47 protein-coding genes and 1 pseudogene (1 of these 48 running past the window's edge) are annotated in these 57,671 nt (G+C 64.7%); 22 read left to right on the forward strand and 26 right to left on the reverse strand.

Annotation, left to right across the window (positions count from 1 at the left end; genetic code table 11):
- Positions 1 to 263 (forward strand): hypothetical protein (locus ACFO5X_RS20840; RefSeq protein WP_380720807.1); only part of this gene is annotated, 263 nt, incomplete at its 5' end.
- A 95-nt stretch (positions 264 to 358) separates the two neighbouring features.
- On the opposite strand, the gene ACFO5X_RS20845 is transcribed toward ACFO5X_RS20840, so the two are convergent.
- Positions 359 to 1,666: a glycosyltransferase family 4 protein gene (locus ACFO5X_RS20845; protein WP_380720811.1), complete on the reverse strand. Its 1,308-nt coding sequence runs from the start codon at positions 1,664 to 1,666 to the stop codon at positions 359 to 361.
- 296 nt (positions 1,667 to 1,962) lie between these two features.
- On the opposite strand from ACFO5X_RS20845, the gene xrtD reads away from it, so the two are divergent.
- The 3 genes from xrtD to galE all read left to right on the forward strand — a co-directional run bounded on the left by xrtD (position 1,963) and on the right by galE (position 5,618).
- The gene (gene xrtD / locus ACFO5X_RS20850; protein ID WP_380720814.1) at positions 1,963 to 3,555 is read left to right on the forward strand and encodes a VPLPA-CTERM-specific exosortase XrtD; all 1,593 of its coding nucleotides are present in this window, start codon (positions 1,963 to 1,965) and stop codon (positions 3,553 to 3,555) included.
- A gap of 7 nt (positions 3,556 to 3,562) precedes the next feature.
- Positions 3,563 to 4,471, forward strand: coding sequence for an esterase-like activity of phytase family protein (locus ACFO5X_RS20855; RefSeq protein WP_380720817.1), 909 nt, complete (start codon positions 3,563 to 3,565; stop codon positions 4,469 to 4,471).
- A gap of 163 nt (positions 4,472 to 4,634) precedes the next feature.
- Positions 4,635 to 5,618 carry a UDP-glucose 4-epimerase GalE gene (gene galE, locus ACFO5X_RS20860; RefSeq protein WP_380720820.1) on the forward strand — a complete coding sequence of 328 codons (984 nt, stop codon included), beginning with the start codon at positions 4,635 to 4,637 and terminating at the stop codon, positions 5,616 to 5,618.
- 767 nt (positions 5,619 to 6,385) lie between these two features.
- Here the strand turns inward: galE and ACFO5X_RS20865 are convergent.
- Entirely contained in the window at positions 6,386 to 6,661 is a 276-nt protein-coding gene (locus ACFO5X_RS20865) for a hypothetical protein (protein WP_380720823.1), read from the reverse strand.
- Positions 6,662 to 7,007: 346 nt separating this feature from the next.
- Positions 7,008 to 8,018, reverse strand: a complete 1,011-nt coding sequence (locus ACFO5X_RS20870) for a sensor histidine kinase (RefSeq protein ID WP_380720826.1) — start codon at positions 8,016 to 8,018, stop codon at positions 7,008 to 7,010.
- Between the two features lie 270 nt (positions 8,019 to 8,288).
- Here ACFO5X_RS20870 and ACFO5X_RS20875 point away from each other — a divergent pair, with 270 nt between their 5' ends.
- Positions 8,289 to 8,987 carry a hypothetical protein gene (locus tag ACFO5X_RS20875; RefSeq protein WP_380720829.1) on the forward strand — a complete coding sequence of 233 codons (699 nt, stop codon included), beginning with the start codon at positions 8,289 to 8,291 and terminating at the stop codon, positions 8,985 to 8,987.
- A gap of 1,632 nt (positions 8,988 to 10,619) precedes the next feature.
- On the opposite strand, the gene ACFO5X_RS20880 is transcribed toward ACFO5X_RS20875, so the two are convergent.
- Positions 10,620 to 11,018, reverse strand: a complete 399-nt coding sequence (locus ACFO5X_RS20880; protein WP_380720832.1) for a VOC family protein — start codon at positions 11,016 to 11,018, stop codon at positions 10,620 to 10,622.
- A gap of 1,019 nt (positions 11,019 to 12,037) precedes the next feature.
- Between ACFO5X_RS20880 and ACFO5X_RS20885 the strand changes: the two genes are divergently transcribed.
- On the forward strand, positions 12,038 to 12,880 hold the full coding sequence (locus tag ACFO5X_RS20885) for a calcium-binding protein (protein WP_380720837.1): 843 nt from the start codon (positions 12,038 to 12,040) through the stop codon (positions 12,878 to 12,880).
- A 79-nt stretch (positions 12,881 to 12,959) separates the two neighbouring features.
- On the opposite strand, the gene ACFO5X_RS20890 is transcribed toward ACFO5X_RS20885, so the two are convergent.
- Positions 12,960 to 13,154 (reverse strand): hypothetical protein, encoded by a 195-nt coding sequence (locus ACFO5X_RS20890; RefSeq protein ID WP_380720844.1) that lies wholly within the window; start codon positions 13,152 to 13,154, stop codon positions 12,960 to 12,962.
- Between the two features lie 427 nt (positions 13,155 to 13,581).
- The gene (locus ACFO5X_RS20895; protein WP_380720847.1) at positions 13,582 to 14,079 is read right to left on the reverse strand and encodes a hypothetical protein; all 498 of its coding nucleotides are present in this window, start codon (positions 14,077 to 14,079) and stop codon (positions 13,582 to 13,584) included.
- An 85-nt stretch (positions 14,080 to 14,164) separates the two neighbouring features.
- On the opposite strand from ACFO5X_RS20895, the gene ACFO5X_RS20900 reads away from it, so the two are divergent.
- The gene (locus ACFO5X_RS20900; protein ID WP_380720850.1) at positions 14,165 to 14,284 is read left to right on the forward strand and encodes a twin-arginine translocation signal domain-containing protein; all 120 of its coding nucleotides are present in this window, start codon (positions 14,165 to 14,167) and stop codon (positions 14,282 to 14,284) included.
- A gap of 279 nt (positions 14,285 to 14,563) precedes the next feature.
- Here ACFO5X_RS20900 and ACFO5X_RS20905 read toward each other — a convergent pair whose 3' ends face one another.
- Both ACFO5X_RS20905 and ACFO5X_RS20910 read right to left on the reverse strand, forming a co-directional pair.
- Positions 14,564 to 14,881, reverse strand: a complete 318-nt coding sequence (locus ACFO5X_RS20905; protein WP_380720853.1) for an H-NS histone family protein — start codon at positions 14,879 to 14,881, stop codon at positions 14,564 to 14,566.
- A 109-nt stretch (positions 14,882 to 14,990) separates the two neighbouring features.
- Entirely contained in the window at positions 14,991 to 16,742 is a 1,752-nt protein-coding gene (locus ACFO5X_RS20910) for a DUF262 domain-containing protein (RefSeq protein WP_380720855.1), read from the reverse strand.
- 226 nt (positions 16,743 to 16,968) lie between these two features.
- Here ACFO5X_RS20910 and ACFO5X_RS20915 point away from each other — a divergent pair, with 226 nt between their 5' ends.
- A complete protein-coding gene (locus ACFO5X_RS20915; RefSeq protein WP_380720858.1) occupies positions 16,969 to 17,244 on the forward strand; it encodes a helix-turn-helix domain-containing protein in 276 nt (91 codons plus the stop codon).
- Positions 17,245 to 17,970: 726 nt separating this feature from the next.
- Here ACFO5X_RS20915 and ACFO5X_RS20920 read toward each other — a convergent pair.
- Positions 17,971 to 18,519 carry a hypothetical protein gene (locus ACFO5X_RS20920; RefSeq protein ID WP_380720861.1) on the reverse strand — a complete coding sequence of 183 codons (549 nt, stop codon included), beginning with the start codon at positions 18,517 to 18,519 and terminating at the stop codon, positions 17,971 to 17,973.
- 705 nt (positions 18,520 to 19,224) lie between these two features.
- Here ACFO5X_RS20920 and ACFO5X_RS20925 point away from each other — a divergent pair.
- Positions 19,225 to 19,367, forward strand: a pseudogene (locus ACFO5X_RS20925) (integrase core domain-containing protein); the annotation flags it as partial.
- A gap of 253 nt (positions 19,368 to 19,620) precedes the next feature.
- Positions 19,621 to 19,857 (forward strand): hypothetical protein, encoded by a 237-nt coding sequence (locus ACFO5X_RS20930; RefSeq protein WP_380720864.1) that lies wholly within the window; start codon positions 19,621 to 19,623, stop codon positions 19,855 to 19,857.
- A gap of 45 nt (positions 19,858 to 19,902) precedes the next feature.
- Here the strand turns inward: ACFO5X_RS20930 and ACFO5X_RS20935 are convergent, their stop codons facing one another.
- The 4 genes from ACFO5X_RS20935 to ACFO5X_RS20950 form a co-directional block, all read right to left on the reverse strand.
- On the reverse strand, positions 19,903 to 21,837 hold the full coding sequence (locus ACFO5X_RS20935) for an acyltransferase family protein (protein WP_380720867.1): 1,935 nt from the start codon (positions 21,835 to 21,837) through the stop codon (positions 19,903 to 19,905).
- 2 nt (positions 21,838 to 21,839) lie between these two features.
- Positions 21,840 to 23,027: a glycosyltransferase family protein gene (locus tag ACFO5X_RS20940; RefSeq protein ID WP_380720870.1), complete on the reverse strand. Its 1,188-nt coding sequence runs from the start codon at positions 23,025 to 23,027 to the stop codon at positions 21,840 to 21,842.
- Positions 23,028 to 23,114: 87 nt separating this feature from the next.
- Entirely contained in the window at positions 23,115 to 25,946 is a 2,832-nt protein-coding gene (locus ACFO5X_RS20945; protein ID WP_380720875.1) for an HAD-IIIC family phosphatase, read from the reverse strand.
- 113 nt (positions 25,947 to 26,059) lie between these two features.
- Positions 26,060 to 27,103, reverse strand: coding sequence for a glycosyltransferase (locus ACFO5X_RS20950; RefSeq protein ID WP_380720877.1), 1,044 nt, complete (start codon positions 27,101 to 27,103; stop codon positions 26,060 to 26,062).
- A gap of 180 nt (positions 27,104 to 27,283) precedes the next feature.
- On the opposite strand from ACFO5X_RS20950, the gene ACFO5X_RS20955 reads away from it, so the two are divergent.
- From ACFO5X_RS20955 to ACFO5X_RS20980, 6 genes are all read left to right on the forward strand, one after another.
- On the forward strand, positions 27,284 to 28,375 hold the full coding sequence (locus tag ACFO5X_RS20955; protein ID WP_380720880.1) for a Gfo/Idh/MocA family protein: 1,092 nt from the start codon (positions 27,284 to 27,286) through the stop codon (positions 28,373 to 28,375).
- On the forward strand, positions 28,372 to 29,682 hold the full coding sequence (locus ACFO5X_RS20960) for a Gfo/Idh/MocA family protein (RefSeq protein WP_380720883.1): 1,311 nt from the start codon (positions 28,372 to 28,374) through the stop codon (positions 29,680 to 29,682). Before ACFO5X_RS20955 ends, ACFO5X_RS20960 begins: the two co-directional genes overlap by 4 nt.
- A gap of 10 nt (positions 29,683 to 29,692) precedes the next feature.
- On the forward strand, positions 29,693 to 30,997 hold the full coding sequence (locus ACFO5X_RS20965) for a glycosyltransferase (protein ID WP_380720886.1): 1,305 nt from the start codon (positions 29,693 to 29,695) through the stop codon (positions 30,995 to 30,997).
- A complete protein-coding gene (locus ACFO5X_RS20970; RefSeq protein ID WP_380720891.1) occupies positions 30,994 to 32,346 on the forward strand; it encodes an oligosaccharide flippase family protein in 1,353 nt (450 codons plus the stop codon). The genes ACFO5X_RS20965 and ACFO5X_RS20970 overlap by 4 nt, the downstream gene beginning before the upstream one ends.
- A 33-nt stretch (positions 32,347 to 32,379) precedes the next feature.
- A complete protein-coding gene (locus ACFO5X_RS20975) occupies positions 32,380 to 33,711 on the forward strand; it encodes a nucleotide sugar dehydrogenase (protein WP_380720894.1) in 1,332 nt (443 codons plus the stop codon).
- 263 nt (positions 33,712 to 33,974) lie between these two features.
- Complete coding sequence (locus tag ACFO5X_RS20980; RefSeq protein ID WP_380720897.1) at positions 33,975 to 34,883, forward strand: glycosyltransferase family 4 protein; 909 nt, start codon at positions 33,975 to 33,977, stop codon at positions 34,881 to 34,883.
- Positions 34,884 to 34,892: 9 nt separating this feature from the next.
- Here ACFO5X_RS20980 and ACFO5X_RS20985 read toward each other — a convergent pair whose 3' ends face one another.
- The 3 genes from ACFO5X_RS20985 to ACFO5X_RS20995 are packed head-to-tail and all read right to left on the reverse strand — an operon-like array spanning position 34,893 to position 38,227.
- Entirely contained in the window at positions 34,893 to 35,876 is a 984-nt protein-coding gene (locus ACFO5X_RS20985; protein WP_380720900.1) for a glycosyltransferase family 2 protein, read from the reverse strand.
- The gene (locus ACFO5X_RS20990) at positions 35,854 to 37,395 is read right to left on the reverse strand and encodes a hypothetical protein (RefSeq protein WP_380720903.1); all 1,542 of its coding nucleotides are present in this window, start codon (positions 37,393 to 37,395) and stop codon (positions 35,854 to 35,856) included. The genes ACFO5X_RS20985 and ACFO5X_RS20990 overlap by 23 nt, the downstream gene beginning before the upstream one ends.
- Positions 37,396 to 37,435: 40 nt before the next feature.
- Positions 37,436 to 38,227: a WecB/TagA/CpsF family glycosyltransferase gene (locus ACFO5X_RS20995; protein ID WP_380720908.1), complete on the reverse strand. Its 792-nt coding sequence runs from the start codon at positions 38,225 to 38,227 to the stop codon at positions 37,436 to 37,438.
- 343 nt (positions 38,228 to 38,570) lie between these two features.
- Between ACFO5X_RS20995 and ACFO5X_RS21000 the strand changes: the two genes are divergently transcribed.
- Positions 38,571 to 39,500: a glycosyltransferase family 2 protein gene (locus tag ACFO5X_RS21000; RefSeq protein WP_380720911.1), complete on the forward strand. Its 930-nt coding sequence runs from the start codon at positions 38,571 to 38,573 to the stop codon at positions 39,498 to 39,500.
- Positions 39,501 to 39,509: 9 nt separating this feature from the next.
- Here the strand turns inward: ACFO5X_RS21000 and ACFO5X_RS21005 are convergent, their stop codons facing one another.
- Both ACFO5X_RS21005 and epsE read right to left on the reverse strand, forming a co-directional pair.
- The gene (locus tag ACFO5X_RS21005; RefSeq protein ID WP_380720914.1) at positions 39,510 to 40,661 is read right to left on the reverse strand and encodes an acyltransferase family protein; all 1,152 of its coding nucleotides are present in this window, start codon (positions 40,659 to 40,661) and stop codon (positions 39,510 to 39,512) included.
- Between the two features lie 118 nt (positions 40,662 to 40,779).
- Positions 40,780 to 41,985 carry an exopolysaccharide biosynthesis GT4 family glycosyltransferase EpsE gene (gene epsE, locus ACFO5X_RS21010; protein ID WP_380720919.1) on the reverse strand — a complete coding sequence of 402 codons (1,206 nt, stop codon included), beginning with the start codon at positions 41,983 to 41,985 and terminating at the stop codon, positions 40,780 to 40,782.
- Here epsE and ACFO5X_RS21015 point away from each other — a divergent pair.
- The gene (locus tag ACFO5X_RS21015) at positions 41,884 to 43,221 is read left to right on the forward strand and encodes a glycosyltransferase (protein ID WP_380720923.1); all 1,338 of its coding nucleotides are present in this window, start codon (positions 41,884 to 41,886) and stop codon (positions 43,219 to 43,221) included. The two genes, epsE and ACFO5X_RS21015, sit on opposite strands and share 102 nt — an antisense overlap.
- Here ACFO5X_RS21015 and ACFO5X_RS21020 read toward each other — a convergent pair.
- The 5 genes from ACFO5X_RS21020 to ACFO5X_RS21040 form a co-directional block, all read right to left on the reverse strand.
- Positions 43,166 to 43,972 carry a hypothetical protein gene (locus ACFO5X_RS21020; RefSeq protein ID WP_380720926.1) on the reverse strand — a complete coding sequence of 269 codons (807 nt, stop codon included), beginning with the start codon at positions 43,970 to 43,972 and terminating at the stop codon, positions 43,166 to 43,168. The genes ACFO5X_RS21015 and ACFO5X_RS21020 overlap by 56 nt on opposite strands.
- Positions 43,973 to 43,989: 17 nt before the next feature.
- Positions 43,990 to 44,352 carry a hypothetical protein gene (locus ACFO5X_RS21025; RefSeq protein ID WP_380720931.1) on the reverse strand — a complete coding sequence of 121 codons (363 nt, stop codon included), beginning with the start codon at positions 44,350 to 44,352 and terminating at the stop codon, positions 43,990 to 43,992.
- Between the two features lie 301 nt (positions 44,353 to 44,653).
- Positions 44,654 to 46,615 (reverse strand): acyltransferase family protein, encoded by a 1,962-nt coding sequence (locus ACFO5X_RS21030; RefSeq protein WP_380720934.1) that lies wholly within the window; start codon positions 46,613 to 46,615, stop codon positions 44,654 to 44,656.
- Positions 46,612 to 47,700, reverse strand: a complete 1,089-nt coding sequence (locus tag ACFO5X_RS21035) for a hypothetical protein (RefSeq protein WP_380720937.1) — start codon at positions 47,698 to 47,700, stop codon at positions 46,612 to 46,614. Before ACFO5X_RS21035 ends, ACFO5X_RS21030 begins: the two co-directional genes overlap by 4 nt.
- Positions 47,701 to 47,709: 9 nt before the next feature.
- Entirely contained in the window at positions 47,710 to 49,137 is a 1,428-nt protein-coding gene (locus tag ACFO5X_RS21040) for an MBOAT family O-acyltransferase (protein WP_380720940.1), read from the reverse strand.
- A 459-nt stretch (positions 49,138 to 49,596) separates the two neighbouring features.
- Here ACFO5X_RS21040 and ACFO5X_RS21045 point away from each other — a divergent pair, with 459 nt between their 5' ends.
- The 3 genes from ACFO5X_RS21045 to ACFO5X_RS21055 all read left to right on the forward strand — a co-directional run bounded on the left by ACFO5X_RS21045 (position 49,597) and on the right by ACFO5X_RS21055 (position 54,386).
- Positions 49,597 to 52,878 carry a calcium-binding protein gene (locus ACFO5X_RS21045; protein ID WP_380720943.1) on the forward strand — a complete coding sequence of 1,094 codons (3,282 nt, stop codon included), beginning with the start codon at positions 49,597 to 49,599 and terminating at the stop codon, positions 52,876 to 52,878.
- A 447-nt stretch (positions 52,879 to 53,325) separates the two neighbouring features.
- Positions 53,326 to 53,886 carry a DUF2793 domain-containing protein gene (locus tag ACFO5X_RS21050; protein WP_380720947.1) on the forward strand — a complete coding sequence of 187 codons (561 nt, stop codon included), beginning with the start codon at positions 53,326 to 53,328 and terminating at the stop codon, positions 53,884 to 53,886.
- Complete coding sequence (locus ACFO5X_RS21055) at positions 53,853 to 54,386, forward strand: hypothetical protein (RefSeq protein ID WP_380720952.1); 534 nt, start codon at positions 53,853 to 53,855, stop codon at positions 54,384 to 54,386. The genes ACFO5X_RS21050 and ACFO5X_RS21055 overlap by 34 nt, the downstream gene beginning before the upstream one ends.
- 15 nt (positions 54,387 to 54,401) lie before the next feature.
- Here the strand turns inward: ACFO5X_RS21055 and fcl are convergent, their stop codons facing one another.
- Positions 54,402 to 55,364: a GDP-L-fucose synthase gene (fcl, locus tag ACFO5X_RS21060; RefSeq protein ID WP_380720955.1), complete on the reverse strand. Its 963-nt coding sequence runs from the start codon at positions 55,362 to 55,364 to the stop codon at positions 54,402 to 54,404.
- 97 nt (positions 55,365 to 55,461) lie between these two features.
- Here fcl and ACFO5X_RS21065 point away from each other — a divergent pair, with 97 nt between their 5' ends.
- The gene (locus ACFO5X_RS21065) at positions 55,462 to 55,905 is read left to right on the forward strand and encodes a YqfO family protein (protein ID WP_380720958.1); all 444 of its coding nucleotides are present in this window, start codon (positions 55,462 to 55,464) and stop codon (positions 55,903 to 55,905) included.
- 33 nt (positions 55,906 to 55,938) lie between these two features.
- On the opposite strand, the gene ACFO5X_RS21070 is transcribed toward ACFO5X_RS21065, so the two are convergent.
- Together ACFO5X_RS21070 and gmd are read right to left on the reverse strand one after the other, a co-directional pair.
- Positions 55,939 to 56,676 (reverse strand): hypothetical protein, encoded by a 738-nt coding sequence (locus ACFO5X_RS21070; protein ID WP_380720961.1) that lies wholly within the window; start codon positions 56,674 to 56,676, stop codon positions 55,939 to 55,941.
- A 9-nt stretch (positions 56,677 to 56,685) separates the two neighbouring features.
- Positions 56,686 to 57,671, reverse strand: the 3' portion of a protein-coding gene (gmd, locus tag ACFO5X_RS21075; protein ID WP_380720964.1) for a GDP-mannose 4,6-dehydratase. Its footprint extends 136 nt past the window's final position; the window shows 986 of its 1,122 coding nt (coding positions 137–1,122); the start codon falls outside the window, past its right edge; its stop codon occupies positions 56,686 to 56,688.

Below are 57,671 nucleotides of genomic sequence, written 5' to 3' on the forward strand. Positions count from 1 at the left end.
AGCTGTGGGATAAGTCCGCCCGGGGAAAGGGGAAGCTCGGCGTTCAGCCGGTTTGTGCAACAGAGCCCCTCTATATGGTGCATGCCCTCGTCGAGAAAGCCGGCTTCACTATAGCCGAAAGGGTATTGGGCACTGACCTGATGCCGCTGTGGGTCCTACCGGTGATACTGCTGGCGGCGATCGGGGCCGCCGCCATTCTGTACCACATGATTGAAGAACCTGGTCGGCGGGCTCTCATTAAACCTGCCGCCGGGAGACTCTAGTGGAGTTCCTCGTAGAGTATGCGGAGATCATTAAATAGGACGAGAGCTCCGCCAACGTCTTCGTAGGGTAGGGTAAAGTTGGGCGGTGAAGGAGATCAGAATACCGGTAGTGGCTCGGGTGCGGCCCCGCCGGCGGCGCCGCGCACCCAGTCATAGACCTTGGCCACCTGCCGCGCCTTCGCCGGCCAGGTGAAGTCGCGGAGTGCCTGCTGCCGCGCGGCGGCCGCCAGGCCGGGCAGGGCGGAGGGATCCGCGACTAGGGCGGCAAGCCGGGCCTGCAGGCGGGCGACGATTTCGGCGCGGGTACCGACCGGGATCTTGAGGCCCACCGTGTCGGTGACCAGCTCGCCCGGACCGGCGTAATCGACCACCAACGGCACCACGCCAAGCGCCATCGCCTCCAGCACCACGCCCCCGCCGAACTCGCGGATCGAGGGAAAGGTCAGGAGGTTGGCGCGCACCGCCACGTCCTGCACCCGGGCATGGGGCAGGTTGCCGTGGAAGGTGACGGTGCCCGGGGTGCTCAGGGCGGCGGCCTGGGCCTCGAGCGCGCCGCGCATCGGACCGTCGCCGATGATGTCGAGGATCAGCCGGCCCTCCCGCAGCAGCGGCGCCGCCGCCTCGATCAGCATGTCCGGCCCCTTGTAGGGGACCAGCCGGCCGATGAAGCAGCCCCGGAGCGGCAGGGAGAGATCCTGCGCCGCCACCTGGTTGAAGCGCGCCGGGTCGATGGCGTTTTCGGGCAGCCAGACCGTCTTGGCCTGATGACGGGCCGGGATCTCGCCCTGCGTGTGGCGCGAGCCGCAGAGGATCGCCGAGGCGGCGGCCAGGGTGCTGCCGCGTCCGGGCAGGAGCTTGTAGGCGCCGCGCACGTAGGACAGCCATTCGCGTTCGCGCCGGCGTTCGGCATCGAACCCCGCCGGCCAGGGCACGCCGCCGTTCAGCGGCCCGAGGACGAAGGGCACGCCGGCGGCGCGGCAGCGGGCGGCGACGGGCGACTGGACTGTCGGGCTGAGCGGCGTGACCCGGTGCACCAGGTCGAATTCGCCCGCGCGCAGACGGGGGCCGAAGGTCTTCCAGAGCAGGTGTTCGAAATAGGGGTAGGACAGGGCGGTGATCGCCGTCGTCATGGTCCAGCCCTTGCCCGTTCCCATGCGCAGCAGGCCCGCCAGGCGGGACATCGGGCCGGCGATCGCCTCGGAATCGATGGCGGTGAAATCCAGCCCCTCGGTCAGCCCGGCCCGCAGGAAGGCGTCCCGGTTGCGGATCTGGGTGACGATATGGACCTCCGCCACCTGCCGCAGCGCCGTGGCCAGCGACCAGCCGACCAGCGGCACGCTGACCCATTCGGGATTGGCGGCCTCGGCGATGACGAGAACCTTGGGACGGGAAGAGGTCTCCATGAGCGTGCCCTGCTGTCTTCTCTGCCGAACGGACGTCTGCCGGAACGGAGACCATCTTGCCCGGGATTACAATATCCCTGCGGCAATTGCGATCCTCGTTGCGGAGGGTCGGGAGCAACTGTTTCCACTCTGCGACCAACCGGAGGGGTGGTGCGGAAATGCCGTGGCTGGGTAAACAATATACGCCAATCACCCCCGCTTTACTTGAAAAAATTGGAGGACCTGTCTAGAAGGAGGCAGTGTGCCGCCGGTCGCCCGGGATCGCGGGGTGCAGGTTTTCACCAAGTGGCTGTCGTATGTCTGTTGCTCAAGATACTTCCACCTCCAGTCTGACGTCCAACTGGGGGCCTTTCTGGCTCGTGATCGCCGCCCTCGCGGCGGGGCTGTTCTTCCTCGACGGGCTCGACGCCCTGGCGCGGGCCTGGCAGAAGCCGGAATACAGCCACGGACCTCTGATCCCGATCCTGTCGCTGCTGCTGTTCCTGCGCCAGCTGCGCGAGGTGCCGGTGGAACCCGGCCCCAAGAACGACCGCTGGCCCGGTGTCGCGCTCCTGATCTTCGCCCTGTTCTGCGGCGCCCTGGGCAAGCTGGCGGGGATTTCCGACGTGGTGGCCTATGCCACCATCCTCTGGGTCGGGTCGATCCTGCTGATCAGTTTCGGCTGGAACACCGGCAAGCATTTCTGGCCGCCGGTGCTGCATCTGGTCTACATGCTGCCGCTGCCCGATGTCTTCTATTACAAGCTGTCGACCTACCTGCAGTTCATCTCCTCCGAACTCGGCGTCTGGTTCCTGCGGCTGATGGACGTGCCGGTCTTCCTGGAAGGCAATATCATCGACCTCGGGGTCATGAAGCTGCATGTGGCCGAGGCCTGCTCGGGGCTGCGCTATCTCTTCCCGATCCTCTCCTTCAGCTACATCTTCGCCGTGCTCTACAAAGGTCCGGTCTGGCACAAGGCGGTACTGCTGATCTCGGCCGCGCCGATCACCGTGCTGATGAACTCGGTGCGCATCGCGGTGGGCGGGGTGCTGGCCCAGGAGTTCGGAACCGAATGGCTTGCCGGATTCAGCCATTTCTTCGAGGGCTGGGTGATCTTCCTGATCTGCGTCATCATCCTCTTCGGGCTGGCCCGGCTCATGCTGTTCCTGCACCCGCAGAAGATGTCGCTGGTCGAGGCGCTGGATCTGGAGACCGACGGGCTGATGGTCCAGGCCCTGCGCCTGCGCTATGTCTGGCCCTCGCCGGCGCTGATCACCAGCGCGCTGATCACCAGCGCGCTCGCGCTCGGCTGGTTTGCCCTGCCGGACTGGGATGCCATCCGGATCGACCGCGAGAGCTTTGCCTCCTTCCCCCGCCAGATTGCCGACTGGCAGCAGATCGGCGCGCCCGAAACCCTGAGTCCGGATGTCGAAAAGGCGCTGCAGGCCGACGACTACCGCTCGGTCCGCTTTGCCCGGCCAGAGGATGCACAGACGGTCAGCGTCTTCTCGGCTTGGTATGCCGATCAGAGCGCGGGGGGCATCCATTCGCCCGAAGTCTGCCTGCCGGGCGGGGGCTGGGAGATCGCCTGGCTCGAGCGCGTCAACATCGCGGGCGACATGGGGCTCGCGCAGCCGTTCAACATCAACAAGGCGATCATCCAGAAGGGCGAGACCCGGATGATGGTCTATTACTGGTTCGAACAGAAGGGCCGGAAGGTGGCCTGGGACTTTGGCGCCAAGATGCTGCTGATGTATGACGGCATCGCCACGGGCCGCAAGGATGGGGCGATCGTCCGCCTGACGACCCTGATCGGCCCTGGCGAACCGGATGCCGCTGCGGCCAAGCGTCTGGATGCCATGGTCCGGGATCTGATCCCCGAGCTGCCCCGTTTCATTCCGGGCAGCTGAGCGGGCGGTGCAGACATCGGGACGATCCCGGGCGGGGAGGCTGGCCCTGGCCCTTGCGGTTTTGCAGGGGCTGGCGGGCGGCGCCGAGGCCGGACCGCTGACCCTGGTCGGCAGTTATACCTGGGAGACCGACTCGGTTGTGGGGCTGTCCGGCCTCGAGGTCTCGGATGACGGCAGCCGGTTTGTCGCCATCTCGGACCGGGGCTGGATCCTGACCGGCCGCTTCCTGCGCGAAGACGCGCGCATTTCCGGCCTCCGGCTCGACCGGTTCCTGCCGATCCTGGGCCAGGACGGTCTGCCGGTCGCGGCGCGGCGCCTGCACGACTGGTCCGATGCCGAGGGGCTGGCGATGGCGCCGGACGGCACGCTCTGGATCGCCTTCGAGCAATGGACCCGGGTCGCCCGCTATGCCGCGCCGGAGAGCGCCGCCACCTGGATCCGGGACCACCCGAGCTTTCGTCTCTTCGCGCCCAACCGCCAGCTCGAGGCGGTAGCGCTGCACCCCGACGGCACGCTCTACGCCTTTCCCGAACAGCCCCTGCCGGGCGGCTTTCCGCTCTACCGGCTGGAGGCGGGGGCCTGGACCATTGCCGGCTATGTCCCGCAGCAGTCCGGTTTTGCCGTGGTCGGTGCGGATTTTGCATCCGATGGCCGGCTTTACCTGCTGGAGCGTAAGCTGGTGCTAGGGCTCTGGTGGCAGAACCGGATCCGCCGGCTGACCCTGACCCCCGCAGGCGCCCCGACGCGTGACGAGCTGCTCTGGACCGGAGGTCGCGGCGAATACGACAATCTTGAAGGGATCGCGGTCTGGCTCGACGGGACAGGGCTGCGCCTGACACTGGTCTCGGACAGCAACAGCGATCCGGACGAGCCCACCCGGTTCGTGGAATACCGGCTTGAAGAGGCGGACCGGTGAGCGGTATGCGCCCCTCCGCGCGCAGGGCGGCCGTATTGCATCCCCAGTCCCGCAGAACTAGGGTTTTGGCCGGCGGTCAGGGCAGATCCCGCAGGCTGGTCCGCCACATCGCAACGCAGGGCGGCGCGGTCATCGCGACGCTCCGTCCCCACGAGGAACACGCATGAGAATCCTGATCACCGGCGGCGCCGGATATGTCGGCAGCGCCTGTCTGCGCCATGTTGCGGAACTCGGGCATGAGGTGATGGCCTATGACGACCTGAGCATGGGGCATCGCGCGGCGGTCGACGGGCATCCCCTGACGGTGGGCGATATCGCCGATACCGCGTTGCTGAGCCGCACCCTGAAGGACTTCCGCGCCGATGCCGTCATGCATTTCGCCGCCTCGACCTATGTCGGGGAATCGGCCGAGAAGCCGGAGCTCTACTATCGCAACAACGTCGGCGGCACCCTGTCGCTGCTGAACGCGATGCGGGCGGCGGATGTCGGGCGGCTGCTGTTCTCCTCGACCTGCGCGACCTATGGCATGGCCGAGTCCGAGGCGATGACCGAGGCGACGCCGCTGGCGCCCTTCTCGCCCTATGCCCGCACCAAGCTGGCGGTGGAATGGATGATCCGCGACTTTGCCCAGGCCTATGGGATGGGCTTTACCCTGCTGCGCTATTTCAACGCCGCCGGCGGCGATGCCGACGGCCGCCATGGCGAGGATCACCACCCCGAGAGCCATCTGATCCCGCTGGTGCTGCAGGTGGCCCTGGGGCAGCGGTCACATATTGCGGTCTTCGGCACCGACTATCCGACCCCCGACGGCACCTGCATCCGCGACTACGTGCATACGCGGGATCTCGCCTCGGCGCATCTGCTGGCCATCGAGGCCACCGGCGAGACCACGGCGGAGGTCTTCAACATCGGCACCGGGTACGGCCAGTCGGTGATGCAGATCCTCGAGGCCTGCGAGAGGGTCACGGGCCGCGAGATCCCGCGCGAGATCGTTGCCCGCCGGGCGGGCGATCCGCCGCGGCTGGTGGCGGATCCGGTGAAGCTGAAGACGCAGCTGGGCTGGACGCCGCTCTACGAGGACATCGAGGAGACCATCGCCACCGCCTGGGCCTGGCACCGGGCGCATCCGGACGGCTATCAAGACTGAGAGGGGCGGAGGGCCGGAAAGGGGCCAGCCGCATAGGGCGAGATAACGCCGATAATGGTTATTATGTTAAATTAAGCTTGCCGGCCTAACTCCAAGGATCGAGGTTGTCGGTGGGTTTTCCTGGCGGGATGGGCCTATTAGAGACTGCCTACCATCTAGGACTTCGTCTCCCGATCTAGGCGAAAGTCTCGCCTTTCCCTGTGGCGGATTCCGTTACCCTTGTGATGCACCCCTTCGCCCCGAGTGAGCGCGGCGCGCGGTGCAGTCGATCCCCTTAGACCGAGGACGCATTCGACGACCGCCCGCTGGGAGAAGCGGTGGAAGTTCGACGTTGGTTCGTGAAGCAATACGGTCTGCCACCCCCAAGATCATCGCTACGCACCTCGGCTGATCCATCCCGAAACCGGGATGGATCAGGCTGCGAAGGGTTTCCTTCGAACTCTACGCCAAGGTCAAAACGAACTATCACCACCAGCAGGCACCCCTCCGTGTGCATCACAGCAGCAGGTTCCGGGTGATGGCGGTGAGATCCGCGCCCTCTGCCCCGGCGTCGATATCACCGAAGCGATACCGAAGGTGGTCAACACATCGCGGAACAGTCCAAGGGCCACATGGAAGTTGGTGGATCGGGAAGGGCGCCGTATTGCAGATTGGCTTCCCTCCCGAACTTGGTGCGATCGGACGTTGTAGCGATTGAGTCACGCCAGAGTTAGATTTCCGTTCGCCCGGTCTGGCCAGGAGCCGGAATGGAATGGCGCTCTCTTGGATCAGTCCCCGCCCAACTCGCGGTCATCTTCGGCATCACGCTTGACCAAATGCGACGTATATTCCCGCCGGACATGAGCCACGAACTCCTCCTCGTCGAGATCCAGAAGCTGGCAGAGGGCGGGTATCTTGTCGGAGGGCACCCGCGTCAGGCCCTGGCGCAACATGGTGATCAGGTTGCCGTGGATGAACCCCGTTCGTAGAGCGACGTCCTTGTCGCTCAGTCCGGAAGTCTCAATGGCGGTAGCGAGGGTTTCGGCGATGGTCGGTTCGGGCATACAGTGTCTCCTGACATCTCGTGTTGCGATGTTCAGTGATATGCAGCCCGACGCGATCCGCGTTGGGGAGGGTTTCAGTTGGAGAGAACACCGTGCAAGGCTACGGCCATCCTCGATGGCAACATCGAAACTGTAGGATGACAAATCAGGGTTTTCAGACTAGCGTCAGACATACCGCCTGTTTGACCTGTTTCTGAGTGCCCCGGCTGCAGCCCCCAACTGCACCGGGGTTGTTCATGTCTTTTTTGGCCCCCTCCAGTCGGTTCGCATAATCACCTAACTGGACCGTCCGACAATGGACGCCTGGTCTTCTGAGAAGCTGAGTCGGACGAGGTGACTGAACAGCTCAGCAATATTCCAGCCCATGCACGTCAGGCTCGAGCGCGGCGTGGGGTATCGTAATGCAAATACGAAGTGCTCCGTCGACCCAGTCCCGTGTCAGTCTTGCCCCGATGTCCTGAGCGGTAAAGTCAAGGAGCTGGCTTCCAAAGCCAGCTCCACCGGGATTGGCCTCGTCTTTCGGCGAACCAAATTCGCGCCAGATCACCTTGAGATCTCCATCTTCCAGTTCCGCGGAAATCTCCAACCGTCCGGTGTCTGACAGACTGCCGTATTTCGCGGAATTGGTCGCCAGCTCGTTCAGGATAAGGGCAAGTCCACTCGTTCCTCGTGCCGACAGTCTGATGTCGACTCCTTTGATGCTGATGCGGTTACCCTGTTGGTAGGGAGCCAGGACCCTTTCAACCAATTCGTTCAGGGGTTTTGAACTTGGTAGCCCGGCCAGTTCCAAGGTCTCCTGATAAGAGCTGGACACCGCGTGCAAACGCCCTGTCAACTCATCGAATGCTGGTGCTGCCTCCGGGTTTTCCCGGCGTGTGATCGACATCAGGGCGCCGATCACGGCAAACAGGTTCTTCATGCGATGGGAAAGTTCATTCGTGAGAACCTCGACCCGCTCTTCTGACGCGCGTTGTTCGGTGACGTCAGTGTTGACGCCACTCATGCCGAGAAAGTGACCTGATTCCGAGAAGCGCGGACGGGCACTTGTATGCAGCACGCGGTAGACGCCGTCCGAACGTTTGTATCTGGCTTCGATTTCAAAACTCTCGTGCTTGGACATGGCAGTAACAAAGGCCCGTTGCAATTGCTCCGCATCATCGGGATGCACAGTCATCGACCAATCGAACTGCGAAATCGCCTCGTTCGATACACCCCAGAATTCTCTCTGAGCACGGTTCAGGAACAGGCACCTGCCCTCTGCGTCGCCCAACCAGAGCATGGCAGGAACGCCCTCGATTATGGCGCGATACGTCTCACTCGTCGCCAATTGTTGCTTGTCGAATTGACTCCACGGCATGCAACGTCCCCCCTTTAGACCAGGCAGCATTGAAACCATCCTTGCCAGGCAGAACTTCTTCGCTCCCCTGTCTCATTGCAAGCAGCTTCGGGCCCAGAGGCGCGCCTGATCGGCTCGCACATGTCACTGGTTGCCGGTCGACCCCATCCGCCTCGGCGAGACTATCGCTGATCCTCAAGACCCAAGCGCTGAACGCCTCCATGACCGAGGAGGATCATCTCGCCCTGCATATCACTGAGCATCGCAACACGAGATCTCAGGAGACGACCCATGCCAGAACCCACCACCGCCGAAATGCTTGCCGAGGCCGTCAAGGCCTCCGGATTGCGGGACGAGGAGATTGCCCGCCAACTGGGCCTCGCCTATAGCCACATGGTGACCATGATGCGCCAGGGCCTGGTCCGCGTGCCCCTCGGTCTGATCCCTGACGTCTGTCGGGTACTCGGACTCGATGCGGCAACCTTTATGGGACGTCTACTCGCGGAATACGCCTCGCTTCCCGCGTGGCGCGACCCCGAAGCTGCCCGTGAGCGTCCCCAATACCCTACGGTGTTTCCGGATATCGAGAAGCATCGCCGCTTCAGTGTCACGGCCATGACGCTGGACGCCGGCATCAGGGCGTCAAAGCTGCCGCTGCGAGAGATCGCCGATCGCATCGGGATCAAGACCCTGAGCGCCCTCGAAGACATGCGCACCGGCATGCTCATGATCCAGCTGCTCGACCTGCCGGCGATCGCACGCACGCTCGACATCGAGGAGCGCAACCTGATCATCGTCGCCATCGAGGAATACCACCCCGGCCTGATGGAAATCCTGCACTCAATCTTGGGCCTGCCGAGATCGGAGGCCGAGGTTGGGGTGCTCACCATGTTCCGGATGTTCAGCCTGCGTGGGAACAGCGATGCTTACAGGGCCTTCCTGCGGGCCTTGGACGCCTTGCTGGACCTGGCGCCGCAGATCGAGGTCTGAGGCGCTGGAGGTGCCCGGGGCAGACAGCCGGGGGGTAAGACTGAGCGTCAGCCTTGGGCCGCCAAATCCCGCCACCGGGATCAGCCAATCCCATCAGAGGGCATGCCCGACGCTACGACTCACCAGAACGAGGTGCCTGTGGAATCACGGTGGACCCGATCTCACAACCAATTCACATCCCAAAGGCGCCAAACAGCGATACCCGCTGCCGGTTGGTCGATCGGACGCTGCTGCGGGATGGCTCGCCCTCTGGCGCCGACAGAGTTCGAGGCACGCATCACGTGCCAGCCTTCCGATACCGCCATCCACGACGGACGGGCTTCCGATCTCCAAGTTGAGCTTATATCGGCCTGCCGGAGGCTTAACATCCTCTCCGACCTGTGGAGCATACCGCAAACATGATGCCCCACTCCCATACCTCTCCGGCGCCCAGAATTCGCCGCTGGCGGGCACAATGGGTCTCGCCGCACTCGAAGGGCAGCCCCGCGGACAGTTGGTTCTCCTGGGCCAATTCTGAGAGATTCGCGGGTCATGGTGTCGGCTTGGGATCAGAACCGACGGCGCAGGCCTCAATCCGGAGCAGTGCTACTTACGACCTGACTCCGATGGGAAAGCTCCATCCACACGCCGAGGCCTACAACCCCATCCTTCGATATTGGTGGATCCCCTCCGGAGGAGTTTGAAGACCAGACTCCATCCGTCTCAACCGACTTGAGTTCCGGCGCGGCCCTTATAAGACGATGCCTTCAATGTCAATCTACCAAACGTTGATTTTCAGGTTTGATTTTCAATACTTTTCTATTTACAATTTTGTACTTAAAGTATAGTCTTACGACTATGGAGTAAGACGTTGAGTACGTACTTTTTTGTACGTACATACTTTGAAAATCAAACCTGAAAATCAACGTTTGAGGGCTTGACACCCGCGCGGCGCCCCTCCTCCGAATCACCTCCAAAGTCGAGTCCACCGGCTCCGAGCACGAATCAGCTCCATTCCATTATCGTGGTCCGAAAGCAGGCCCGAGGCCACCCCCTCCCGGAGTCGTTCTGCAAGATCGGAGCCTTCGGGATGAAACAGACATGCCCGAAAGGAACCTTGGCGGACCCGTCGCACACAGAGGATGGTGTGCAGTGCGGAATGTTGTCGGGCAGACCACCACTTGTAAGCTCCGGTTCGGATTTTCGGATTACAGGCCCCGCCAGATTGCCGTCCGCGTGGTATGTCGCCGTCGGACGTGCTCACGCCCGCGGCTTTCAATCTGTTCGTCATCGACCAGGGTGCAGCTCTACACTCTCAGATTTCGCGCTACAGACGCGGTTCAAGCCCTGCGCTGTCTAGAAGCACCTGACACATCCACCGCGCTGTAGCAGCGTTCTGAGAGGCCTCAGCGTGTATCCAGCACATGACGCATGCTCTCTCGCTAGTCGCACAGTGCCCGGTGTCTGTTGATGCGCCCCATCCTTCGATGCCATGGAGGCCGCCAGGAGCTCCGGGCAACTCTTCCCACATCGGATGGCTTTCCCCTGAGCAGTGACCTGATCGACTGGCGGATCTATCACAGACCCGTCGCACCTCGGCACCACAGCTGGTCGCGGTATCGACCTGATCAGAAGGGTACCGCGCGCAAGAGGCTATGGCAGATCCCGGGCGTGAACGAAGCACAGCTTATTGCCCTCGGGGTCGCGACAATAGGCAGCGAAAAAGTCATCATTGTATTGCGGGCGGACGTCGGGTCTGCCTTCATCTGATCCCCCGTTGTCAATCGCTGCTTGCCAGGCCGCCACGACGTGCTGTCGCGATGGCGCTGCAAAACTGATTTGTACGCCGTTGCCCGCAGTTGCCGTTCGGCCGTCGAAAGGACGTCTCAAAGCAAACTGGGGCCATCTATGCCCGCAGCGTTGCCAGATAAAACCGGCTGGGCTTTCGGCTTCCTGGGGGTCACGTGCCAATCCGAGGGTGCCAAGGACGGCATCATAAAAGGCCACCATGACCTCGACGTCATTTGCACCAACCATTACGTGGCTGAACATCTTGAACCTCCTCGTGCGGGATGAACGCGCGGTCCCGGGCAATCGCGGCCCAGTTTGACCGCAGACTGAAGGGCCGCAAAAAGAATATCTAGAACAATAACTTAAGTATACTCCATGTAAAACCCCGTAGGAAAACAGGCCAAGAACCCACGGGGATAGCTAGGGGATCGAATGGGAATTTTCCGGTCTCCAGCTGTCCGAGGTCCCGCCTGCCAGACCAATAGCGAGAGACCGATCGAGAGAGCGGCTGACCAGGGTCTCCCGGTTCGCGCCTCACCCGAGCCGGTAAACACTCTCAGATTTCGCGCTACAGACGTATAGCGGGGTTCCCCGCTACATGGGAGCATCCGACACGTCGGACGCGCTGTAGCAGCGTTCTGAGAGCTCAGGGCGTATACCCAACTGATGACGCTCGCTCTCTGGTTTCCCGCGCAGCGCCCGCCGGCTGTTATCATGTCCGAGCCCTCCGGTGGCGCGGCATGAATCGGCGGGTCCCCTGCCCTACCATGCTAAGGTCACGCCTGCACCGGAACATCTGGAGGCCGGCTCAGATCGGTCGAATGGCAGGCGCCGCGCGATGTGTAATACCCCGTGCTTTCGGACGACGCGCAGCCACCAGGACCAAGGTGGCACTGACCTGCTCCTCCATGGATCGGCAGGGAGAATGAGGGAGGCAATGTGAGGTCGCGGTTGCCCTAACCCATTCCTTGTAGTTGCGATCCCATACCGGCTTCCTTCCGTTGTCTCTTCCGCCTGTTTCTGGTGACCATTGCTCCAAGACCTGTTGGACCATGTGCGCCGCCCATGGGGAGACCGGAGGGCAATCCCCCTGGATGTTGTCCCGGCTGATGGTGCAGCTGACGACCTACATCGTGCTCTGATGCGGCGCTGCTTCAAAGGGACAGGTCGCCCCATCCGGTCTCTGCACCGGGCAGATGCAAGCATCATTGTGCCGTAAACCAACTCCCTGTAGCCTGTGCCTGCTAGGCATTTGAACAGCACATTTAACAGGGTTATCCATGACCAGGATTTTGACCTACAGTCAGGACGTGGACTACATCACGTCCGTCCTCGACAATTTCTACAATTTCATCCGCTGGGAGAACCCGAGCTTCGCGCGGGACGGGTCGTCGTTCAGCGTAACGGACTCATCGGGATACGGCTTCACCTGCTATGGGACCAACCTGTCGGCCGCGACCGGAGGTGGCTACACCGGTACCGTCACCGCGGTCGATCCGTTCTACGCTTCCTATACTCTTTTCGAAGTTGCGGACCTGTCCCTGACCTGGTCGCAGGTCGTGGCCGCCAACCAGTCCAATGCCCAGGCGGGAGCTCGCGATTTCATCGAGCGGCTGTTCCTCGACGGCGGCGTGACCGTTATCGGGGCCTCGGGTGCCGACAAGAACCTGGAACGCGATACCAATATCTACGGCTCGCCACACGAGTTCACCGGGGACGATGTCTTCAGGCTCAAGGGCGGGGCCGACCAGTTCTGGCTTGGCGCCGGCAACGACCGAGCCTTTGGCCAGGGCGGCAATGACCGTCTCTGGGGGGATGACGGGCGCGACTTTCTGTCAGGGGGCAACGGCCGGGACAAGCTGTTTGGTGGGGCCGGGGCCGACCGCCTGATCGGCGGGAAAGGTGACGACACTCTGATCGGCGGCGGCGGCCGGGATACCTTCGTATTCGGTACGAATGACGGGTCAGACAGGATCATCGGCTTTGACGACCGACAGGACCACATCATCCTGAACGGCGATCCGGTACGCCAACGCATCGTGGAAACCGACGAAGGAACGGTGATCCATTGGGGACACACCGAAATCCTCCTTGTCGGTGTCGACGATTGGTCGGGATTCTGATCAGCCCCTCGCAATGATGTCGGCGGATCCACCCGTCGAATTCTCACCAACGGTCGATAGTGGAGCACCCTGAGCAGTGCTAACCTTTAGGTGCGGGCTCGAAGGGAAAGCAGATCAAGCTGGCTTGACTACGTAAGAGGCTTGGCCTTTCGGCGCAGGCAAGTCCATCCGTAGCTTGTCCTTCGCCGGCTGTTTTCGGCTTCTCGGCGTTCTGAAGAGCCTTGAGCAAGGCATGAACAGTCATCCGGTCAATCTGGGTGGTCGGTTTGGTCATAGTTTCCTCCTGTCAGCAGAATGAACCGAAATGGTTAACTATCGCTTAAGACCCGGAGCGAGGTACCCCCGGATTGTTATCAGCCAGTAGAGTAGTCGGACTGAGACTGGGTTGATCGGATTGTTCCTATCTTATTTTTCTCTCAGTCATTAAGACAGCCCTGGCAGTTCGTCGGTCTCCGCTTCTCCCCAGCCTTCGGCTGGGCGCTCCGACCGCCAAACTGCCTCCTTGTGATGGAAGGAACTCGAGGGGCAGGTGTATCAAGCAATATATACGATTGTAGTACCGGCGCTCCCAAGCCCCTCCACGCGAATTACGGATAAATACATATTTTTCAGATACTTATATAGGGAATTTCGAGACTTTTGCGTGACGCTTCCTGTCACGAAAGGCAATCTGCAATGGCGCCTCTGGGGAACTTGCCGCGTTAGCGAAACCGCTCTTTGTAACGCTCGAAGAACGCATGCACGTGCACCATCAAGGCCTTTGACCGATAGGCCTCCGAAAAGTCATTCTTGACGGCATAGCTGGCAGCTCCGCGGAAGTGCGTCTCAGCTGGGGAATACTCCATAGGGTGACTGCCGATTCGGGTCAGAAGTTGGAAGTGAACTGTCTTGGGATCATCTGTGCCAGCAATCTTGTAAAATTTAGGCCGTAGCTTCGGGATTACATTGCTCATGAACGGGTGAAGGGCTAGCGCGTGTATGTGTGGCGCCGTCAAACCTCCCGCCTTGTCCTGCTGTTCAATGATAAACATGAACTCCGCATCGCGCCCGAGTACTTTCTTGAAAGCTCTGGAAACAACGCGCTTGATATCCTGAACAGATTCTCTTGTGAGCAATCCCGTGACCGTATCCCTCACGACATAGCGCGGATCAATTTCCCTGACCGTAATCTGATAACCATTCGCAAGCTTCGCCGACATGCCACCGCGCGAGTCCCGTAGGATTCGAAGACGATCAGAGAGCGCAGCGGAGGTGACCACGTATTGATCTGGTTTAATAAGCTCTTTGAAGCGCGCCTTTGGTCGCAGACGCTTCATTCGGCGCTTATGCGCAGCGTCTGCAGCTTTTGCCTTGGGCGACCTCGCCATGCGGCCTCACCAGTCCGGTTCGAATTTGCTGGCCTGACGTAAGAAGGGCCCTATGGCATTCAAGGGCGATGATGGTGTCAATTCCATCATCATAGCTCAGTCATGAGGACAGCGGCTCGCCGAACTTGGGAAAGCTCCCGGATGTCCCGAGATCATGACGAACCGGCTTTCATGATGATGCTGGGACGGGTCGATCAGTCCTTGTCGATCCGGGTGAAGGCCTGGAACCTCATGGGGCAGCTCCCTGCCGCGGCAGGGATGTTGCTCGCCGTTCCTGCCAGCAGGTGCAATCTGCGGGACCAGTGGTGTTCCTGCTCTAGGTGATCTGCAGGCTCTCTTCGGACACGCCCGCGTCGATAGCCTCCTTGTACCACTTGGGCTGGCGCCCCATGCCTGTCCACGTCAGCTCAGAGTTCTCCGGATGGCGATACTTGGGCGGTTGTTTGGGACGCGGTTTCTTCAATTGTCCCATGAGTTCCGCCAGCGAAAACCCATGCGTTTTCGCTGCATCTTGTGCAGCCGCGAGCGCTTGATTGCGCCTGCGGGCTTCGAATCCGCGGATCGCGCGTGAAACGGTCTTCTGGAGGTCTTTCAGTTCTTCGAGGCTCATCTCTTCAAGGTTCGGCTTGGTCATTCAAATCTCCATTTTCTCTTATTTTCAACATTCTGCTATCGTGCACCTTACCAACAATCAATGCTCGTGAGTGGCCGAAAGTTTCAGAGAAATCGCTGAGGAACAGCGGTCATTGTGACAGCGCCATCAGCCTTTGTCGTATCAACTGCTCCCGGCTGCGGACAAACTCGGGCAACATGGTTGGCATCCACAGGTCGGGTGCATCCTCTATCAGGTGTCGGGCTCGATAGTCATCGCTCCGGCTGGTGATCCAGGAGTCAAACGGCAGATCGTTCTTTTCCAGGTTCTCCTGGCTGGGCAGCAGCTGCAGATTGCCCAGCCTGTTCACACTGTTGGTGATCTCGCGGATCCGCTGTTCCGGTAAATTCATTCCCATCAGAACGCGGCGCTCTGCCCTGGCTTTCGGAATGATGTGATCGACATGGTAGACTGTGCCATTTCCATCCAATCCGTCATATAGCAGCGACAAGACCAGGAAGGTCTTGGCCTTGCCATATCCCAGTTCCAGCAGTTCCTGGATGGCTCTCTCATCAAGCCGCGTCATCCGCCCGCCGATTGCCAACGCGTGATAAAGGTCCGCTTCGGGGAAGTTCCTGCTGGTTTGTCTTGTCTCCTTCAGGGTAGTGCGTGCGACCGAAATGGTTCTGTCCGAGGTCCCGGCAAAGACACCCATCAGGAGGCTGTTGATGAGCCACCGCTGGGCCGCCTGGCCGTTATGACGGTCGAACTCGGAAGAGCCGTGTAAGGTGACGTTGGGGGTGTGAAACAGGAACCAGGCGATGGGCAGCACGGCGTTCAACGAGGTGAGGTTCTCCGCGGTGATCCCAATGCAGTTCAGGAAGCGGAAGGTGCGCTCGATCGCATCTTTGATGGCCGGCCAGTTCCGTTCGATCTCGGTGATCGATTGGGCTGTAAAGTTGGACACGTTGTATTTGACGTCGAAGTCGCACAGCACCAGGCACGCCTTGAGCACGAAGTCCTTGGAGATCTTGTTTTCGTGCCCGAGGCCGGTATTGACGTGCTCCACGAAGTTGGCCATCGCGTCGCGCGCGGATCCGTTCACCCACCGGGAGGTGATCATCGACATCATGAGGTCGGACTTCGACAGCTTGGTGCCGGCGTCGTTGGCGCGCACGAAGATGTCCAGCACGCGATCCAGCGAGCGGCTGGTTTCGGTGTAGTAGTTGACGACCTCGTCGGTCCAGATCACCTCGTGCAGGCGCCGCAAGGACGAGGTGACCAGCTCGCGTTCAAAGGCCGTGACCCCATGGTGCAGCTTGCCCAGGGTGGCGTCTATCAGCTCGTCGAGCTTTGCCTCGGTCCGGTAGTTCAGCATGTCGCCCAGCCTGAACCAGTGATGGCGATGGTCGTTTCGTGGCGGAAGCGTATGGAACCGCAGGCCATAGCTCACGCCCAGGTCAGCATCCTCGTCCTCGTAATTCCCTGCGGGATCCTGAAGCAGATCCAGGTAGAGGGTCATTTCCGACCAGGCATCGGCATTGGAACGATGCTTGTATTTGGCCTTCTCCGCGAAGGTGCCCCGCAGGGCGATCAGCAACGACGTGATCCGCTGCTGGCCATCCAGCACCAAGGTGACCTCTCGGCCGTCCGTGGAGGCGGTGGGGTTTTGCATCCCCGGCTTCCAGTTCTCGATGAAGGTGTAGATCTTGAGATCCCGCTTCAGGTCTTCGTCTACCGCCCAGAACATGAATGAACTGATCGGATAACCCTTCATCAGCGAGTCGATCAGGGTGATCACCTGATCCGTATTCCAGACATAGGGTCGCTGGATGGCCGGCAGGAAATACCGGGTGTTCACATCCGCGAGGAGGTTCCCGATCGTGATTGTGGCGTAGCTCATGCGGCACCTGGGGTCGTCAATGGCTGCCTTGACCCGATGATGTCAGGCAAAGCGAGCGCGGTTTCGGTTGATGGGGGCATGCGTCTTGCCGGAGTTCAGCCGGGAGACGCGGGTCGTGTAACAATGTCGTTCTGCTCGCAATTCTTCCGCAGGGAGAAATCATCTTTTCGCCAAACCAGAACAACTGTTCGTGGTGAGCTGTCAACCCATGCGGGATGGCTAACGCATGAACCGGCAGAACGAACGACTTGTGGCAGCCTTTGCCATCGTGCTCGCCGAACTGCGTGAACAGGCAGGGCTGACCCAGGAACAGCTTGCCGAACGCGCCGACGTATCCGCGCGGTTCATTTCCTTCCTGGAAAACGGTCACCGACAACCGTCTCTTTCAGCGCTGTATGCGCTGAGCAGAGGGATGGGTATCCGGATGCGGGACTTGGTGGATACTCTCGAGCGTCACTATCACACTACAGATGCGTCCGGTCGCACGGATGTTAATACCTAGAGATGGAATTTCGGCGAGCCGTCGCTTCGGGTGATGTCCCCCTTCTCAATCTGAGAGAGGGAATGTCGGCTCGATAGATAAAACGAGCTTTCAAGGCAAAAGCAGCAACACTTGGCTTAGATCGAAAGTTCCCCGCAAACAGCCTTGGCAGTTCGTCGGTCTCCGCTTCTCCCCAGCCTCCGGCTGGGCGCTCCGACCGCCAAACTGCCCCAGTTTGTAGAGATACTCTTTTGGGGTCTTTGCGTCGTTTTTCCGTAGGATGGAGGAGGCGGTTCCGGGTATGCGCTCGTTGGCTCGCCTCTGGCTCGCCGTCTCGCAGGGACTCCTCCCTTGACCCGCGCCTGCGGCGCTGGTCTTCGGTCGTCGTCGAGGCGCGCTTGTCGAGGTCGCTGCTGCGCAGCTCCTCTCCCTTCGCGCCTCGAGCGGCCTTCGGCCGCATTTTTGTATTTAGGTTAGGTTAGGTTAATTCAATTTAGGTTTTGTTGCTTCCCTGGATTTGCCTGAAAGATCACACTGCGCCGTCCTCTTTCAGGCAAAGAACTACACATCACGTCAGGTTCTCCTGACATGTGCAAGCTGGGCGAAGAACGCCTGACTGCTCACTCCGCAGGGCGCAGCCCCAGCGGAAAGAACGACGCGCACAGGGTTTCCCATGCGTTGCTCGGATAGCCAACTATTTGGAATCAGGGAGGCGCTCGGCGTCATTGCCTTACGTTTATGGGGCCCTTAAGAGGTATGGAATTCCTTGGAGGTAATGAAAGAGGCTTGGTTGTCCGTGAAAATCTGTTCTTTCGTGGCATAGAACGCCAATCCGTCCGGTGACGATACTTCGCGGATGACACACGTCCCGGACGGGATGACACGTTTCCAGTGCCAGTTCAGCAAGTGCTCCAGTTGTCTTTCGTACGTGGTGGACCGAATGAGATGGTCATTGATCGCTCTGTCCACACGCTCTGGGTAAAGATCTGCAGAAAGACGCCAAAGAAGATGCCAATGCCTGTTGAGTTCGTGACCTTCCGGGTAAGCGACCCACTCGCAGCGCAGATGCCGCATGCCAGCTTCTTGCCAACGCTTGCCGATGAGGTCACAGTTCACGTAGGCATCCCAGCGACGCAACAATGCGTGTGCGTCGCTCCCGCGCGTATTGACACCACCGCGGTCAAACCTGGCGGGCCGGTGGGGGTTCAACGTGACGAAGTGGGTAGATCGCTGAGCGAGAGACTTTGCCCAATCAGTGGTTGCCTGCGCAATTTGGATGCGGTTGGAATAGGTCATGGCATCGCGCTCACGTCTTGGCCGGCAAATCGGCCCGCCGCGCGGCAAAGGGGAATGTCAGCGTATCCCGTTCGTTTCTCAGATCGACCAGCTCGAGAGGAATTGAACTCCGAGCAGAATGGCCGTTGGTTTCGGTAGGCGCCATTTGGACCCGGATTGCATGACAGCGATGCTCTGCATCGAAGATAGTAGGACGCGGCACTGGTTAAGGACCCCGATTGGACTAGGTCGATATAAGGAGCATTCAGACTGGATCAAGGCGGCTGCCCGCATATCCAATCGCCATATGGGAATCATCTTTTTCGATTACAAGAATGATTGTTGGGGGCCCTAAACCTTTCCTTCCAGAGACAATCAGGAAATTTGTTGGGAATGACGCTCCACAACCGGGGTGCGGATCTCTGGGTTGGTCTTACGAAACACATCTCCGAGGAGTCAGCTTATTACCAAGGCTGAGCATATCTTGGTTTCAAGTTTTCTATCGGTGCCGCCTGTTCGACCTCAGCATCAGAGCCTCCTCGACGACCTGACGCTCTATGCCCCGGGTTCAGTGGCGGTTGACCGGGACGGTTTCGTAATCCTACACCGGGACGCGGAGTCGCGCATTCCGTGACAGGTAGTGGGCTTGCCGGTGGGGCACGTCGGCAAGCCGCTTGCCTGCCGGCCGTGGGAGGTCCGTCGCTGCCGCCAGCGCCGCCTTAAGAAATGTTCGCCAACCTGCGCCATGCCCTCGGCCTGATCGCGGCGTGGCGTGGCGTGACGATTACAACCATCATCGACCCCACACGAGCCTCGACGGGCTCACCCCGTGGGAGTATCATCAACGGTCGAAAGAGGACCAACCCTGAACAGGGCTAACCTATAAACGCGGGCTCCAAGGGGAGCAGGAGACCCTCTCAAAAGACGACGTGATCCTGCATTAAGAGTTGCGCTTGTCCCGCGAGCTCCTCCGCAACGGATGGAATAGGCTCTATCCTGCCGGTTTACGGAGACCTCAACTATCGCAGACCCGCCTACGACGCCGGGAATTTCTCGTCGAAGGCCGGCGATGTCGTCTATGACGGTGCCTTATTCGGGCGGAAGCTGTCACCGATCGAGGCGATGCTCGTCAACGTGAACCGGAACATGATCCCTCCGCGCGACTTGGCCTCCTATACCTTCACGAGCCTGAGCGGCCGCGACCTGACCGTCTCCGGGGAAGGACGGGATCTGCTCGACAGAAGCTACCGGCTTGCGAAAGTGCTGACAGAGGCCGAAGCGCAGAGCGGCGCGCGACGATCGCGGCTCAGGACGCTGGCGCGGAAGATATACTCGGCCGGTCAGCGCCCCGCCTCATAGCCACCGCGGGGGATGGCGACCGGCGCGGCACAGGGGATGGCGCCCTCAATGCGCCGTGCGCATGGCGGAGAGCACCGCCGAGCGCTCAACCAACGCTTCCCCGACATAGCGCGAACCGGGGATATTGAGATGGTAGGAATCCCGGAACAGCAGAGTATCGCCGCGCCGCATGCTGCAACTTTCCGCGTTGCAGAAGAGATCCGCGAGCCGGACGTATTCGGCCCCTTCCCGACCGGCGACCGTCCGGAAGATGTCGTCGTAGAGCGCCTCGGTGGCTTGGAATTCCGAGACATCCATGTCGCATTTGCCCGACGATCCGGCATTGAGCGAGAAGGCGCAGCGATAGGGCGGGAACCAGAAGCTGGGCGTCGCGCCCACGATCACCACGGTCTTGCCCCGAACCCTAAGCCAGCGGATCGTCTCGGTTAACTCGCCCTCGAGCGAGCGTCCTTCCGCCAACAGCTCCGGGACCTTCTGCTTGTAATACATCGTTAGCACGACCGTCCTTAGGTCGGGTTGCGCGGCGAGCGTTTCGAAGATCAGGTGCGACTCGGGCTGCGCGATCAGTGGAAGCGAATGATTGATGTAGAAGACGATATTGGCCTGCGGCAGGTTTTCGGCGAGCCCCAGGAACAGATGCTCGGCCATGGAATCCCCGATCAGGGCGACCTCGGGGGCGCCGGGGCGGGACTGGAGGCAGCGGAGATAGCCCTCGTATTCGGCCGATTGCTGCGCGAAGGATTCGGGCGTGCAGCGCAGATAGGTATCGGCCACCTTGCGGTGCATCGGCAGATGTCCGACCTCGCCCTGGCTGATCAGGGCACTGCGCACCAGGCGTCCGTCGAACCCGTTGGCCAGATGGATTGTCAGGCCAAGGGCGGCGAGGGCCGCGAGCCATGCCCCGCTGGTGCCCAGAAGGGGCCAGCGTCCGAGGAACCGCCGGTCGCGGAAGGGAGTCTCGACGAACCGCCAACTGAGCCAGGCCAGCGGCAGGCAGAGCAGGCTGAGCGCGGCCATGAGCCATGGGGACGGTGCGCTCAGGCTCTGGTATCGCGCAAAGGCGAAGAGTGGGAAATGCCAGAGATAGGCGCTGTAGCTGATCAGCCCGATGCCCACCAGCAGGGGCTGTGCAAGCAGGTGGTGGACCAGCGTTCCGGGCCGCGCGCAGAGCAGGATCAGGGCGGTTCCGACGGTCGGGAACAGGGCGTTGAACCCGGGAAGGGGCGTGGTCTTGTCCATCAGCAGGACAGATCCGATCAAGAGCCCAAGACCGGCCAGGCTCAACCCCTGGCGGAGCGCCTGCGCCGCCCTGCCGTCCTGGACCAGCGGGGCGGCGGGCACGAGGGCGCAAAGCGCGCCCAGCAGCAGTTCCCAGGCCCGTCCGGGCAGCAGGTAGAAGGTGGCGGAGGGGGCAGCGTGCACGCCCCACTGGGCCAGCGCCAGGCTCAGGACCGAGAGCAGGACCAGGACGGCCGCAACCCTTGCGCGCCCCCAGTGCCAGAGCCCGGCCAGCAGGAGCGGGAACAGGATGTAATACTGCTCCTCGACGGCGAGGCTCCAGGTGTGCAGCAGGGGCTTGAGTTCGGCATTGGCCCCGAAATACTCCGCCTCCTGCCAGAACAGGAAGTTCGACAGGAAGGTGGCGACCGCGATCAGGCTCTGGCCGAAATCGACGAAATCCCGGGGCACGAACAGGATCCCTGCGACGGGAAGGCAGAGCAGCGACACCAGGAAGAGTGCCGGCAGGATGCGGCGGGCGCGGCGTTCGTAGAAGCCGATCAGGGTGTAGCGCCCGGCCGCGATGTCGCGCACCAGGATCGAGGTAATCAGGAAGCCGCTGATCACGAAGAAGACATCGACCCCCACGAAGCCGCCGCCGAAGGCCTGGAAGCCAGCATGGAAGAGGATGACCGGCACCACGGCGAGCGATCTCAGCCCGTCGATCTCGGGGCGGTATGTGACCGCGGATCCCGCCGCCAAGGTCAGAGCAGCCCCGCCTTGCCGAGCACGGTCTCCAGGCGATCCAGGAAAGCCGTGCCGGAGAGCGCGTGCAGCAGCCGCTCGCGGGCGGTGCTGGCCACCTGCGCGCGCCGCGCCTCGTCATCGAGATAGGGGGCACAGGCCTTCCCGAGATCGGAAAAATCCCAAGCGAGGGGCACATAGGTCTCGTGGGGAACAAAAAGGTCCGGCCAGGTCTCGACATGCGACATGTCCGGCTTGACCAGAAGGCTGCCGCAGAGGATGGCTTCGAAATCGCGCCAGCAGAGTTCACCGAAGCCGAAGGGACTGACCGTGAGGCGGGCGCGGAGCATCTCGCGGTAATATTCGGCCTGCGACACCCGGTCGGTCGGCGCATGCAGGGCCCAGCTGCCATTCAGCGACTTAATAGTCTGCACGGCCGGATCGCGCAGGCCGAAGGTCCAGTGCGTCGGCGGGACGCTGGCGCGGCAGAGGATGTCGATGTCGCGCGGTCCGTCCGGCAGCGCGGCGCCGATATCCGTGCAGAGGTCGTATATCTTGTCGTCCTGCGCGATGTTCCAGCCCAGCAGGATCCGGGTCGCCTGCCCGTCGTCCAGAGGCGCGGTGGCGGGCGTGTCGTCGCTGTCGAAGGCGACCCCGAAGGTCCGGGCGACGTGGTCGGTCAGGTTGGATTTGCCGATGAAGCCGCGCCGATAGGCGGCGGGATCGGACAGGCGGTGTTTCTTGATATAGGCATCCGCCATGTCGAGCACGGCGGGCCACTGGACGCCCTGATCGTCGTCGCCGTCGAAATAGAGGGTGCGCGCGCCCGCCTCCTGCGCCACGGCGAAGAGCCTGCGGGCGAGCGCGACGGCCTCTGCCGCCGGTGTCCTGAAGGACAGCTTCAGCCCCACGGCATGGCATCCCTTCAGATCTGCCGCCTTTAGATCGCGGATCGCTGCAGTACCCGCCAGGACGAACACCAGGCCGAACCGGGCGGCGATCTGCTGACGATGGCGCAGCAGTGGGGCGAACTGCTGTTCGCTGGTATAGGCAAGACCGTCGCTGAACAGCAGCACGCGCCGGGGATGCCGGCCTCCCAGCCGGGCCCGCAGCGCGGCGAGCGCCGCGCCGCCCACGCTTCTCTTCAGCGCCCGCCCCAGCCGCCGGGAGGTTCGGGTGAAGGTCGAGGGAACACCGGCGTCATGCATGCTGTTTCAATTCCCGTCGCTCCGCGGGCCATGGCTGTTCGATGGCTGCGGCCAGAGATACCATAGCGCCTCGGGGCGGGACACCGGTCACCCGCCCTGCCCCGCCACCGCGGCCTTCAGGTCTTTGAAGGTGCTGATCTCGCCCAGACGCTGACCGGCGATCTTCACGTTCAGCGCCTGTTCGATCTCCATGGCGAGCTTCAGGTGACCCAGGCTGTCCCAGCGCTCGACCGTGTCCATGCTAGCCACCGACAGGTCGGCCTGCGGGTCGAGCCCAAAGGTGCGGCGGAACACGGCCGCGAGCCGGGTCTCGAGCTCGGGGGAGAGGACGGCGCCATTGACCGGGGGCGGCGGAGCAACTGCCGTCTGCGCGGGTTCGGATGTGGGCTTTGCGACCTGGTCCGGGGCGGTCGGGCGATCGCCGCCGGCTTCTTCGTGTACGGTGAAATAGCCGGGCACCTCGGGCACCCCGGCCGCCAGATCCTGACGGTAGAGGCCGCCCTTGCCCTGCTCGATGGGGCTGTCGATCCGGGCCAGCCCGCTCTTGGAGAAGACGTCGCGCACCGGCGTGTTGCGCGGCGCCTCGATCACTTGGCCGACCAGCGCGGTCGCGCCCTTCGCAGCCACCTGCCCGGCAGCCCAGGCGACGATGGCCTGTTCGACGGTGCGGCCCAGGATGCGGCAGCTGAGCAGCAGGCTGTCCACCCACCACTCGCCGTCCCGGGCATGGCTGGTGACGGCGGCGTCCTGGGAATAGGCGGCGGCCATCGTCGTGCCCGGGCGCAGCACGATGACGCCCATCAGCTCGTAGGGGGAATGGCTGTCGGAGACACCGATCGCATGGACCTCGCCGCCCTCGGCCTCGATCCGCGCCAGCGCCGCCGCATCGTGCCGGCGCAGGGTCGCGTTGAACTGGTTGGTCTTGGCGAAGAGCTGGAGCACGCGCTTCTGGTTGGTCGCCCCGTAGCGCTCGAAGGTGAGGTGCATGTCGAGGTCGCGGTAGAAATCCTCGATGTTCTGGAACTCGCGCTTGGCCGCGGTGATCTTGGCGCGGACGCTATACTGCCGGGTGCGCTTGAGATCGCTTTCGGTCAGCTCCAGGCATTCGAGGAAGGGATTGGCCAGCAGCCAGCCGGCCAGATCCTCGGGCTTGTCGGGGAAGGCGGGGACGATGATGCCGGGAATGTTCTTGCGCACCTTCTCGCGCTCGACCGGGTTGTCGTCGATGAACATGGCATTGGCCGAGCCGAGGCCGATCTCGTCGAGCATCTCCTGGATGCCGATCGCCTTCTCGGTCCAGCCGATGCGATGGGCGACGATGTCGTCGAGCCGCAGCGCCATCTCGGGATGTTCCGAGATCATCCGCAGGGCCAGATCCTCGTCGTTCTTGCTGGCCACGGCGAGGGCGATGCCGCGCTGGGTCAGCGCCTTGAGCGCCTGCTGGAAGGCGCGGTAGGCCGACCCGGGATAGGCGCCGCCGATCTCCAGCCCCTCCATGCCGTCCTCGCCCAGCACCCCGCCCCAGAGCGTGTTGTCGAGGTCGAGGATCAGGATGCGGGCGCTCTGGCCGCGCAGCGACAGCAGGCCGCCTAGCACGCGCCGCGCCAGACAGGCCCCGAAGGCGGTGCCGAAGGGCACGCGGCCGAGATGCCAGAAGGTGCCGGGATCGGCCTCCTTGCGGCCGACCTCGGCGATCATGTCGGCGGCGTCGAGCAGGTAGGTGTCGGGATGCTGCGCAACTTCCTGCGCCAGCAGCGCATTGGCGCGGGCCAGCAGCGCGGTCTGTCCGCGCGGGCTGGCGGCATCGGCGAGACCCAGGGTCGAGCGCCCGAAGGCGGCGAGGCCCAGCACGAAGACCGGACCCGAAAGCCGCGCGCGGGCGCTGCGGATCAGGTCGAGCAGCGGCTGTAGCGCGCCGTCGAGATAGGCGTCGCGGTCGGCCTCGGCGAGCGACAGGGGCGCGGCGAAGACATCCTGCAGCAGATCCTCGGCCCGTTCGGCGATCAGCGTGGCCATCGGGCCGTCCCCGCCCGCGCCCAGCAGGTCGGAGCCCTCCTGCAGCAGTTCCGTGCGCGCCTGTCCGAAGGGCGGCACATGGGGGGCGATCGCCAGCCCGTAGGCCTGGGCCTGTTCGGTGAAGGTCATCGCCAGGTAGTCGAGGTTCGCCGAACCCAGCAGCGCGATGGTGCCGAGATCGCGGGTCTCGGCCAGCATGGCCTCCTGCGGCGCCGCGGAGGGTTCGGGCGCGCGCGCCTCCGGGGCCGCCGCCGGCATCGGCGGGGCGGAGGGGGCCGGTTCTGCGGCAGGGGCCGCGGCGGGGCGGGCCATCGCATAGATCTGGGCCGGGTTGCCCATCACCGTCGCCCCGGCGGGGACATCGGTCAGCACCAGGGCATTGGCGCCGATCTTGGCGTTGGCGCCGACATAGACCGCGCCGGCGATGCAGGCCCCGGCGCCGATGTCGACGCCGCTGGCGATGATCGGCAGCTCGTCATTGCGCCAGGTCTGCCCCACCCCGATCGTGGTGTTCTGGCGCAGGTGCACGTCGTCGCCGATGGCGCGGGCGCCGATGATCATGCCCGAGTGATGCCAGAAACGGACCCGGCGGCCGATCTTGACGGTGTACCAGAGCGAAATGCCGGTCATCCATTCGATCAGCTTGAACAGGATACGGTAGATCAGGGTGGCGGGCGCGCGGATGATCTTGGGCTGACCCATCCGCCAGTTGCCGAAACGGTGCACGAAGAGCGCCCAGAATCCCTGTTCGAAGATCTGTCTGTCATGGGTGCGGAAGTCTTCCGCCACGAGGGCCCAGAAGCCGATCCCCTTCGGGTTCTCGTTGCGCCGTCCGCGTTCGGAGACAGGCGGAATCGCCATCTCCCGTTCCGCGCGGTGATAAGCCTCCGAACCTTGGGACATCACATATAATCCTGTTTAAAATCGGCAAATCCGCTGGGCCGGGATGTACTGCACGCCGGGGGTCACTTCAACTGTCCGGGCCGGAAACACACTGATCCCCTGCGGGCTGTGCCCTATTTCCCCGGCCGGGGGGTGACGGGGCGGTTTGCCGGATTGCGCGCCGTCGGCGCCACCGGCGGCGGCGAGAGGCGGGAGAACAGCGTGGCCGCCGCGAAGTCGCGCAGGAAGCGCTGCGGGCGGGGCACCTGCCGCCCGCGCAGGGAGCGCTGCAGATCGCCGAGCAGGGTGGCCAGGATCCGGAGCAGCGCCGTGGTGCGGGCATGGGCCGGCCCGTGATTCTTGGCGAAATAGCGCGCCCAGGCCTGGAACCAGTAGGCCGGCATCCGGCCGCGGGCGACGGTCTTGTCCACCACCCCGGTGGCGGCGCCGGCGATGTGATGCACCCGCGCCTGGGGCGCATGCCAGCTCTGCCAGCCCAGCCGGGCGCCCTGGAGCATGTAGTCCACCTCTTCGTAGTAGAGGAAATAGCCGTCATCCATGTCGCCGAGCTCGGCGAAGGCCTGACCGCGGATCATCATCGCCGTGCCGGTGATCCAGTCGGCGCACACCGGCCGGTCGCTGTCGGGGATGGTCGAGCGGAAATGCCGGGCCAGGACATCGAGCCCCAGCGCCCCGAAGACCTCGCCGCCCATGGAGGGAAAGTTGAAGGCGCCGACCCAGCTGCTGCCGTCCGGATTCTCGACCCGCGGCCCCACGAAGCCGATGGCAGGATCGCTTTCGAGCACCCGCAGCATCTCTGCCAGCGCCCCCGGGCGTACCTCGGCATCCGGGTTGAGCAGCAGCACCGCCTCGGGGCGGAGACCGAGCCGGCGGATCTCGGCGAAGGCGACGTTGTTGCCGGCGGCAAAGCCGCCGTTCACGGCGGAGGGCAGGAAGCGCACCTGCGGCGCCGCGCCGGCCGCCTCGGGAAAGGCGCGCAGCCCCTCGGCCAGCGCCGCGCCATCCTCGCCGGGCGAGGCATTGTCGACGATGAAGACAGCCGATAGCCCGAGGCCGTCGAGATCGCGCAGCAGGGCCGGAAGCGCCTTCAGCACCAGGGCCGAGGTGCCGTAGTTGACGATGATCACGGCCAGACGGGCCTCGTGGGATTGGGTCATGAGCTGCCTTCCGTGGGTCATGCGCGCCGCAGCCGCAGCGTTGCCGCATGCATAGCGTCATGGCGGTGGATTTCACAATCACCTCCTGCCCCCGCCGATAGCGGAGGGGCGGCCTTTGACTGCCCGTCGTATTCGGGTATGGGGGGAAAGGCAGGACCCCGATCCGAAACGGTATGTTTGATGACTGACACAGGCGCGAAGGCGTTCCGGTGGGCCATTTTCGGCACCGGACAGGTCGCGCGGAAGTTCGCCCTGGATCTTGCCGGTGCCGGCGCTCCGGCCATCCTGCATTCGGTGGCCTCGCGCGATCCCGGGAATGCACGGGCCTTTGCCGCCCAGCTCGGCGTGGCCCGCGCCGCCGACAGCTATGCCGCGGCCCTCGAGGGCGCGGACATCGTCTATATTGCGACGCCCGCCACCCTGCACGAGGCCCATGCGAGGATGGCGATCGCGGCCGGCAAGGCGGTGCTGGTCGAAAAGCCCTTCGCCAGCGACGCCGCCGCCGCGCGGCGCATTGCGGCGGCCGCCGCGGAGGCGGGGGTCTTCTGCATGGAGGCGATGTGGACGCGCTTTCAGCCGCTGCTGGGCGAGCTGCGCGCGCGCATCGCCGCCGGCGCGCTTGGCGATCCGCTTGGGCTGGAGGCGCGGTTCATGGCGGCGACCCCGCCCGCCCCCGGCCTCGCGCTCTACGATCCGGCCGGTGGCGGCGCCCTGCTGCACCGCGGGCTCTATCCGTTGTCCCTCGCCCATTTCCTGCTGGGAGGGATCGCGCGGGTCCAGGCCGCCGCCGCGATCGGGGCGACGGGCGTCGATGAGGATTGCGCGCTCACGCTCACCCATAAGAGCGGCGCGCTGTCCACGCTGCGCGCGTCGCTGCGCACCAGCGGCCCCGAGGGCGCGGTGCTGTTCGGCACGCGCGCGACCCTGGCGATCGAGGGCCCGATCTGGCGCCCGACCGGGGCCCTGCTGATGCCGGTGCGCCCGGCGCTCCCGCCCAGGGGCGCGCGCCGCTTCGAAGCCTTCCGGGAAAGTACCACCGGGCTGCGGGTGGCGGGCCTGCTCGGCACGCTGCGCGGATCGGGACGCCGGGGCAGCACGCGCATCGCGGCGCCTTTCGCGGGCAATGGCTATCGCCACCAGGCGCTGGCGGTGATGCAGGCGCTGCGCGAAGGCCGCACCGAGGACCCCCGCATGACCCTCGCCGACAGCATTGCGATCCTGGACGCGGTCGATGCGGCCAGGGCCGCCTGGCAGCAGGGAGACCGGGCATGAAGATTGGCGTCATCGGCTGCGGCTATGTCTTCGACCACTACATGACCACCCTGCCCCTGCACCCCGGTCTCGAGATCGCCGGGGTGGCCGATCGCGACAGCGAAAGGGCCCGGGCCGTGGGCGCCTTCTACGGGCTGAAGGTCTATGCGGACGCGGAGGCCCTGCTGGCCGATCCGGAGATCGGCATTATCGCCAATTTCACCTCGATAGAGTCGCATTTCGAGGTGAGCCGGGCGGCCCTGGAGGCGGGAAAGCACATCTATTCCGAAAAACCCCTGACCACGACCCTGGCCGAGGCGCAGGCGCTGGCCCGGCTGGCGCAGGACAGGGGGCTGCGCCTCTCGGCGGCGCCGTCCAACGCCCTCAGCCCCACGGTGCAGACCATGTGGAAGGCCGTCGAGGCCGGGGCGGCGGGCGAGGTGCGCATGGTCTATGCCGAGTTCGACGACAACCCCGTCTATCTGCTTGCGCCCGAGACCTGGCGGTCGCGCTCCGGGGCGCCCTGGCCCTATCTCCATGAATACGAGATGGGCTGCACCTGGGAGCACGCCGGCTATCACCTGACCTGGATGTGCGCCCTGTTCGGACCGGTGCGGGCGCTGACCGCCTTCTCGAAGGCGACGCTTCCGGACAAGACCACGCATCCGCTCAACCCCTCCAACACGCCGGATTTCTCGGTGGCGGTACTGGATTTCGAAAGCGGCGTGGTCGGGCGGCTGACCTGCTCGATCGCCGCGCCGACCGATCACCGGATGCGGATCATCGGCAACCGCGGCGTGATCGGGGCCGATACCTATCGCGACTACTGGTGCCCGGTTCAGCTGGAGGGGTTCGATCCGCTGACGCTGAAGGCGCGCAATGCCCGCTCGGTCCGGCAGAACCCGTGGCTGGCGCGGCTCTTCGCGGTGGGCGGAAGGCGCCTGCCTCTGGCCGAAACGCCCCCGCCGGGCGCCCAGCGGATCCGGCGCCTGGATGGCGGCCTGTCTCCGAAGGCCTGGCTCCGGCGGCTACGCCGGGCCGAGCTCGGCCAGCAGGACAAGTGCATCGGCCTGGCCGAACTCTCCGCCGCCATTGCCGAGGATCGTCCGCATTTTCCGGCGTCCGACTTCACGCTGCACCTGACCGAACTGACGCTGGCGATCCAGGCGGCGGGTCCGGACGGGGTGCGCTATCGCCTGCAGACGCGGTTCGAGCGGCCGGCGCTGCCCGAGCGCACCCGCCGCCTGCCGCTGCCGGATTACGAGGCCTTCGCCCGACCATCCCGCCTGGCCCGCGCCCTTTCCCGCCTTTCGGCCAAACTGCGCTGACGAGATGACCGTGACAGACGACTGCCCTACCCTGCCCAAGATCGCCTATCTGACCGGGCAATACCCCGAGGTCTCGCTGACCTTCATCCTGCGCGAGGTGGAAGCGCTGCGCCGGCTCGGGGCCGAGGTGATCACCTGCTCGATCCGCCGTACGCCCCCCGAACAGCACCCGGGCCGCGCCGAACGGGCGGCGGCCGCCAGCACCTTCCATGTGCTTGAGGCCGCGCGCAAACCCCTCGGGCTGCTCGCGGCGCAGGCCCCCCTGCTGTCTGCGCCCCGCCGCTATTTCCGCGCACTCGGGCTGGCCCTGCGGATCCGTCCGCCGGGACTGAAGGCACTGCTCTACCAGCTGATCTTCTTCCTGGAGGCGACGATCCTGGCCCGCCACCTGGTGCGCGAGAAGGTCGGGCACCTGCACAACCACTTCGTCTTCGGCAGCGCCACGGTGGCCATGCTGGCCTCGGAGCTGACCGGCATCCCCTACAGCTTCACCCTGCACGGCCCCGCGGACCTGCTGGAACCCTACCGCTGGCGAATCGACGAGAAGACGGCGCGCGCGCGTTTCGTGGCGACGATCAGCCACTTTGCCCGCAGCCAGATCATGTTCTTCAGCGATCCGGCTCATTGGGACAAGATCCGCATCGTCCATTGCGGCGTCAGCCCCGAGCGCTACCGCGCGCCCGCCGAAGCGCCCCTGCCCCCCCGCCAGAAGGGCGAGTTCCGCCTGCTCTTCGTCGGCCGGCTGGCACCGGTCAAGGGGCTGCGAGTGCTGCTGGAGGCGCTGGAGAGCCTGTCGAGGACGATGCCCGACCTGCGCCTGATTTTGGTCGGAGACGGACCGGACCGCAAGGCCCTGGAACAGGCCGCCGCCCCCCTGGGCGAGCGGGTGGTGTTCACCGGCTATCTCTCCCAGGCCGAGGTGGCCCGCGCGATGCAGTCCTGCGACATCGTCGTGCTGCCGAGCTTTGCCGAAGGCGTGCCCGTCGTCCTGATGGAGGCGCTGGCCAGCCGGAAGGCGGTCATCGCCACCCGGGTCGCCGGAGTCGGAGAGCTGGTGGAGGAGGGTGAGACCGGTCTGCTTGTCGCGCCCGGAGATGCCGGGGGTCTCGGGGAGGCGATCCGTCGGCTGGCCAGCGATCCCGCGCTTTGCGCGCAGATGGGCGAAAGGGGCGCCGCGCGCGTCGCCGCCGAATTCGACATCGCCACCGAGGCCGCACGCCTGGCCAGACTCTTTGCCGAGGGGCCGGGAACCGCTCTGCGCCCTGCCCCGGTTGCCGCGCCGGTGGCCCCTGCTTCGGAAAGCCCTGCCGCGTGAAACTCCTGCAACATCTGCGCGGCAGCGGCACCAAGGCACGCGCGCTGCGCGCCACCGGCATCACCGTCTTCGCATCGATAGCGAACAACGTGCTCCGGCTCGGGTCGAACCTGGTTCTTGCCCGGCTGCTGACCCCGGAAATCTTCGGCCTGATCGCCCTGGCGAATGTCTTCCTGACCGGCCTGAAGATGTTTTCCGACACCGGTTCCACCACCGCGATCATGCGCAGCCCCCGCGGCGACGATCCAGATTTCCTCAATACCGCCTGGACGCTTCAAGTCTTCCGCGGTGGGCTCATCTGGCTGGGCGCCTGCGCCCTCGCCCTGCCCGTCGCCCTGAGTTACGGGGAACCGCTGCTGGCCGTCCTGCTGCCGGCCGCGGCGATCAGCATGCTGATCACCGGCTTCACCCCCACCAAGGCCGTGACGGCGGGCCGCCATCTCCAGCTCGAACGGGTGACCGCCCTGGCGCTGAGCACGCAGCTGTTCCAGGCGCTCGTCGTCATCGCGATCGCCTGGTTCTGGCCATCTCCCTGGGCCATCGTGATCGGCGGCATTCTCGGAGCCCTCCTGCTGGTCTTCCTCCAGCGCGTGGCCCTGCCCGGCCCCGACAACCGTTTCCGCTGGGAGCGCGAGGCGCGGCAGGAACTGTTCTCCTTCGGCAAATTCCTTTTCCTGGCGACAGGCTGCACCTTCCTGATCGATCAGAGCGACAAGATGATCTTGGGCACATATGTCACCACGGCCCAACTTGGCATCTACAGCATCGGTTACATGATCGGGTCACTGCCGCAGATGCTGAGTTCGCAGGTTGTCGGGCAGGTCATGATGCCGCTCTACCGCCAGAATCCTCCGGCGGCCTCGGGGGCGAACCGCAGAAAGATGATCTGGGTACGCCGGATCGTGGTCGCCGGCAGCTTGGCGCTGGCCTTCTTCGTGGCAATGATCGCAGAACCCTTCGTCTCTCTGCTCTATGACAGCCGGTACACCTTGGCCGGTCCGATCGCCGTCTTTATCAGCCTTAGCCTGCTGCCGCGGATCATCCTTTTGGGTTATGGCACGGTGTTTCTCGCCGCCGGGGATTCCCGCGCGCATTTCATGGTCATCACGACCACGGCGGTGCTTCAGACCGGGCTCACGCTGGCCGGTGTGATCTGGCTGGGCGTCCCCGGGGCCATCCTGGCCATATTCGCGGCCAATCTTCTGACCGCGCCGCTCTGCATATACTTTCTGCAGCGCCACAAGGGATGGGATGCGGCGGGCGATGCGGTCTTCTTCGCCGTTGGCCTGCTGCTGAACGGGCTGCTCTGCTGGCACTACTGGGACGACATCGCCCGGCTTTTGCCATAGGCGCGGGTTCTCTGGCAGACGAGAGGTATCAAGATGCAGGATATGGATCGCGGCTTCCCCGCGCTGAAAGCGCAGATCGACAGCGCAGAGGCGCATGTCGGCATCATCGGCCTTGGCTATGTCGGACTACCGCTGGCGGTGGCCGCGGCCAATGGCGGCTTCAGGGTGACGGGGTTCGACATCGACCCCTCCAAGGTCGACAGCATCGCCGCAGGGAAGAGCTATATCAGCGCGGTGTCCGATACCGCCTTGGCCGGCGCGGGCCTCGAGGCCACCACCGAATTCAGCCGACTCGGCCAGTGCCGGGTGATCGTGATCTGCGTCCCGACTCCGCTCGACGCGCAGCGCGCCCCCGACCTCTCCTTCGTCACGGCGACTGCCGGGGTCATCGCGCAGCACCTGCAGGCCGGCACGCTAGTTGTGCTGGAAAGCACCACCTGGCCGGGAACCACCGAGGAGGTGCTGGTGCCCCTGCTCGCCCGCAGCGGGCTGGAGCCGGGACGGGACGTCTTCACCGCCTTCTCCCCGGAGCGGGAGGATCCCGGCAACACCCGCTTCACCACGCGCTCGATCCCGAAGATCGTGGCCGGCTCCACGCCGGAGGCGGGCGCCCTGGCCGAGGCCTTCTACGGCAGGATCGTGGAGCGGGTCGTGCCCGTGCGCGACACCCGCACCGCCGAAGCGGTGAAGATCACCGAGAACATCTTCCGCTCGGTCAATATCGCGCTCGTGAACGAGCTCAAGCTGGTCTACGACGCGATGGGCATCGACATCTGGGAGGTGATCGAGGCGGCCGCCACCAAGCCCTTCGGGTTCATGCCCTTCTACCCTGGACCGGGCCTTGGCGGACACTGCATCCCGATCGACCCCTTCTACCTTTCCTGGAAGGCCCGCGAGTTCGAGGTGCCGACCCGATTCATCGAACTGGCCGGCGAGATCAACACGGCGATGCCCCATCATGTCGTCGCCCGCCTGCGCGAGGTCGTCGATCGTGACTCGGGGCGTGGCCTGAACGGCACCGCGATCCTGCTGGTCGGCGTCGCCTACAAGAAGAACGTAGCCGACATGCGCGAAAGCCCTGCGATGAAACTGATGCAGCTTATGGAAGAGGCCGGGGCCGAAGTGTCCTTCATAGACCCGCATGTGCCCGAGATTCCACCGATGCGGGAATACGGCCAATACGAGAAGCGCGCCGCGCTCGACCCCGACGGACTTGGCCCCGGACAGTTTGCCGCCGTGCTGATCGCCACCGATCACGACGCCATCGACTATGACGCCCTGCTGAGGCTCGGTTGTCCGGTCGTCGATACCCGCAATGCCATGGCCCGCCATGGCCTACCTCTAGAGCGGGTCACGAAAATCTAAGGTAGAGCGGGTCACGAAAATCTAAGGAATCAGTCCGCCTCCCGCCTCTGGAAAGTGCAGTGGCACTTGTGCCAGAGTAGGACTGCGTTACAGTCTGGCCTCTTGCGATGCGTATCACTTTCGTCCTTCCATTCGCCGGTCTCACGGGAGGTGTCCGTGTCGTGGCAACATATGCCCGCATCCTACATGAGCGGGGACATGTGGTGCACGTCATTTCGGTTCCAGCGCGCCGGCCATCGGGCTGGCGCTATCGGATCCAGCGGATGCTAAGACGGATTCCGGCTTGGGTGCCGCCGACATTCACGCCACTGCTGGACGTTCTAGGTGATCGTCACGTAATCGTAGCGGAGCAGATGGTCGCTGAGCGCGACGTGCCCGATGGTGACATCGTCGTCGCGACATGGTGGCAAACAGCAGAATGGGTAAACGCCTTACCGGCCTCGAAGGGTCGCAAATTCTATCTGTTGCAGGATTACGAACTTTTCGAGAATCAGCCCGCCGATCGCGTGAGCGCGACCTATGCGCTCGACCTCCGCAAGATCGCTGTGTCGAGCTATATCCGTGACAGGATTCTGGCGGCTCATGACGTGCAAGGAGACATTGCGGTGGTCCCAAATGCTGTCGATTTGACGCACTTCTCGGTCCAAGCAAGGCAGCGGAACCGACAGTTCAAGGTTGGTGTTCTCTATGCGACAGCACCCCGGAAGAATATCCGGCTTGCCATCGAAGCTCTAGAACGCGCCCGACATCACAACCCTGGTCTCCGGGCACTGTTATTCGGCGCCATACCGATCTCGGCCGACTTACCCCTGCCGGACTGGGTGGAGTATCATGAAGCCCCGGACCAAGCGGATATTCCCCAACTTTATGCCTCATGCGATCTGTGGCTATTCCCGAGCAGAGAGGAAGGGTTCGGCCTGCCTATCCTTGAGGCGATGGCCTGCCGCACACCAGTGCTAGCCACAGATGCCGGCGCCGCGCCTGATCTCATCGACGGGCGCAATGGCCGGATACTGCCCCACGATCCCGAAGCCTTCGCCGCCGCCATCCTGGAGTTCGCCCGGATGTCTCCGCAGGATTGGCGCTCCTGGTCCGACGCTGCCTTCGACACCGCATCGCACAACCGCTGGGACGATGCGACCGACCGCCTGCTGGCCGTGATCGGGCGCTGACAGCCGACGTCACTTGTATTCGATGAGGCCGCCCCGACGTCCGGCCAGCCGTTCACAGGCATAGCCCAGTATGCCGGCTGTCTCGGGAAAGCTCCCCAGCGTCAGAAACAGCGCATGCAGGGGCGGATACCCCCGCAGGGTCAGGCGCAGCACCTTCAGCGGCCAGAGCAGGGCAAGCAGCAGAGCCCATGGTGTAACTGTCAGCCCGGCGAGCAGGACCAGGGGCAGCGCGACACCCCAGACCAGGGCACGGCGCAGCCGGGTGATATTGTGACGCTCGGGCGGGGCGCCGTGCAGGGCCGCCCCTTCCGCATAGGCATGGCCGGCCCGCCGCATCCTGGTCCACCACTGGGCGAACCGGGTCAGCGCCGCATCGTGCCAGGTCATCTCGGCATCGAGGCGCCAGATCTTCCAGCCCGCCGCGCGCAGACGCACGCAGAGTTCCGGTTCCTCGCCCGCGATCAGATCGGGATTGTAACCTCCCACGGCCCGCAGCGCCGCACTCCGCATCAGCACGTCGCCGCCACACGCGCGTGTCTCGCCGACCGGCGTGTCCCATTCGCGATCGGTCAGCCAGTTGTAGAGCGAAGCTTCGGGGTGACGTTCGCGCCGCCGGCCACAGACCGCGGCGACCTCCGGCCGCGCCGCGAGAAAAGCTGTGGCCGCACCGATCCAGCCGTCGCGCAGGCTGCAGTCCCCGTCGATGAACTGCACTAGGGCAGGCGCAGGATCCCGGCGCATCGCGGCCTCGAAGCCGGCATTGCGCGCCCGCGCTGCAGTGAAGGGCTCGCGCATGTCCAGCGCGACGACCACGGCGCCCGTCGCCGCCGCCGCCGCCGGGCTGCCATCGGTCGAACCGGAATCGACATAGACGACGGGAGAGAAGCCCCCCTTCAGCGAGTCCAGGCAGGCCAGCAGGCGCGCGCCCTCATTGCGCCCGATCACCACCGCCGCGATGCCCGGCAGGCCCTTATCTGTGGCGTCTGACCCCATCTCTTCCTCGCACATCTTCCTCCTGCGCCGGCGGCTTGGCCGCCTTTTCCGGTCCCTCGAAAGAGCGATGCAGACGATAGGGCATCGGCCGGTCGTGTCCGAACCGGGAATAACGCACTTCCCTGAGCCCCTGCTCGGGTTCATCCGCCGCATGTCCGGCTTCCACCTCCCGGCCTGTCAGTTCCAGGCGTCCTGCCAGCGCGCCCGCCAGAAGCCAAGTGATCTGCGTCAGGGAGGCATTCGGAATGAGGTCGACCATGTTCGCCGTCAGGATCAGACAGACCCCGGCCGTTTCCGGCAGCAGAGTATAGCGCCTTTGCCGGATGGCCAACAGGATGATGGGAATTCCCAGCAGTCCGAATCGGCAGAGATATCCGATCCACCCGTCCCGGCCGATCGCGATAATCCAGAATCCGTCCGTCGTGGAACTCAGGCTAGCGTCCTCGCGATAGAGCAGACTGCGCCCCCAGCCCCCCCAACCGAACACGGGCCGCTGGTTCGCCTTCTCAAGCAGACGCTCCTCGTTCAACAGGCGGAACCGGAGGGAGCTCGACCGCTCCTCGCTGATCGATGCTGCGAGATTGTTTACCCGCTCAACCGGTATCAACCCAGCCCCGCGCAGAAGCGGATAGAGCATGATCACACCGACGAAACAGGCGGCAATGACGACCTGCAGACGCGGCTTCATCAGCAGCAGGATAGAAGTGAACATCAGACCAATTGCAAGACTGCCGAGCGAGCGGCAGAGGTAAAGGATCAGCAGCAACCAGAGACCGGCGGCAAGGTATTTTCCGCGGCTCTCCGGTATCGCGATACGGAACATCGTGAAGGCGGACAGCACCGTTCCCGCCATGAAGATGGCCAGCCACAACCCATGCTCCAAGAAAACCAGAGGACGGTAGTGCCCCCCGCGGATATGCTGGATCCAGCTGTGCGGAAAAAATCCATAGATCATCTGGTTCAGCTGCGGCGAGAAGCGAACCTCGAAGAGGATCGGGACGGAGTATATGAGCCCGGCCAAGCAGAGGATCCGCAGGAGATTGCGATGCTGCTGGGGATGGCCCAGCAGGCGGCGGGCAATCAGGAAGGGCAGCAGTTCGATGATCGTGCTCAGCACCGCCGCGAGCGCATCGTAGGTTCTGAGACCGGGCAGGACGACGCCCCCCCCGATCGGGAGCGGGTCGGTATTGGAGAGAACGGTCAGGGCTGCGCTGGCCAGGAGCCCCAAGCAAAGCAAGAGGAGAATCGGGTTGGCGGGCAGCCAGCCCCTGAGTACGACGGCCCCATCCTGGACCTTGGTTTTGCCCACCAGGATCAGGATTGCGACCAGGGCCACCAGGCTGGGCATCGAATTCTTGTCGACTGACGGCAGGATCGGGAGATCGAAGGCCACCTGCGTGGGCAGGAAGAGGTAACCGGCAACGATGCACCAGCAGACCGCAATCGGCAACGGCATCGAACGGAAGAAGGCAATTCCCGCCAGCGGCCAGGCGAAGATGACGGCCAGAGGCGGAATCATCGGCGGGTCTTCTGGATGTTCGTGGCGCCCCCGGTACCTGTCATCGCGGCTCCTCCTCAGGCAGGCCGGCTCGGCGGGACTTCAGCGCGACGACCACCAGACCCGGCAGGACGGCGAAACATTCCGCATAGCGCCGGCCCATCCGCCGCGGATCATGAACCAGCCGCCACAGCCACTCTGCCGCCAGGCGCCGCACGATCCGTGGCGCGCGGCGCTGACGCCCGGCGATGAAATCGAGTCCGGCGCCGATCGACACGAAGCCCATGTGCGGCAGAACCTCCTGCGCATGAGCCGCGAAGCGCTCCTGCTTCGGCGCTCCCAGAGCGAGGAAGCACAGCCCCGCGCCCGAAGCCCCGAGACGGGTGAGACAGGCATCGGCATCCGGACCGGTGGGATCGAACCCCATAGCCGGCGCGATGAGGGCCGCCACCTTCAGATCGGGATAGCGCCGCGACAGCGCCTTCGCCGCCGCCTGCAGCGCCTCATCGGTCGAGCCCAGAAGCGCGATCGAAACGCCAAGCTCGGCCGCCAGCGCAACGAGGGGATTGATCAGATCGGATCCCGTCACCAGATCGATCTGCCGCCCCGCCAGGCCTTCCAGCCAGCGGATCGGGTTTCCATCCGCCGTGACATGGCTGTGGCGTAGATAGGCGGCCGCAAAATCCGGCTGCCGGCGCAGCTTGACGACGTGATCGAGATTGAGCGTGGCCAGGGTGAACCCCTGCCGGTTCTCCAGTCTCGCGCACAGATCAGCCAGCAGCTCCGCGCGCGACGCGACATTGACCGTCACGGCGCTGCGGGTCTCGTCGGTGAGGCAGGTCGGCCAGTTCATCGTTGCGTGTTCCCGTCTCTCTTGCCGCCGGGATCCATCGGCCTGCTCTTCCGGAAGTATGCTCCCAGAATATAACCTTCCAGAGAGGCATAAAAGGGCCGAAACTTGGACGTCCCCGCGGCATCCCGGACGACCGGCACCGTCATGCGCGAAATATGTTCGATCCGGTCGGGCCACGGCATAGCCGATCGTCACGGGGAAGGCGACCCCCGGCAGGACCGGAGAGGCTGTGCCGGAAGCACAGGATGGCCGCTTCGCCGCGCTTCCCCCGATAGGGCATTGATTTCCGGCGCAACCTTCCTCTAGTTCCTCGGTCATGCCCCTAATGCCCGAGCGCCAGGACATGATCGACCCACGCGCCTATGTACTGATCTCCCCCTGCCGCAACGAGGCGGATTACATGCGCCGCACGCTCGACAGCGTGGTCGCGCAGACGCTGACCCCAGCGCTCTGGGTGATCGTCGACGACGGCTCGACCGACGCGACGCCCCAGATCCTGGCCGAGTATGCGGCGCGCCACGACTGGATCCGCGTGGTGAAAAAGCCCGACCGCGGCCACCGCGCCGTCGGCCCCGGCGTGATCGAAGCCTTCTACGTCGGCTATGACACCATCGACCCCGCCGACTTCGCCTATTCCTGCAAGCTCGATCTCGATCTCGATCTGCCGCCTCGCTATTTCGAGACGCTGATCGAACGGATGGAGGCGGACCCGCGGCTTGGCACCTGTTCGGGCAAGCCCTACGTACGCCATGGCGGCAAGCTGATCTCGGAACGGCGCGGCGACGAGATGAGCGTGGGCATGACCAAGTTCTACCGGCGCGCATGCTTCGAGGCGATCGGCGGCTATGTCCGCGAGGTGATGTGGGACGCCATCGACTGCCACAAGGCGCGCATGCTCGGCTGGCGCGCGGCAAGCTGGGACCATCCTGATCTGAACTTCGAGCACCTGCGTCCCATGGGCTCGTCGCAGACCTCGATCTGGACCGGCAAGCGGCGGCATGGCTACGGGCAGTGGTTCATGGGATCGGACCCACTCTATTACCTCGCCACCTGCGTCTTCCGGATGGGCGAGCGTCCCTTCGTGCTGGGCGGGCTGGCGATGCTGCAGGGCTATGTGCAGGCCTGGATGCGGGGTGACCGCCAGCTTGACGATCCCGAACTGGTGGCCTTCATCCGCGCCTACCAGCGCCGGGCTCTGTTCAGGGGCAAGGCCCGCGCGGTGGCCGAGATCGAGGCCGGGCAGACCGCGCCCCCGCCGGCCCGCACCCGGTAAGGCGGCCCGTCAGCGGGCGGCGGGGCGGTCCCCGCGCCGGACCTTCGGGCCGGGCTTGAGGCTGAGGAAGAAGCGCTCCAGTGTTCGGAAGCTGATCTCCGCGATGAGGATCGCCCCAGCCACGAAGATGGCTGTGGCGATGGTTTCGGCCAGAGCGGGGGGTAGGCCCAGGACTGCGGCGCCCTCGACCCCGACATGGCGGGCGATCAGGTGATAGAGGTAGATGCCGTAGCTGATTTCTCCGATCCGGGCGACCGGCGCCCAGGAGAAAAGCGGCGCCAACCGGTGATCCTCGCGCACCACCAGGGCGGCCAGGCAGAACGCCATCGTCAAATGCACCAGCAGGAAGGGCAGACCGGTCAGATCGGCGGGGAGAACCGCCAGAACGACGACCAGGGCGGCAAACAGGCAGGCCGGGGCGATGCGCGCGCCGCAGAGGGCGTAGAGCATCCGGAACCCGCGCGGATCGTGCAGGAGAACGGCGGTCAGGGTGCCGCAGAGGATGGCGCCGAAACTGGCGGCCGGCAGCGCCCAGACGGCATGTTCGCTGCGGATGGGACTGAAGCCCATCGCGGCCATAACTCCGGTGGCGGTGGCGACGCAGAGGCCGAGCAGCAGCAACAGGGCGGGGATGCGGAGCCGGGGCGCCAGCAGCGACAGCAGCAGGGGCCACACGAGGTAATACTGTTCCTCCACCGACAGGGACCATGTGACCGTCAGCATAGGGATATCGCCGATCAGCATGTTCGCCAGGAAGAGATAGTAATAGGGCACCAGGGGCGCCAGTTCATCCATTCCCTTGTACCAGACCCAGTACAGCGACATGGCTGTCACCAGCAGGAAATAGGCCGGAATGATCCGCAGAGCGCGTCGCAGGTAGAAATCCTTCAGGGAAATCGCCCGGGTCCGGCTTTCCTCACGCAACAGCAGGGTGGTGATGAGAAAGCCGCTGAGCACGAAGAAGAAATCCACCCCCAGAAATCCTCGAGTCAGGAACTTGGGCGGGGCCTCGAGACTGCCCAGAAGCGGGCTGTGATGCCAGAGCACCATGCCGATGCACAGGCAGCGCAGCCCGTTCAGGGAGCCAAAGAACCGGACGCTCCGATAGTGGTCGTAGGCGGTCAGAGTCGTGTTCGGCACCTGATCCATCATCGTTCCCATCCGGTCGTTTCCCGAGACGACCCTGCCCGCGGGGGGGAGCAGACAGTCGCGCTGCAGGCCATGGCGGCCGCGGCGCAGGAGACAACGGGAAAGCGGCCCTTTTCCAGCATGACTGCGATCAGCCGAAATCGTGCAGCGCTTCGGCCAGAGCGTCGGCGCTGCGGCTGGCGCCGAAGCTCTCGACGATCCGCGCGCGGCCCTGGCGGGCGAGAGTGTCGCGCAGCTCGGGCTCGCGCATCAGCCGCAGCAGGGCCGCGGCCAGCGCCGGACTGTCCTTCGGTGGGACCAGCAGACCGTCGCGGCCGCTCTCGATCAGTTCCAGCACGCCCCCGGCCGCCGTGCCGATGGTGGGCACGCCGCAGGCCATCGCCTCCATATAGGCGACCCCCAGCGGCTCGGCCCAGCTGGCCAGAACGAAACCGTCGGCGGCGTGAAGCTGGTCCAGCACCTCCTGCTGCGTGACCGCCCCGAGCAGCGTCACCCTGTCGGCCAGTCCGGCGCGGGCGATGCGCGCTTCCAGTTCGCGCCGGTAGCCCTGCCCGCCCTGCTCGTCCTCGCCGGCGACGAAGAGCTCCCACGCCAGCTCCGGCCGGTCCCGCCGGATCGCTTCCAGGGCGTCGAGAAGCACGTCGTATCCCTTGACCCGGTTCAGCCGTGCACAGCAGAACCACCGAAAGGGCCGGCCCTCGGGGCGATCACCGGGCTGCGGGCTGAAATGGTCGGTGTCCACACCCATCGGGGCAATCCGGCACCGCCCGGCCACCGAGGGCAGCATCGCGGTCATCTCCTGCCTGAGCTTTTCCGTAATCACGAAGCCAAAGCGGGCGCGGGCCCACTTGAAGTCCTGGTCCGGGCCATAGTCCTCGACCGGGCCATGCAGCACCAGGCTGTAGGGCAGACCGTAAAGCAGGTGGCAGAAGGCGGCGATCAGGGCCGAGTTCGCACAGGAATGGACATGCAGATGGGTGATACCCTCTCTCCGGCAGAGCTGCCCGAGACGGCCAGCCAGCACCAGCAAGGGCCATGTCTGACGTCGCCGCAGGGTGCGGCGGGCATCGGGCTGGGACAGGACGCGGCCGCCGCGTGCCAGCAGGCCGCCCAGAACCAGCGGCCAGCTGGCGGGCGGCAGGGGAAAGAGATACTGTGCCTGCGCATTGACGACCCAGTCATGCATCACGCTGCGGATCGGCATGCGGGTGGAGAAGATCCGGACAGGGTACCCGTGACGCGCCTGAAGTGCCAGGATTTCCCGCCAGAAGAAAGAATGGGTCTGACCGGGAAACTCGGGAATGAGATACCCTATCCTGGGTCCGAGCTCTGCCAAAATCCCGACCTCTTCCGCGCCTGCCCTGCTCCCGGCCCTGCATATCTGGACGAGAGTCCGGAACTCATAATTGCCGAAGGCGCAGGGAGCAAGGGCGATCCGGGCAGGGCCGCGCCAGCACGGAAGGCGGTTGGCGCGCTCACGGCATATCACACCGGACCTGTCGGGATCTCCGGCTGGAAAGATTGTCCTGGTCCGCTTTGGCGCATCCAATATGCCCTTGCGAGAATCGCCAACCTGTCCCAATCGTCCAATGGGGGACTGAAATTGAAAGATATCATCGTTGTAAGTGAACGAAATTTCGAGCGATCACCGGCGATGTGCTGCGTTGTCGAAATGGAGGATGTCTTGGTGCGCGCATTCGGTGGGCGACTCGTGTTACCAAACGAGCCCTTACCGAAAGGCGACGTCAGCAGGTCCGTGGCCTTCTTCTGCGCCATAAAGGCAAGCAGGCTTGGGGTTCACCGGAAGTACCTGAATGAGCTGCGGGCGAGAGGCGCCACGGTCGTATGCTACATTTTCGATGCCTGGACGGTCCCCGATTTTTTCAACGATCGGTCGCGGCGGCTGAAATCTGCCCTGCTCAGGCAGTTTTCGCTGGCCGGTGTCTGCGATCACCTCGTCATCCCGTTCCGAGATTCGATCGACAGCTTTTCGCCAGACGACCGGAAACTCGTGCTGCACCTTCCGCTTGGGGTGGACAGTTCCTTGGTCAACGGCATGAACGCCGAAAGACCCATCACTGCGCTCGCCTATGGCAGGCAGCCAGAAGGCCTGACCGCGGCCCTTTCCGTCGCGCTGAACGCCCCGAACAGGGACGGTTTGCTCTATCATACCGATCATATGGAAATCCGCTCGATTCTCGACTTCCACGCACACCGCCGGCAGTTCTGGAAAATCGCACAGAACTCAGAGATTGCCCTGGCCTACGATCCCTGGACCTCGCACCAAGCGCGCTTTCCGTTCTCCATCGTGGGCCAGCGCTGGCTGGAATCGCTGGCCGCCGGCTGCGTCGTCGTGGGGAAACGCCCCCTGACGCCCGAGGCTGATGAAATTATCGGTTGGCAAGACGCGACCATACAGGCGCCGGATGATCCGAAAGAGGCGGTGGAGTTCATCCTCGCCCTGTCCCGGGACAGGGCGAGGCTACGGGACATCCGCGAGCGTAACGTCGATCAAATCACATCCAGGCACGACTGGAAGCATCGCATCGAGCAGCTGTTTCGGATGATCTAGGTGTTTTCGTCACCGCCGTCGTCCCGGTCCCTAGCACCATTGTCACGGTCGTGACGGTCCTGTTCACCTCGATCGTGCGGCCAGTCCCGGCCGGGACTACATTGTCAAAGCTGCCGTCCACGTCGATCTGGGTATAGCTGCCATCGGCTAGTGCGGTCACGTCCGGGGCAAGCGTGCCGCCCAGAACCACGGGCGCGGTCAAATCGGGCGCGGCCGTTCCATTCAGCCCCGAGCGGAATTTTGCGAGCCGGCCAAGCTCCACTGTGCTGATCGCCGAGATCGTGCCGACACCGGCCAGACCATGGCTGTAGTTGAACTCGAACTGGCTGTCGTCGCAGGTCAGGGCGTCCGAGGGTGCGAAGGCGCCCGTCACGATCTGGACGGTGAACACCGCGCTGGTCCCGAGGCGATACTGCCAGTCCATCACGAGGCCGGTGGCGCCGCTGCCGTTCGAGACGGTCGAGCTGATATTGGGAAGGACCATACGACTATTCGGTGCCGTGAGCCCGGTCATCGTCAGCCGGACGGTCGGCCTGAAGTGCAGCGTGGAGCCGGCTGCCAGGATCAGGATCAGGATCGAGATGCCACCGACCGCGCCGTCGAAGCCGACGAGGCTCTTGCCCATAATCGTCAGGCTGCGACCCGCCGACAGGATGAAGGATGCGTTATCGTATCCCAGCAGCACCTCGGAGCGGTAGCGCGCGGTCAGGTCAATGCCGCTGATGACGGTGCCGCGGTTCATGAAGCGCACCTGCAGCGCGTCCACGCTCAGCCGATTGGCCGAGTCATAGCCGGGAACATAGAACTTTCCGCGTTCTTGACCGCCACATCGCGCCCGCCGGCGTCCGTGACGATTGTCCCCTTCGGATCGAGGAAGCCCGCCGTCACGCGAAGCCGCTGCCAGCGCCGAACGTGAAGTCGTTCAGGGGGTGGCGTGATGTTCCAGCCGATGACATGCCCGTCCAGGTCAACGCTGTCACCGGGGACGGTGCCGGGAAGCTCCCTGGTCGACCAGTCACGCCGGATCATTGCCTGGTTGCCGGGCGACTTACCGAGGGGGTCCGGCTGATACACGCAGGTCGCCGTGACGCGCTGGGTGACGCCGGCTTTCGTCCGATCGTAGACCACCACGATATCGCCGTCGAAGTCATGCTTCAGCAGATCGACGCCGATCCGTGCATCCTGACGCGGGATCGCCCGTCATCGGGCGTCACCGGAAAGATGTGGGAGGGCGGGCTGTTGATCCCGCTGACATGACGGCTGAAACGATCGGCCAAGGCGAATCCTTTCCTGGGGTTCGGCATCGCACCACCAGACCGGCGGACACGGGGTCGCCGTGCCGGGAAAAGATCCTGCCTGAAGATGCGATGGGCGTCTGAGCCCTGCACCTTCCGCTCATTGTTCTAATAATTCGAAAGCAGGGCGCGCGGCCTCAGTTCCCCCGGCCGAGACCGTCGCGCAGGGCGGCGTCGACCGCCGGGGCGATGCGGCGGCCGAACCTGTCCTCGCCCTGCGGCGACCAGTGGTCGCTGTCCGACCAGTAGAGCCCGTCGCAGTCGAAGATGTCCCGCCCCGGATCCAGGCCGATCAGAGCCTGTTCCGAGAGATAGCCGAGACCGGCCTGCTGCACTGCCTCGGCCAGATAGGCATCGAGGTCGGCAAAGGCGCGCAGCTGCGCGGCGGGCAGGCGCAACGCCTCGGAGGCCTGGTCGCAGTCGATCTTCAGCAGGGTATCGGGCGGGACATGGGGTTCGAGCCGGGGGCCGAGCCAGATCACCGGAACCTCTCCGCGCAGGGCGGCCAGCCCCCCTATGGCGCGCTCGATGGCGGGCAGGTTGAGCCGGACGTCGATCTCGCCGGCGTCGAACAGCGCCCGCGCCCGCGCCTGCCCTTCGGCATCGGTAAACAGCCAGAACCCCGCCTGGGCATAGAGTCCAAGGGCGATGTGGCGGGCTTCCTCGGTCAGGAAGCGCGCCAGCGGCGAGCCCCCGCAGGCACCCTCGGCCATTGCAGGGCGGCACTGTCCCTGCCCGAAGCCGACGATGAAGGGATAGTCCATCGCATGAATCAGGCCGTTGTAGACGTCCAGCGAATGCGAGTCGCCGAAGATCACCAGGGCGCCGCCGTATTGCGCGGCACAGTCCTCGAACCGCTTGCGGACCGGATCGCTGAAATCGTCCTCGGCATAGAACCGGCAGGGGCCGGGATCGGCCACGGGGCCATGCGAGATGCGGGGCATCTCGGTGATCCGCGCCAGCAGGCCGTGGTTCATCGGCGCGATATGCGCCCGGAAATAGTCGGCCTGCAGGCTGGAGAGGCTGAGCCAGGCCCCCAGGGCGCAGACCGTCAGGGATCCCGCCCCTGCCCCGGCGACGACCTTCCAGGCCGCCATCTTCCTGTGGCGCGCCGGCTGCTCGACGAAACGCCAGCTGAGCCAGGCCAGCGGCAGCGACAGCAGGCCGAGCGCCACCATCACCCAGACCGGCGGCGGCAGGGGATCGCGCACCCGGGCCAGCGCCAGCAGCGGCTGGTGCCAGAGATAGGCACTGTAGCTGATCAGGCCGATCCCCACCGGAATCCGCATCGACAGCAGCCGCGCCACCGCCGTGCCCCGGCTGAAGACCAGGATCAGCGCGGTTCCCACCACCGGCAGGAGGGCGAAGAGCGAGGGGAACGGCGTGCTCTCGTCGAAGAGGAAGATGCTGACGATCAGCGACAGCAGGCCTGCCCCCGCCAGCACGCCATTGGATCCCGTGCCGTTGCGCAGGACCCAGATCGCGCAGAGCGAGCCGGCCATCAACTCCCAGGCCCGGCTGGGCAGCAGGTAGAAATTGGCATCCGGCGCCTTGCGCCAGAGCACCTCGGACGCGGCCAGGCTCAGCACCAGGATCACGGCCAGCAGGACCACCGAAAAGCGCCAGGAGCGACGCCAGAACAGCATCAGGAGCAGCGGGAAGAACAGGTAGTACTGCTCCTCCACCGCCAGGCTCCAGGTATGCAGCAGCGGCTTTGCCTCGGCGGCCGCCGCGAAATAGCCGCTCTCGATCCAGAACAGGAAGTTGGAGGCGAAGAGACTGACCGCCGCCACGCTCTGGCTGTAGTCCTTGAACTCGCTCGGCAGCATCCAGATCCAGGCAAAGGGCGTCGTCACGGCCACGATCAGGGCCAAGGCCGGCAGGATCCGCCGGGCCCGGCGCGCGTAGAAATCGACGATCGAAAAGCCCGGTCCGTCCAGCCGCTCGACGATGATGGTGGTGATCAGATAGCCGGAAATGACGAAGAATATGTCGACCCCGACGAAGCCGCCGGAAAACAGGTCGAGCCCGGCATGGAACAGGATGACGGGCAGGACGGCGACCGAGCGCAATCCGTCGATTTCTGAACGATACTTCAAGACGCGCGCTCCCGGGCGATGAGGTCGAGCAGCGCCCTGCCGAACCGGCGATTGGCCTCCGGCGTGTAGTGGCCGTCCGGCAGGAAGGCGGCGGGGTCGCGCGGATCCACCTCGTCGGCCGTGGCGAGATAGGGAATCTGCCCGGCTTTCAGCGCGGGCACGAGTTCGGCGGCCAGATCGACATCCGTCGCCTGGCGCGACTGGATCAGCAGCACCACGGGCAGTTGGCCATCCTCTTTCGCGGTCTCGGCAAAGAGGCGCACCATGCGCCGCAGCACGTCGGCGTGCGGATAACCGCCCCCGAGGACGGCGGCCTTGGTCCTGTCCACATGCGAGATCGCGAGCGAGCGTCGCACCAGACGCAGGAAGGGCGAGGCATCGAGCGCCGGCAGGCCGAAGGTGAGCGGCCCGTAGAACGCATCCTGCGCGCTCAGCTGGTCGCGCCAGGCCTGGGCCTGGGCCGGATCGCGGGCAAGTCCCCGCTCGGCACTCGCGCTGTTCACCAGCGGCTCGATCCGGCGCAGGGCGTCCGGCCCGTCGGGCAGGTAGATCGGATAGGTGAAGGGCGCGGGCTGCTCGAACACCCAAGTCCGGTTGCTGAGGGCTGCGAGGGCCGGCACCGAGGAGGACAGGATGCCAAGCACGACGATATCTCCCCGGCGCCGGTTGCCGCGGTCCTCCTCGAACAGCGCAAAGGTGAAGTTCGGCGGCGCCGCGGGGCCGCCATGCTCGTCGTCCCTGAGCCCGGGATCCTCGGCCACCGCGGCCTGGACGATGTGGTGGCTGAAGGACATGCCGTAGTTGCGCAGCACCGGCCCGATGTCCTCGGGTTCCGCCCTGAAGGCCTCCTGCGACTGGGCCAGGATATCCGGACGCCAGGCGACGTCGAAGAGATTGCCGGGCACGCCGGGGGTCGCCTCCCACCGGGCCAGCTTGCCGGGCACCGAGCGGCCGTATTCGAAATACTGGACAAGTCCGTTGAGCCTGCCCAGAGATCTCGCGCCCGCGAGGCCCGCGGCCACCAGCCCGTCCAGCACCACCAGCAGAAGCAGCGTCAGCGCAAGAACCCCGAACGTCTGTCTCATCGCCCCACCTCAGAACTGGAAATAGATAAAGGCACTCGTGGCCGTGGTTGCCCCGAACGCCAGGAGATAGATCATCCCCGCATAGAGACCGGCCCGCACGACCATCGGCCAGCGGGCGTAGAACTGGACGTCGCCGCGGCGTTCGATCGCGGCGTCCCAGAGGAACAGAACCGCGATCCCCAGCAGGCTCGCGGCCGGAGGCACCGGCATCGACAGCATGGCCGGCGCAGGAAGCACGCCCGCCAGCCGGCCGGTGAACTCGGTGATCTGCTCGAACGAGCGGGCCCGGAACAGCAGCCACCCGTAGCAGACGATCTGGAAAAACACGGCGATGGCCAGGCCCTTCCACAGCAGCCGGCCCAGGCCGGCGGGGCGGCGGCCCGGACCGCCCCAGCGGCCGGCAAGCGCACGGTGCCCCGCCAGCAACGCGCCCTGGTAGAACCCCCAGAGGACGAAATTCCAGGCCGCCCCATGCCAGAGCCCGCCCAGCACCATCGTCGCCATCAGGTTCCGGTAGGTCTTCCAGCGTCCTCCGCGGTTCCCGCCGAGGGAGATGTAGAGATAGTCGCGCAACCAGGTCGACAGGCTGATGTGCCAGCGCCGCCAGAACTCCTGAGGATCGGTGGCGAAATAGGGCTGCGCGAAATTGCGCATCAGATGGAACCCCATCATCTTGGCCACGCCCCGCGCGATATCGGTATATCCCGAGAAATCGCAGTAGATCTGGATCGCGAACAGCCAGGTGGCGAAGAGGATATCCAGCCGGGACGGGTCGGGGCTGGAGTATATGGCGTCGACCGAGGGGGCCACGCCATCGGCGATGACCACCTTCTTGATCAGCCCGGTCATGCAGAGCACCGCCCCCCGCCGCAGCGCCTCCCAGCTCAGCACCCTGGGGTTCTGGATGTTGGGCAGCAGATTGGAGGCCCGTTCGATCGGGCCGGCAACGAGCTGCGGGAAGAAGGCCACGAACAGCGCGAAATCGAGGAAGTCCCGCGAGGGCTCCAGTTCCCGGCGGTAGACGTCGATCGTGTAGCTGAGCGTCTGGAAGGTATAGAAGGAGATCCCGACCGGCAGCACGATCGCCAGCATCACGGGATCGGGGTGATAGCCGGCCCAGCCCAGCAGCTCCTGGAAGGAGTCGACGAAGAAGCCGAGGTATTTGAAGATCGCGAGCATGCCGAGATTGGCCGCAAGCGAGACCATCAGCCAATGGCGCCGCCGCAGGTCGTCGCTCTCCTGGCGGATCCTGAGGGCGACGAGATAGTCGATCCCCGTACTGAGCAGGATCAGGCCGAGAAAGCGCCAGTCCCAGGCGCCGTAGAACACGTAGCTGGCCACCAGCAGCATCCGGTTCTGCCCGCGGTGGGGCAGCAGGACGTAGGCCACCATGACAACAAGAAAAAATGCCCAGAACTCTAGTTCGGTAAACAGCATACTTGGCCTGAAATCCGCTTCCGAACCTTCTGATCGGCCTCACCGGGGATCACGAGTGACGGCGAGCGATTCCGAGCATAGCCATCTTATCCCGGATTATGAACAGGTTTCTGGTTCGTCCCGCCCGGCGCCAGAGGGAGGCGCAAGGGCCCCGTTCTGGCCGCGGCCCGCAGCCGGCGCCCTCGGGCGGCCCAGGCGTCGCCGGCCCGCCCGGGACATGTCGGCGAGATTGCGCCAAGCCCCTTCCCCGCCACGGCCGAGACACATTGTTACCGATAAAGGCTCGCAGAAAAGCCACATAACCCATCGAGATTTGGGGGGTAATGCTGACCAAAGGCGAGTAAACCATGAGAATTGCCCCAGTTTCACCCAATCTCAACTCTGCCTTGGGAAGTTCCGATGACCGCACATGCCTCCGGCAAGCCTGCCTTCTCCTCGACTGCGGCGCGTAGACTTCAGATGGCTGCTACTGTTTTGGGACTGGTCACCGGCATCACCGCTGCGGACGCGGACACCGTCGCCTCGAACCTTCCGGGCGATGGCATCGCCGTCTCTGCCATGGCAGGGCGGACGACGACCCTGCAGCTTGGCGATTCCTCCATCACCGGCGTAGAGGTCCTGAACGGCCCGGCGCATGGCAACATCACCGTCAATCCCGACAATTCCCTCGCGATCGTCCTGACCACCTCCGGCCAGACGTCCGATATTTCCTGCGACATCCGGATCACCCACGCCGATGGTACGACCGAGGATCGCACGGTCGAGATCGACGTGACGCCCGGGGTGGAACAGGCCGGATGGGGCAATGCGGACTTCTACAAGCTCGCCACGGATTCCGATAACCGCACCATCGTCGAGCATGGCGAGAATCACCGCGAGGTCTATGTATCCGCCAGCGCCGAAGCGCTGACGCTCGCGGATATTGCCGCGCGCGAAGGGGTCGACGTATCCCAGGTCACGGGTCAGTTCCTGGTGGAGCACTCCCAGTACGGCAGCAGCGAAGACCTCGCCCTGGCGCAGGATGCGGGAAAACTGCTCTGGTCGGCCCTGATGGATGCCTCCAGGACGGAACCCTCGTCGCACTGGCTGATGTTCGAACGCGGCTATACCTACGACAAGATGGAAAACGCCTTTCCGTCGCCGGGCGCCAACGGAGAGTCAGAGCTGCACCCGATCTATCTGGGCGCCTTCGGCGATGGAACCCGGCCGGAAATCACGACGATGCAGTATACCTTCAAGGAGGGCAGCGAGAACGTCGTCATCCAGGATCTGCATTTTTCCGGGTCGGTGATCCTCAACGCGGGCAGCAATTTCATCTTCGACAGTGTCGAGATCACCCGTGGCGACCTGGTCGCGCAGGGCGTCGACGAGCGGTTCGAGGGCTTCACGTTCCGGAACTCGGCCATCTACGACGTGTACCGCGACGAACCCACCGGCGGCCGGACCACCTGGGAAGCAATCCCCGACAGGGTTGCCGGGCTATATGCCTCTCTCATAGACAACCTTCTGATTGAGGACAGCTTTTTCGACCATGCAGGGTGGTCTGACGACTATCTGGATGGCAATGGCCAGCCCCCCGGCCTGGGCAGCCACAACATCTATCTGCAAAGCAATGCCACCGGCGTCACCCTGCGCGACAACATCATCATGCGCGGCGGCGGCAATGATGCGCAGATCCGCTCGGGCGGGTTCATCGAAGACAACATCTTCATGGACAGCAATGCCGGGGTGTTCTTCGCCGCCGGGGGCGCCGACAATGACGGCGAGGGAAACTATACCCTGTTCACGGGGAACGTGGTCACTTCGGGCGGGCACCGGCAGGTGGACGGGCACTCTGCCGGTCTGACGATGGGCATTTCCAACAAGGGGTTCATGCCGACCCTGCTGGACAACATTGTCGCGCATCTGGCGAACCCCAACGATCCCGACGAACTGGCATCGAAGCCGATCACGCATCTGGGACTCGACAACAACACCGGCGCTCCGGTCTATGACAACACGATCGTCTACAACTGGGCCGGGGCGAATGCCGTCCGGGATGCCCAGGATCAGAATGTCGATGGCCTCGACCGTGCCGTGCTCGACCAGACGACGATCCAGAACTTCGCCTCCCAGCTGCTGGGCAAGGCGAATGCCTCGATCGCGGACCTGGCGAACTATCTCCGGGCCGCGGCTCATGGCCAACTGGACAGCCACGTCGATGCCGATCTGATCAACGCCTACTTCCAGACGGCCTTCGGGCTCTCCACCACGCTGCGGGCAGAGGCAGCAACGCTGCGCTTCATCCCGAACGAGCTGGGCGACGGCGTCCGCTGGGACAACCGCATGAACTGGGACAGCGGCGACCTGCCCGGCACCCAGGACGGCGACAGCGTCGATCTGGGCGGCAACTGGGTCTTCTATGAGGGAACCTCCGAAATCCGCACCCTCGAGTTCGGGCTGAAGGGTGAACTGAACGTCACCAACGGGCTGCTCAGGGTAACCGACGGGCTGGTGGTGGACGCTTCCGGCGCGACCCTGAACATCGACCGGTCCGGACAGTTCTGGACCGGCGGCTATTCCGATACCGACGTGCTCCGGGTCAATGCCGCCGGCGGACGATACGCCAACACCGGCCTGTCCATCGGCAACATCAAGATGGACGTCTCGGACAACGCCCAGGTTCTCCTCGCCACGGATGGTGCGGAATACATCATGCGGGGCCGCAGCCAGCTGACCGTGACCGGGGGCGATGCCAAGGTCGGTTTCGATGGCCAGGCCGGCGGCACGGCGGCCCTGCTGATGACCGCAAGCTCCGACCTGACGTTCGTCGCCGAAGGCGGCAAGATCGGAACCATCGGCGAATTCTACTCGGGCCATTACGACGCAGGGGCCGGCGGGGTCCGGTCGGGCGTCAGCCTCGGAGGCGCCACCCTAGAGGTCGATGTGTCGGACGTGGCGGCGCTGGGAATCGGAAAATTCGACCTGATCCATGTGGACGAGCTGATCGGCACCTTCGGAACGATCAACATCGTTGGCCTGGCCAAGAACCAGTCGGCCAAGGTGGTGATCAACTACACGACGGACAAGGTCACGCTGCTTCTCGGCGAAGTCGGCAAGGGCGACGGCCTTGCCACCTTGCAACTCGTGGGCAAGGCGGACAGCGCCATGTCGGACAGGGAACTCTTCGACATCCTGACCGACGGACACGGTGTCTATCCCGTCGACCGCCCCGAAGCGCCCACCCATGAGACACTGGACGGGACATCCACCGACGATGTCATCAAGGGGACGGAGAAGGACAGCTACATGAGGGGCTTCACCGGCAATGATACGCTGGACGGCAGAAATGGCCACGATACCCTCTTTGGCGCGCGGGGCGACGACGTCATCTATGGCCGCCGGGGCATAGACACGCTGGTCGGCGGTGCCGGCCACGACACGCTCTATGGCGGCGGCCGGAGCGATACGCTGACCGGAGGCGCAGGCAAGGACTTCCTCTCGGGCGGGCGGGGCAATGACAGGCTGACCGGCGGCTCGGGCCGGGACACCTTCCACTTCGACGAGAGTTTCAGCCGCGACAGGATCACGGATTTCGAAATCGGCAGGGATAAGCTCCATCTGGACTTTGCCGGGGCCGATTTCGACAGCCTGAACATTCACCGCGGCTCCGGGGGAACGGTCATCGAAACCATCCAGGGCGTGATCGTTCTGGAAGGCATCCTGCCCCAAGACCTGTCTGCCAGCGACTTCATGTTCTGAGCGTTCCTTTCCCCCGCGCCAGGCGTCCCAGCTGGGACGGGGGGTCAAGGCACTGACAATGACTGCCAAATCATCGAGTGACCTCTCAGGACGCCGTTTCGCACCGGCCCTGAGGGCCACGGCGGGGCCTGAGCCGCGGGCAAGAGGCCTGTCATGGTATGGAGGCACACTCCACCGGCCCCGCGCAGGATGTCGAGAGCGCGCGGATCGCTGAACCAGAAGGGGCCAGATGCGGAACTCTGTCTTGTTAGAGACAGATCCTCGGACCTATAGGGCAGGAAGACCTCAGGCCAGGCAGGCGTACGCCGGGCCCCGGCGCACTTCGGGCGAAACGGGGCGCATCGCTGAAATCCTAATAGACCGTTAGGGCAGCCCCCGCACCGGTAGGGCGGGGTTCAGGGCGGATGCGCAGGGTGGCGGGCGTAGCCACGACCACAGGAGGGGTTCATGTCGGATACCTCGGCCATTCTCGGCCTGCCATACCTGATGCCGAGCCAGGCGCAGAAACACGTCACCCACAACGAGGCGCTGGCCCGGCTGGACCTGCTGGTGCAGCTGCGCGTCGAGGCGCTGGAGGCCGAGACGCCGCCCCCGGCGCCCGAAAAGGGCCAGATCTGGGGGCTGGGCCCGGCGCCGACCGGCGCCTGGGCCGGGCAGGCCGGCCGCCTCGCCGCCTTTGCCAATGACGCCTGGCTGTTCCTGACCCCGGGCCCCGGCTGGCGCGCCTGGGACAGGGGGGCGGGCGAACTGCGGCTCTGGGACGGGCTGGGCTGGATCCTGCCCGGCGCGGCAACGCAGAACCTCGCGAGCCTCGGCATCGCCACGACCGCGGATGCGGTGAACCGGCTGTCGGTGCGCGCGCCGGCGGTGCTGCTGAGCCATGACGGGGCCGGCCATCAGCTGAAGGTCAACAAGGCGGCTGCGGCGAGACCGCCGCGCTGCTGTTCCAGACCGGCTTCAGCGGCCGCGCCGAGATGGGGCTGGCCGGGAGCGACGACTTTGCGCTGAAGGTTTCGCCCGACGGGGCCGCCTGGACCACGGCGCTGGCGGCGGAGGCGGCCAGCGGGACGGTGGATTTCCCCGCCGGGCTGCGGCTGGCGGGCGGCGCGCGGCTCGAGACCTGCGAGACGGGCAGCTGGACGCCCGAACTGGCCGATGCGGCCAGCGGCGGCGCGGTGGCCGGCGCCACCACCGCCGCCGGGCGCTATGTGCGGATCGGCGAAATGGTGCAGGCGAGCTTCGTGCTCGACGGGATCGATACCACGGGGCTGGCCGGCGGCAACGACCTCTGGATCCGGGGCCTGCCCTACCCGGTCAAGGCCTCCGCCAGCGCGCGGCTGACCGCCGCGGCCCATCTGGCGCATGTGACCGCGGCCAGCCCTCCCTGGCTTTACGCCACGGGCGGCGACAGCGCGCTGCGGCTGATGCGGATGGTCTCGGGCGCCGCGCCCGCGGCCCTGACCAGCGGCAGCGCCGAGATCGGGGCGAGCCTCAGCTACCGGGCCTGAAGCCCCTTACAGAGTCTATTTCGCGCGCAGGCCGGCGGGATCCTGGGTGAGATACCACCGATAGGTCCCGGCGATCCCCTGTTCCAGCGGGATCGTCGCGCGCCATCCCAGGCGGGTCAGGCGCGAGACGTCCATCAGCTTGCGCATCGTACCGTCGGGCTTGGTTGCGTCGAATGTCAGGTGGCCGGTGAACCCGGTGACCCGGGCCACCGTCTCGGCCAGCTCGCGGATCGTCACATCGGTGCCGGACCCGACGTTGATGTGGCTGAGCATCGGCTGGGTCTCGGCCTCGTAGGTCGCCCTGTCGAGGCCGGCGACGAAGAGCGAGGCCGCCGCCATGTCGTCCACATGCAGGAATTCGCGCATCGGTTTGCCGGAGCCCCAGACCACCACTTCTTCCGCCCCCTCCTGCGCCGCCTGGTGAAAGCGGCGGATCAGCGCCGGCAGGACGTGGGAATTCTCCGGGTGGAAGTTGTCGCCCGGGCCGTAGAGGTTGGTCGGCATCACGCTGCGGTAATCGGTACCATACTGCCGGTTGTAGCTCTCGCACAGCTTGATGCCGGCAATCTTGGCGATGGCGTAGGGTTCGTTGGTCGCCTCCAGCACCCCGGTCAGCAGCGCGTCCTCGGCCATCGGCTGAGGCGCTTCCTTCGGATAGATGCAGGAGGAACCGAGCTGCAGCAGTTTCGTGACCCCGGCGGCATAGGCCTGGTGGATCACATTGCACTCGATCATCAGGTTTTCGTAGATGAATTGCGCCGGATAGCTGTTGTTGGCGTGGATCCCGCCCACCTTCGCCGCGGCAAGGATCACCTGGTCGGGCCGTTCCGTCTGGAAGAAGGCGCGCACCGCGGCTTGGTCCGTGAGGTCCAGCTCGGCCGAGGTGCGGGTGACCAGCTCGTGCTGCCCCTGCGCCTGCAGCGCGCGCAGGATGGCGCCCCCCACCATGCCGCGATGGCCTGCGATGTAGATCTTCATGGCGGTGTCTTTCCTGCTTTTCCCGGCCTCGCCTTAGCCGATAACCTCACCGGTGCAAAGCAGGCGCGCCCGGTCGGTGCGCCCCAAAGGAGATAGCATGACCCTTCCCACCTTCGACAGCCCCCGTTTCCGAACCGAATCCGGCTGGCGCGTCGCCGTCCAGGTTCCGCAGGCGCATGCGGCGGAGATCCTGGCCGCGGTGCGGGAAAAATCGGCTCTGACATGGGGGGATTACGATACCGTCAGTTTCGAAAGCACCGCCGGCATCCAGCGGTTCCGATCGTTGGGCACGGGCCACAACCCGGCCAGCGACGGCATCCTGGAGGTCCCCTGCGTGGAGCTGTCCTTCTTCCTGCCCGGCAGCGAGGCCGAGGTGGCCGGCGTGCTGGAAGCGATCTATGGCGTACATCCTTACGAGGAGCCGGTGCTCTTCGCCATGCCGGCCGTCCGCAGCCTGCATATCCGCGGGATGGACGAGGACAACCCCAACCGCTTCTGGAACGGACCGCCCAGGGATTGGGTGATTGACCCGAAAGCCTAGAGCGCCGAGCCGTCGCGCGCGCGCTCCCCGGGCCTACCCGATCTCCAGCGCCTCGCAAATCTGATCGGCCACCCGCGCGCCATAGGCGGCGTTCATGTGCCAGATGTCCAGGTCGGAGTCGGCGAATTCCGCCGGGGTTTCCCCTGCGGCGCCCCAGGCGGGATCGGGCCAGTCCAGCGGGATCAGGGGCGGATCGAAGCGGGTGGCCAGCGCCTGCACAAGCGCGCGCTGGCGGGCCGCATACCAGGCGGCGAACCGCGGGGTATTGGCGCCATAGGTGCGGCGCAGCGGATCGTCTGCGGGCATCAGGGACAGCGCCGGCAGCGGGGCAGGCACCAACAGGATCGGCCCCGAATAGACCCTGCGCAGTTGCACGAGCGCGGCCCGACCGGGCAGGCGCGGCAGGGTATCGGCCAGCAGCGCGGTCAGCACCGCGGCCGAGACCGGCACCTCCACGCCGGAGGTGGCGAGGCCGGCCAGGGCCGCATGGTGCAGCGGGTGACCCGCCTGCCCGTCGCGCAGCGCGCTGAAGCCGAAGCTGCAAAAGGCGATATAGTCGTATCTGCCGGGGTCAAAGCCGGCAGGGCCGAGGCCGGACATGTCGCTGTAGATCGTCGCCCCGGGCCGCGCCGGCACCACCCGCCCTTCCTGCAGACGGATGTTCGGCCCCCCGCCGCCGTTGATCGCCCAGAATTCGGCCGGGGCGCGGGCCTGCTGCCAACCCTGCCGGACCGCGGCGAGGTGCGAGTTCCCGAAGATCAGGCCCGCCACCGCCCCGCCCTATCCCTCGAGGCTCACCGGCAGGTCCAGGCCGTGCGCCTTGAGCAGCGCGTGGCGGCGGGCGGTCTTGAGGTCCTCGGCCACCATCTCGGCGCACATGTCCTGCGCGGTGATCTCGGGGGTCCAGCCCAGCACGCGCTTGGCCTTGGCAGGATCCCCCAGCAGGGTTTCCACCTCGGCGGGGCGGAAATAGCGGGGGTCGATCCGCATCACCACGTCGCCGACCTTGAGCGCCGGGGCCCTGTCGCCGGTGATGGCGGTGATGGTGGCGGTCTCGTGCACGCCCTCGCCGGAGAAGTCGAGCGTCAGGCCCAGTTCCGCCGCCGTCCAGGTGATGAACTCGCGCACCGAATACTGCTTGCCGGTGGCGATGACAAAATCCTCTGCCGTCTCCTGCTGCAGCATCATCCACTGCATCCGCACATAGTCGCGGGCATGGCCCCAGTCGCGCAGACTATCGATATTGCCCATGTAGAGACAGGGTTCGAGTCCCTGGGAGATATTGGCCAGCCCCCGGGTGATCTTGCGGGTGACGAAGGTCTCGCCCCGCCGCGGGCTCTCGTGGTTGAAGAGGATGCCGTTGCAGGCATACATCCCATAGGCCTCGCGGTAGTTCACCGTGATCCAGTAGGCATACATCTTGGCCACCGCATAGGGCGAGCGCGGGTGGAACGGCGTCGTCTCGGTCTGCGGCACCTCCTGCACGAGACCGTAGAGCTCCGAGGTCGAGGCCTGGTAAAAGCGCGTCTTCCTCTCGAGCCCGAGGAAGCGGATCGCCTCGAGCAGGCGCAGCGTGCCAAGGGCGTCGACGTCGGCGGTATATTCCGGCGCCTCGAAGCTGACCGCGACATGGCTCTGCGCGCCGAGGTTATAGACCTCGTCGGGCTGCACCTCGCTGAGGATCCGGGTCAGGTTGGAGGTGTCGGAGAGGTCGCCGTAATGCAGCTTGAGATGCGCATGGTTGGAATGCGGATCCTCGTAGATAT

The sequence above is a fragment of the Seohaeicola nanhaiensis genome (assembly GCF_042654245.1).
Taxonomy (GTDB): Bacteria; Pseudomonadota; Alphaproteobacteria; order Rhodobacterales; family Rhodobacteraceae; genus Seohaeicola_A; species Seohaeicola_A nanhaiensis.

Bases quoted from the DNA above. Each gene is read 5' to 3' on its own strand.
- ACFO5X_RS20845 (WP_380720811.1), bottom strand. From the start codon at position 1,666: ATGGAGACCTCTTCCCGTCCCAAGGTTCTCGTCATCGCCGAGGCCGCC.
- xrtD (WP_380720814.1), top strand. From the start codon at position 1,963: ATGTCTGTTGCTCAAGATACTTCCACCTCCAGTCTGACGTCCAACTGG.
- galE (WP_380720820.1), top strand. From the start codon at position 4,635: ATGAGAATCCTGATCACCGGCGGCGCCGGATATGTCGGCAGCGCCTGT.
- ACFO5X_RS20865 (WP_380720823.1), bottom strand. From the start codon at position 6,661: ATGCCCGAACCGACCATCGCCGAAACCCTCGCTACCGCCATTGAGACT.
- ACFO5X_RS20870 (WP_380720826.1), bottom strand. From the start codon at position 8,018: ATGCCGTGGAGTCAATTCGACAAGCAACAATTGGCGACGAGTGAGACG.
- ACFO5X_RS20875 (WP_380720829.1), top strand. From the start codon at position 8,289: ATGCCAGAACCCACCACCGCCGAAATGCTTGCCGAGGCCGTCAAGGCC.
- ACFO5X_RS20880 (WP_380720832.1), bottom strand. From the start codon at position 11,018: ATGTTCAGCCACGTAATGGTTGGTGCAAATGACGTCGAGGTCATGGTG.
- ACFO5X_RS20885 (WP_380720837.1), top strand. From the start codon at position 12,038: ATGACCAGGATTTTGACCTACAGTCAGGACGTGGACTACATCACGTCC.
- ACFO5X_RS20890 (WP_380720844.1), bottom strand. From the start codon at position 13,154: ATGACCAAACCGACCACCCAGATTGACCGGATGACTGTTCATGCCTTG.
- ACFO5X_RS20895 (WP_380720847.1), bottom strand. From the start codon at position 14,079: ATGTCGGCGAAGCTTGCGAATGGTTATCAGATTACGGTCAGGGAAATT.
- ACFO5X_RS20905 (WP_380720853.1), bottom strand. From the start codon at position 14,881: ATGACCAAGCCGAACCTTGAAGAGATGAGCCTCGAAGAACTGAAAGAC.
- ACFO5X_RS20910 (WP_380720855.1), bottom strand. From the start codon at position 16,742: ATGAGCTACGCCACAATCACGATCGGGAACCTCCTCGCGGATGTGAAC.
- ACFO5X_RS20915 (WP_380720858.1), top strand. From the start codon at position 16,969: ATGAACCGGCAGAACGAACGACTTGTGGCAGCCTTTGCCATCGTGCTC.
- ACFO5X_RS20920 (WP_380720861.1), bottom strand. From the start codon at position 18,519: ATGACCTATTCCAACCGCATCCAAATTGCGCAGGCAACCACTGATTGG.
- ACFO5X_RS20930 (WP_380720864.1), top strand. From the start codon at position 19,621: ATGCTCGTCAACGTGAACCGGAACATGATCCCTCCGCGCGACTTGGCC.
- ACFO5X_RS20940 (WP_380720870.1), bottom strand. From the start codon at position 23,027: ATGCATGACGCCGGTGTTCCCTCGACCTTCACCCGAACCTCCCGGCGG.
- ACFO5X_RS20945 (WP_380720875.1), bottom strand. From the start codon at position 25,946: ATGTCCCAAGGTTCGGAGGCTTATCACCGCGCGGAACGGGAGATGGCG.
- ACFO5X_RS20950 (WP_380720877.1), bottom strand. From the start codon at position 27,103: ATGACCCAATCCCACGAGGCCCGTCTGGCCGTGATCATCGTCAACTAC.
- ACFO5X_RS20955 (WP_380720880.1), top strand. From the start codon at position 27,284: ATGACTGACACAGGCGCGAAGGCGTTCCGGTGGGCCATTTTCGGCACC.
- ACFO5X_RS20960 (WP_380720883.1), top strand. From the start codon at position 28,372: ATGAAGATTGGCGTCATCGGCTGCGGCTATGTCTTCGACCACTACATG.
- ACFO5X_RS20975 (WP_380720894.1), top strand. From the start codon at position 32,380: ATGCAGGATATGGATCGCGGCTTCCCCGCGCTGAAAGCGCAGATCGAC.
- ACFO5X_RS20980 (WP_380720897.1), top strand. From the start codon at position 33,975: ATGCTAAGACGGATTCCGGCTTGGGTGCCGCCGACATTCACGCCACTG.
- ACFO5X_RS20985 (WP_380720900.1), bottom strand. From the start codon at position 35,876: ATGGGGTCAGACGCCACAGATAAGGGCCTGCCGGGCATCGCGGCGGTG.
- ACFO5X_RS20990 (WP_380720903.1), bottom strand. From the start codon at position 37,395: ATGATTCCGCCTCTGGCCGTCATCTTCGCCTGGCCGCTGGCGGGAATT.
- ACFO5X_RS20995 (WP_380720908.1), bottom strand. From the start codon at position 38,227: ATGAACTGGCCGACCTGCCTCACCGACGAGACCCGCAGCGCCGTGACG.
- ACFO5X_RS21000 (WP_380720911.1), top strand. From the start codon at position 38,571: ATGATCGACCCACGCGCCTATGTACTGATCTCCCCCTGCCGCAACGAG.
- ACFO5X_RS21005 (WP_380720914.1), bottom strand. From the start codon at position 40,661: ATGGGAACGATGATGGATCAGGTGCCGAACACGACTCTGACCGCCTAC.
- ACFO5X_RS21035 (WP_380720937.1), bottom strand. From the start codon at position 47,700: ATGAGACAGACGTTCGGGGTTCTTGCGCTGACGCTGCTTCTGCTGGTG.
- ACFO5X_RS21040 (WP_380720940.1), bottom strand. From the start codon at position 49,137: ATGCTGTTTACCGAACTAGAGTTCTGGGCATTTTTTCTTGTTGTCATG.
- ACFO5X_RS21045 (WP_380720943.1), top strand. From the start codon at position 49,597: ATGGCTGCTACTGTTTTGGGACTGGTCACCGGCATCACCGCTGCGGAC.
- ACFO5X_RS21050 (WP_380720947.1), top strand. From the start codon at position 53,326: ATGTCGGATACCTCGGCCATTCTCGGCCTGCCATACCTGATGCCGAGC.
- ACFO5X_RS21055 (WP_380720952.1), top strand. From the start codon at position 53,853: ATGGGGCTGGCCGGGAGCGACGACTTTGCGCTGAAGGTTTCGCCCGAC.
- fcl (WP_380720955.1), bottom strand. From the start codon at position 55,364: ATGAAGATCTACATCGCAGGCCATCGCGGCATGGTGGGGGGCGCCATC.
- ACFO5X_RS21065 (WP_380720958.1), top strand. From the start codon at position 55,462: ATGACCCTTCCCACCTTCGACAGCCCCCGTTTCCGAACCGAATCCGGC.